At 40.6% G+C, this 57,671-nt stretch carries 51 protein-coding genes, 1 tRNA gene and 1 pseudogene (1 of these 53 running past the window's edge); 6 read left to right on the top strand and 47 right to left on the bottom strand.

What is annotated here, in order from left to right:
• Positions 1-340 precede the first annotated feature (340 nt).
• The 13 genes and pseudogenes from lysS to spoIIE all read right to left on the bottom strand — a co-directional run bounded on the left by lysS (position 341) and on the right by spoIIE (position 14,637).
• On the bottom strand, positions 341-1,825 hold the full coding sequence (gene lysS / locus BM390_RS09720; RefSeq protein ID WP_062321602.1) for a lysine--tRNA ligase: 1,485 nt from the start codon (positions 1,823-1,825) through the stop codon (positions 341-343).
• A gap of 312 nt (positions 1,826-2,137) precedes the next feature.
• Positions 2,138-2,269 (bottom strand): annotated as a pseudogene (locus tag BM390_RS15810) (tRNA-dihydrouridine synthase); the annotation flags it as partial.
• Between the two features lie 71 nt (positions 2,270-2,340).
• Positions 2,341-2,850, bottom strand: a complete 510-nt coding sequence (gene folK / locus BM390_RS09730) for a 2-amino-4-hydroxy-6-hydroxymethyldihydropteridine diphosphokinase (RefSeq protein ID WP_062321702.1) — start codon at positions 2,848-2,850, stop codon at positions 2,341-2,343.
• The gene (gene folB, locus BM390_RS09735) at positions 2,843-3,211 is read right to left on the bottom strand and encodes a dihydroneopterin aldolase (protein WP_062321607.1); all 369 of its coding nucleotides are present in this window, start codon (positions 3,209-3,211) and stop codon (positions 2,843-2,845) included. Before folB ends, folK begins: the two co-directional genes overlap by 8 nt.
• Position 3,212: 1 nt before the next feature.
• Positions 3,213-4,040 (bottom strand): dihydropteroate synthase, encoded by an 828-nt coding sequence (gene folP / locus BM390_RS09740; protein ID WP_062321609.1) that lies wholly within the window; start codon positions 4,038-4,040, stop codon positions 3,213-3,215.
• Positions 4,041-4,184: 144 nt separating this feature from the next.
• Positions 4,185-5,111, bottom strand: a complete 927-nt coding sequence (gene cysK / locus BM390_RS09745; RefSeq protein ID WP_089854572.1) for a cysteine synthase A — start codon at positions 5,109-5,111, stop codon at positions 4,185-4,187.
• Between the two features lie 71 nt (positions 5,112-5,182).
• Entirely contained in the window at positions 5,183-6,070 is an 888-nt protein-coding gene (locus BM390_RS09750) for a peptidyl-prolyl cis-trans isomerase (RefSeq protein WP_062321611.1), read from the bottom strand.
• A gap of 23 nt (positions 6,071-6,093) precedes the next feature.
• Positions 6,094-6,978 carry an Hsp33 family molecular chaperone HslO gene (gene hslO, locus BM390_RS09755; protein ID WP_062321613.1) on the bottom strand — a complete coding sequence of 295 codons (885 nt, stop codon included), beginning with the start codon at positions 6,976-6,978 and terminating at the stop codon, positions 6,094-6,096.
• Between the two features lie 34 nt (positions 6,979-7,012).
• Entirely contained in the window at positions 7,013-7,786 is a 774-nt protein-coding gene (locus BM390_RS09760; RefSeq protein ID WP_062321615.1) for a type III pantothenate kinase, read from the bottom strand.
• Between the two features lie 156 nt (positions 7,787-7,942).
• Positions 7,943-9,925 (bottom strand): ATP-dependent zinc metalloprotease FtsH, encoded by a 1,983-nt coding sequence (ftsH, locus tag BM390_RS09765; protein ID WP_062321617.1) that lies wholly within the window; start codon positions 9,923-9,925, stop codon positions 7,943-7,945.
• A gap of 128 nt (positions 9,926-10,053) precedes the next feature.
• Entirely contained in the window at positions 10,054-10,605 is a 552-nt protein-coding gene (gene hpt, locus BM390_RS09770; protein WP_062321619.1) for a hypoxanthine phosphoribosyltransferase, read from the bottom strand.
• A 19-nt stretch (positions 10,606-10,624) separates the two neighbouring features.
• The gene (gene tilS, locus BM390_RS09775) at positions 10,625-12,010 is read right to left on the bottom strand and encodes a tRNA lysidine(34) synthetase TilS (protein ID WP_177220702.1); all 1,386 of its coding nucleotides are present in this window, start codon (positions 12,008-12,010) and stop codon (positions 10,625-10,627) included.
• A gap of 266 nt (positions 12,011-12,276) precedes the next feature.
• Entirely contained in the window at positions 12,277-14,637 is a 2,361-nt protein-coding gene (spoIIE, locus tag BM390_RS09780) for a stage II sporulation protein E (protein WP_177220703.1), read from the bottom strand.
• 197 nt (positions 14,638-14,834) lie between these two features.
• Here spoIIE and BM390_RS09785 point away from each other — a divergent pair.
• Positions 14,835-14,911: transfer RNA gene (locus BM390_RS09785), tRNA-Met, on the top strand.
• Positions 14,912-15,017: 106 nt separating this feature from the next.
• Here the strand turns inward: BM390_RS09785 and abc-f are convergent.
• From abc-f to BM390_RS09830, 9 genes are all read right to left on the bottom strand, one after another.
• Positions 15,018-16,646: a ribosomal protection-like ABC-F family protein gene (gene abc-f, locus BM390_RS09790; protein ID WP_089854580.1), complete on the bottom strand. Its 1,629-nt coding sequence runs from the start codon at positions 16,644-16,646 to the stop codon at positions 15,018-15,020.
• Between the two features lie 299 nt (positions 16,647-16,945).
• A complete protein-coding gene (locus tag BM390_RS09795) occupies positions 16,946-18,247 on the bottom strand; it encodes an alkaline phosphatase family protein (RefSeq protein ID WP_062321626.1) in 1,302 nt (433 codons plus the stop codon).
• A gap of 21 nt (positions 18,248-18,268) precedes the next feature.
• A complete protein-coding gene (locus BM390_RS09800) occupies positions 18,269-19,498 on the bottom strand; it encodes an MFS transporter (RefSeq protein WP_062321628.1) in 1,230 nt (409 codons plus the stop codon).
• Positions 19,499-19,736: 238 nt separating this feature from the next.
• Entirely contained in the window at positions 19,737-20,702 is a 966-nt protein-coding gene (locus BM390_RS09805; RefSeq protein WP_062321629.1) for a tRNA dihydrouridine synthase, read from the bottom strand.
• Positions 20,703-20,882: 180 nt separating this feature from the next.
• Positions 20,883-21,683, bottom strand: coding sequence for an energy-coupling factor transporter transmembrane component T family protein (locus BM390_RS09810; protein ID WP_062321631.1), 801 nt, complete (start codon positions 21,681-21,683; stop codon positions 20,883-20,885).
• Complete coding sequence (locus tag BM390_RS09815) at positions 21,680-22,537, bottom strand: energy-coupling factor transporter ATPase (RefSeq protein ID WP_062321632.1); 858 nt, start codon at positions 22,535-22,537, stop codon at positions 21,680-21,682. The genes BM390_RS09810 and BM390_RS09815 overlap by 4 nt, the downstream gene beginning before the upstream one ends.
• Entirely contained in the window at positions 22,528-23,340 is an 813-nt protein-coding gene (locus tag BM390_RS09820; RefSeq protein ID WP_062321634.1) for an energy-coupling factor transporter ATPase, read from the bottom strand. The genes BM390_RS09815 and BM390_RS09820 overlap by 10 nt, the downstream gene beginning before the upstream one ends.
• A gap of 91 nt (positions 23,341-23,431) precedes the next feature.
• Positions 23,432-24,370: a 1,4-dihydroxy-2-naphthoate polyprenyltransferase gene (gene menA / locus BM390_RS09825; protein WP_062321636.1), complete on the bottom strand. Its 939-nt coding sequence runs from the start codon at positions 24,368-24,370 to the stop codon at positions 23,432-23,434.
• A 20-nt stretch (positions 24,371-24,390) separates the two neighbouring features.
• A complete protein-coding gene (locus tag BM390_RS09830; RefSeq protein WP_062321704.1) occupies positions 24,391-25,428 on the bottom strand; it encodes an FAD:protein FMN transferase in 1,038 nt (345 codons plus the stop codon).
• 556 nt (positions 25,429-25,984) lie between these two features.
• Here BM390_RS09830 and BM390_RS09835 point away from each other — a divergent pair.
• The 4 genes from BM390_RS09835 to BM390_RS09850 all read left to right on the top strand — a co-directional run bounded on the left by BM390_RS09835 (position 25,985) and on the right by BM390_RS09850 (position 29,980).
• Positions 25,985-27,859 carry an NAD(P)/FAD-dependent oxidoreductase gene (locus BM390_RS09835; RefSeq protein WP_062321638.1) on the top strand — a complete coding sequence of 625 codons (1,875 nt, stop codon included), beginning with the start codon at positions 25,985-25,987 and terminating at the stop codon, positions 27,857-27,859.
• A gap of 159 nt (positions 27,860-28,018) precedes the next feature.
• Positions 28,019-28,459, top strand: a complete 441-nt coding sequence (locus BM390_RS09840; RefSeq protein ID WP_062321641.1) for a NusG domain II-containing protein — start codon at positions 28,019-28,021, stop codon at positions 28,457-28,459.
• On the top strand, positions 28,452-29,003 hold the full coding sequence (locus BM390_RS09845; protein ID WP_062321643.1) for a Gx transporter family protein: 552 nt from the start codon (positions 28,452-28,454) through the stop codon (positions 29,001-29,003). The genes BM390_RS09840 and BM390_RS09845 overlap by 8 nt, the downstream gene beginning before the upstream one ends.
• On the top strand, positions 29,000-29,980 hold the full coding sequence (locus BM390_RS09850; RefSeq protein ID WP_062321645.1) for a polyprenyl synthetase family protein: 981 nt from the start codon (positions 29,000-29,002) through the stop codon (positions 29,978-29,980). Before BM390_RS09845 ends, BM390_RS09850 begins: the two co-directional genes overlap by 4 nt.
• A 163-nt stretch (positions 29,981-30,143) precedes the next feature.
• On the opposite strand, the gene BM390_RS09855 is transcribed toward BM390_RS09850, so the two are convergent.
• The 25 genes from BM390_RS09855 to metG all read right to left on the bottom strand — a co-directional run bounded on the left by BM390_RS09855 (position 30,144) and on the right by metG (position 56,981).
• The gene (locus tag BM390_RS09855; RefSeq protein WP_062321647.1) at positions 30,144-30,677 is read right to left on the bottom strand and encodes a polymer-forming cytoskeletal protein; all 534 of its coding nucleotides are present in this window, start codon (positions 30,675-30,677) and stop codon (positions 30,144-30,146) included.
• Between the two features lie 221 nt (positions 30,678-30,898).
• On the bottom strand, positions 30,899-31,309 hold the full coding sequence (locus tag BM390_RS09860; protein ID WP_062321649.1) for a S1 domain-containing RNA-binding protein: 411 nt from the start codon (positions 31,307-31,309) through the stop codon (positions 30,899-30,901).
• A 77-nt stretch (positions 31,310-31,386) separates the two neighbouring features.
• Positions 31,387-31,764 (bottom strand): FtsB family cell division protein, encoded by a 378-nt coding sequence (locus BM390_RS09865; protein ID WP_062321651.1) that lies wholly within the window; start codon positions 31,762-31,764, stop codon positions 31,387-31,389.
• Between the two features lie 136 nt (positions 31,765-31,900).
• Entirely contained in the window at positions 31,901-32,368 is a 468-nt protein-coding gene (gene yabQ / locus BM390_RS09870) for a spore cortex biosynthesis protein YabQ (protein ID WP_143103170.1), read from the bottom strand.
• The gene (locus BM390_RS09875; RefSeq protein ID WP_062321654.1) at positions 32,368-32,655 is read right to left on the bottom strand and encodes a YabP/YqfC family sporulation protein; all 288 of its coding nucleotides are present in this window, start codon (positions 32,653-32,655) and stop codon (positions 32,368-32,370) included. The genes yabQ and BM390_RS09875 overlap by 1 nt, the downstream gene beginning before the upstream one ends.
• A 56-nt stretch (positions 32,656-32,711) precedes the next feature.
• On the bottom strand, positions 32,712-32,984 hold the full coding sequence (locus BM390_RS09880; protein ID WP_062321656.1) for an RNA-binding S4 domain-containing protein: 273 nt from the start codon (positions 32,982-32,984) through the stop codon (positions 32,712-32,714).
• Between the two features lie 60 nt (positions 32,985-33,044).
• Positions 33,045-34,361 (bottom strand): MazG family protein, encoded by a 1,317-nt coding sequence (locus BM390_RS09885; RefSeq protein ID WP_082394494.1) that lies wholly within the window; start codon positions 34,359-34,361, stop codon positions 33,045-33,047.
• 40 nt (positions 34,362-34,401) lie between these two features.
• Positions 34,402-35,937, bottom strand: coding sequence for a putative polysaccharide biosynthesis protein (locus BM390_RS09890; protein WP_089854584.1), 1,536 nt, complete (start codon positions 35,935-35,937; stop codon positions 34,402-34,404).
• Between the two features lie 140 nt (positions 35,938-36,077).
• Positions 36,078-38,087: a glucose-specific PTS transporter subunit IIBC gene (gene ptsG / locus BM390_RS09895; protein ID WP_089854587.1), complete on the bottom strand. Its 2,010-nt coding sequence runs from the start codon at positions 38,085-38,087 to the stop codon at positions 36,078-36,080.
• Between the two features lie 182 nt (positions 38,088-38,269).
• On the bottom strand, positions 38,270-39,112 hold the full coding sequence (glcT, locus tag BM390_RS09900; RefSeq protein WP_062321660.1) for a glucose PTS transporter transcription antiterminator GlcT: 843 nt from the start codon (positions 39,110-39,112) through the stop codon (positions 38,270-38,272).
• Between the two features lie 284 nt (positions 39,113-39,396).
• Positions 39,397-39,930: a stage V sporulation T C-terminal domain-containing protein gene (locus BM390_RS09905; protein ID WP_062321662.1), complete on the bottom strand. Its 534-nt coding sequence runs from the start codon at positions 39,928-39,930 to the stop codon at positions 39,397-39,399.
• A 67-nt stretch (positions 39,931-39,997) separates the two neighbouring features.
• Positions 39,998-43,522: a transcription-repair coupling factor gene (gene mfd, locus BM390_RS09910; protein ID WP_089854590.1), complete on the bottom strand. Its 3,525-nt coding sequence runs from the start codon at positions 43,520-43,522 to the stop codon at positions 39,998-40,000.
• Between the two features lie 210 nt (positions 43,523-43,732).
• Entirely contained in the window at positions 43,733-44,290 is a 558-nt protein-coding gene (pth, locus tag BM390_RS09915) for an aminoacyl-tRNA hydrolase (protein WP_089854593.1), read from the bottom strand.
• A gap of 565 nt (positions 44,291-44,855) precedes the next feature.
• Positions 44,856-45,494 carry a 50S ribosomal protein L25/general stress protein Ctc gene (locus BM390_RS09920; protein WP_062321665.1) on the bottom strand — a complete coding sequence of 213 codons (639 nt, stop codon included), beginning with the start codon at positions 45,492-45,494 and terminating at the stop codon, positions 44,856-44,858.
• Between the two features lie 146 nt (positions 45,495-45,640).
• Positions 45,641-46,594, bottom strand: a complete 954-nt coding sequence (locus BM390_RS09925) for a ribose-phosphate diphosphokinase (protein ID WP_062321667.1) — start codon at positions 46,592-46,594, stop codon at positions 45,641-45,643.
• Between the two features lie 49 nt (positions 46,595-46,643).
• The gene (gene glmU, locus BM390_RS09930) at positions 46,644-48,020 is read right to left on the bottom strand and encodes a bifunctional UDP-N-acetylglucosamine diphosphorylase/glucosamine-1-phosphate N-acetyltransferase GlmU (protein ID WP_089854596.1); all 1,377 of its coding nucleotides are present in this window, start codon (positions 48,018-48,020) and stop codon (positions 46,644-46,646) included.
• 275 nt (positions 48,021-48,295) lie between these two features.
• Positions 48,296-48,583: a septation regulator SpoVG gene (gene spoVG, locus BM390_RS09935; protein WP_089854599.1), complete on the bottom strand. Its 288-nt coding sequence runs from the start codon at positions 48,581-48,583 to the stop codon at positions 48,296-48,298.
• A 134-nt stretch (positions 48,584-48,717) separates the two neighbouring features.
• The gene (purR, locus tag BM390_RS09940; RefSeq protein ID WP_089854602.1) at positions 48,718-49,539 is read right to left on the bottom strand and encodes a pur operon repressor; all 822 of its coding nucleotides are present in this window, start codon (positions 49,537-49,539) and stop codon (positions 48,718-48,720) included.
• A 124-nt stretch (positions 49,540-49,663) separates the two neighbouring features.
• A complete protein-coding gene (veg, locus tag BM390_RS09945; protein ID WP_089854605.1) occupies positions 49,664-49,927 on the bottom strand; it encodes a biofilm formation stimulator Veg in 264 nt (87 codons plus the stop codon).
• Positions 49,928-50,138: 211 nt separating this feature from the next.
• A complete protein-coding gene (gene yabG / locus BM390_RS09950; RefSeq protein ID WP_062321671.1) occupies positions 50,139-50,993 on the bottom strand; it encodes a sporulation peptidase YabG in 855 nt (284 codons plus the stop codon).
• A gap of 101 nt (positions 50,994-51,094) precedes the next feature.
• Positions 51,095-51,982 carry a 16S rRNA (adenine(1518)-N(6)/adenine(1519)-N(6))-dimethyltransferase RsmA gene (gene rsmA, locus BM390_RS09955; protein ID WP_089854607.1) on the bottom strand — a complete coding sequence of 296 codons (888 nt, stop codon included), beginning with the start codon at positions 51,980-51,982 and terminating at the stop codon, positions 51,095-51,097.
• Complete coding sequence (gene rnmV, locus BM390_RS09960; protein WP_062321673.1) at positions 51,975-52,535, bottom strand: ribonuclease M5; 561 nt, start codon at positions 52,533-52,535, stop codon at positions 51,975-51,977. The genes rsmA and rnmV overlap by 8 nt, the downstream gene beginning before the upstream one ends.
• Positions 52,536-52,709: 174 nt before the next feature.
• Positions 52,710-53,906, bottom strand: coding sequence for a ubiquitin-like domain-containing protein (locus BM390_RS09965; protein ID WP_062321675.1), 1,197 nt, complete (start codon positions 53,904-53,906; stop codon positions 52,710-52,712).
• A gap of 215 nt (positions 53,907-54,121) precedes the next feature.
• On the bottom strand, positions 54,122-54,886 hold the full coding sequence (locus BM390_RS09970; RefSeq protein WP_062321677.1) for a TatD family hydrolase: 765 nt from the start codon (positions 54,884-54,886) through the stop codon (positions 54,122-54,124).
• A 115-nt stretch (positions 54,887-55,001) separates the two neighbouring features.
• Positions 55,002-56,981, bottom strand: coding sequence for a methionine--tRNA ligase (metG, locus tag BM390_RS09975; RefSeq protein ID WP_369676417.1), 1,980 nt, complete (start codon positions 56,979-56,981; stop codon positions 55,002-55,004).
• Between the two features lie 419 nt (positions 56,982-57,400).
• On the opposite strand from metG, the gene abrB reads away from it, so the two are divergent.
• Positions 57,401-57,671, top strand: the 5' portion of a protein-coding gene (gene abrB / locus BM390_RS09980) for a transition state genes transcriptional regulator AbrB (protein WP_062321679.1). The gene runs 8 nt beyond the window's last position; 271 of the gene's 279 nt are visible here — the first part of the coding sequence; the start codon lies at positions 57,401-57,403; its stop codon lies off the right edge, out of view.

Below are 57,671 nucleotides of genomic sequence, written 5' to 3' on the forward strand. Positions count from 1 at the left end.
GATGAGTAATACTTTACTCTGGTTTCAAGCACTAGCTTGTCTTACTTTATTTCTTAACATTACTGTGTGTGTTATTCAGTTTTCAATGGTCAAATGTTAGTCGCTGTTCTTTCGGCGACAAGCTATATTATATAACGTTTAGCTTATCAATGTCAACAACTTTTTTAAAATTATTTTGTCGCGTTTGCGTTACTAATTTGGCGACTTGATTAATATAACATCTCAAGGCAAGATGGTCAAGGCTTTTCAATAAAAAAATCTCGTTTAAGTGAAATAACCTCACTTCACTTAAACGAGCGATCTATTTATTATTAGCTTTCCTTAACTTTATACCTTACATTTAGTCACGATGACGCATTTGCGGGAAGAGTAAGACGTCACGAATAGACGGGGCATTTGTTAGTAGCATGACCAAACGGTCAATTCCAATACCGAGTCCGCCTGTTGGCGGCATACCGTATTCTAATGCTTCTAAGAAGTCTTCGTCCATTTCATGCGCTTCATCATTACCTGCTTCTTTTTCTTTCACTTGTGCTTCAAAGCGTTCACGCTGATCAATCGGATCATTCAACTCAGAGAAAGCATTCGCATGTTCACGACGCACGATAAAGAGTTCAAAGCGATCGGTAAAACGCCCGTCTTCTTTATTCTTTTTCGCTAGTGGCGAAATTTCTACTGGATGACCGTATACGAAAGTCGGTTGTACTAAATACTCTTCAACCTTTTGTTCAAAGAATTCATTTAAAACATGCCCAAATGTCATACTATCTTTAATCTCTACACCATGTTCTTTCGCAAGCTCACGCGCTTTGTCATCTGTCATTTGTTCAAAGAAGTCCACACCAGTATACTCTTTAACGATTTGAGCCATGTGGACGCGTTTCCAGCCAGGCGCTAAATCAATCGCGTCTTCACCATATTGAACGGTCGTTGAACCGGTCACTTCTTTGGCAATATGCGCGACCATATTTTCAACGAGATTCATGATGTCATGATAATCCGCATATGCTTCATATAATTCAAGCATCGTAAATTCAGGATTGTGTCGGGTAGATACCCCTTCATTTCTAAAGACGCGACCGATTTCATATACTTTTTCTAATCCACCAACAATCAGGCGTTTTAAATGTAATTCAATCGCAATTCGCATATAGAGCGTCATATCAAGTGCATTGTGATGCGTAATAAATGGACGTGCAGCTGCCCCACCGGCAATGCTGTGCATCATTGGTGTTTCTACTTCTAAAAAACCCGTTTGGTTTAAGTAACCACGCATTGATTGAATAATTTTACTCCGCATAATAAACGTTTCTTTACTATCTGGATTAGTAATTAAGTCTAAGTAACGTTGACGGTAGCGTTGTTCAACGTCTTTTAACCCGTGGAATTTTTCTGGTAGCGGACGTAGTGACTTAGTTAATAGAAGAAACTCATCTACTTTAACTGAAAGTTCACCTACATTTGTTTTGAATACCGTCCCACTAACACCGACTATATCTCCAAGGTCACTCGTATTAAATAAGTGATAGTTCTCTTCGCCAATCGCATCTTTACGCACATAGAGTTGAATTTGGTCTGTTTGGTCCTGAATATGAGAAAAACCAGCCTTACCCTTTCCGCGCTTGGTCATAATACGACCCGCAATCGTCACGCGAATACCTTTTTCCTCTAAGGCTTCTTTTGTTTCTTCGCTATAAGCAGCTTTAATGTCACTTGCTGTATGCGTTCGTTCAAATTTATCACCAAAAGGATCAATGCCTTGGTCCATGAGTTGGTTAAGTTTATCTAAACGCACCCGCATATGTTCATTTAATTCTTCTGACATGTTGATCACTCCCATTATATATATTTTCTGATGTTTCACCTTGCCTACTATAGCACATTTTCTCACAATTATCTTAAAAAATCTTGGTTAAATATATTTTTGCCTATATTGAGCCTGCTGCTTTAGTTCTTTCGCAAAACCAAACAACAATGCTGCTAACTCCGCTCTTGTTTCTATTGCATTAATGGCTATTCTTATTCTACCACTAACCGGTAAATCTTTTAAGTATCTAGCGGTATGCTTTCACATCTCCATCATCGCCACACGTTCAGTCTTTAGTTCTGCTAATCTATCAGCATGCAACAGGCAGATTGTCACCATCTCAGCACAGACAAGGCCCTCACCAAACTCTTTCACTTTTAAACGAAAGGCCCAGTTACTGACACCTGCCATCGGCGCTAACACCACACGATTAGGAATCGTCACATCACCAATTTGAAACATATGTCCTCCACTTTCCTTATCAGACCAATCACTTACTAGCACACGCCTTCTTATTTAAATACGCAAATTTCTTAAACTTGTTTATCGTTCAACTGATACAAGCGCACGTCGTTTAGCTCAGCTCTACTTAGCTTCGCCATTGCCTGTTGTACCGTTAGATTTGTCCCAGGAATCTTTATTTCTGTTGCTATATCACTTAACGGCACAAGGACAAACGCTCGCTCAGCCATACGTGGGTGTGGTATGACTAAGTCTTCCGATACAATGTGATCATTGTGATAGAGTAGAATATCAAGATCAATCGTACGCGGCCCCCATCTGATCTCGCGCTTTCGACCAAGTTGTTGTTCAATAGCTTGAATCGCCTGTAGTAAGGCGTGTGCCGACAAAGTCGTTTCAACGGCCACCACCTGATTTAAAAAGGCATCTTGGTCGGTATAACCGACAGGTTCTGTCAGATATAGCCTTGAAGTGTCAACGACATCAATCTCGTCACTATCGTTCAACAACTGCCGTGCTTTCGTTAAGTAATCTACTGTCGGTTCTATATTAGACCCTAACGCAATATAAGCTTTAATCAGACTCACGCCCTCTCGTCATTTCTACTGCCACCGAGTCGTAATGACCTGGAATAGGTGGGTTCGGCTTAATCACTTTGACCGTTAATTGATGAATGAGAGGAAACGCCTGTAACACTTTTTTACTCACCCGTTCAGCAACTGATTCAATCAACTTTAACGGTTCACCTTCAACAACCGCCTTCACTGTTTCATAAACATGACCATAGTGCACCGTTGCCTCTAAGTCATCATTTGTCCCAGCTTCTTTTAAGTCTACCTCTAAGATGAGGTCCACTATAAACGTCTGACCTAATATGTTTTCTTCTTTCATTGCACCGTGATAACCGTAAAAATTTAAACCATTCAAATATACTTTATCCATCTCATCCCTCACCTTTTCCAACAAGTACATCCATCATCTCAATCACACGTTTATTCATCTCAACATTGTGGACCCGAACAATATTAGCCCCATGCATCACACCAAAACATGTGGTCGCGGCTGTTGCTTCATCACGTTCGTCAACCGGACGATGCGTCGCATAATAGATCACTGACTTTCGTGATGTCCCGAGTAATACCGGATAATTTAATGTTTGTAAAAATGCCATCTCTTTTAATACGGCTAAGTTTTCTGGCTTTGTTTTTTGAAAGCCAATGCCTGGATCTAAAATAATCAGCTCATCATCCAAACCACGGCTCTTTGCGATCTCAATACTTTCGATTAAATCACGTTTCACATCCGCAATCAACTCTTTATACTCCGCTTGTTTACGATTATGCATAATAACGACAGGGACGTCGTGTTTTTTACAGACGTCAGCGATACGCGGGTCATGCTTCAACCCCCAAATATCATTCACCATATCAGCTCCAGCTAAAATCGCTGCTTCTGCCGTTTCACTTTTAAACGTATCAATAGAAATATACGTATCTACTACTTGTCTAATCGCTTTAATGACGGGTACCACGCGAGCTATCTCTTCTTCAACCGAGACAGGCGTGCAGCCTGGTCTGGTTGATTCACCGCCAACGTCTATGATGTCGACGCCCTGATCTACCATTTTCTTTGCTTGTTCTACTGCCCGTTCCAGCGAATTGTACTTTCCACCATCAGAGAAAGAATCTGGTGTGACATTAAGAATACCCATGACCCACGTTTTCTTTGATAGATTGATACGCTCTTTACGCAAACGAATATACCGACTCATTATGCTCCCCCTTATATGAAGACACTTAATATCTCTTGATAAATATGTCTTTCATTTTATCATGAATCCAGCTATTTTACAGAGTCTATGCGTGAAAAGCACAAAAAAACACTTACCCCCAAAGAGGGTAAGTGTTAGTTTATTCTATTCTTCGTCGAATTGATAGAGCGGTGTTGAAAGATAACGTTCACCATTACTTGGAATAATCGCCAACACTTTCTTTCCTTTCCCTAACTTCTTCGCAATTTCTTTTGCGGCATAAAGAGCGGCACCAGATGATACACCACCGAGTAACCCTTCTAAGCGAGCGGCTTCACGCGCTGTTTCATACGCTTGATCATTCGTTACCGTAAAGATTTTATTGTACACTTCGGTATTGAGGGTGCCTGGGATAAAACCAGCACCAATTCCTTGAATTTTATGTGGGCCTGGTTCGCGTCCGGATAGGACCGCAGAACCTTCGGGTTCTACCGCATAAATATCAATATCAGGGTAGTGTTCTTTCAATACACTACCGGCACCCGAAATTGTACCACCCGTACCGATTCCACTCACAAATGCATCTAATTGGTCACCCATGGCTTCCACAATTTCCGGACCTGTTGTTAACTTGTGAACTGTTGGGTTGGCCATATTTTCAAATTGTTGTGGCATAAAATAACCATGCGCTGCTTTTAATTCCTCAGCTTTTTGAATAGCTCCCTTCATCCCTTTTGAGCCAGGGGTTAATACAAGCTGAGCGCCATACGCACGCAAAAGGTTGCGTCGCTCAAGACTCATCGTATCCGGCATCACTAAGACCGCCTTATAACCTTTAGCTGCAGCGACCATCGCAATACCAATACCTGTGTTACCACTAGTCGGTTCAACGATCGTATCACCTGGTTTAAGGGCACCATCTTTTTCAGCTTGTTCGATCATCGCATTGGCAATGCGATCTTTCACAGAGCTACCAGGGTTCATGTATTCTAACTTTGCATAAACCTCCGCATCTTCCGGTCCCGTTAAACGATTAAGCTTAACAATAGGGGTACGGCCAATTAAATCAGTCATCGATTGAGCAATTGTCATATGAAACGCCTCCTAATTCCGAGTATTCTTATTTGAATTAAATACATTATACACAATAACGTGATACGTTGTCAATAAATCCACTCAACATTTCGCTCTTCCCAAAGCGTTTGCTCATCAGGTAAGTAAGCGAGTTGTTCAATCGCAAGTTCTGTTCTAATATAGTCACGAACATCCGCTAGCGGTAAGGTGATTGCCGGTAGGTCACGTCCTAAATAAACGATTGAATATCCTGAACCATTTTGAAACGGCTCACTGTAGCTATATGCATCTAATGCATCGACACGCGATTTATAATCTTCGGTTAAAAAGGTTGAGTCATATGAGTAAAAACCTAAGTAACCGCCTGTTTCAAGCATCTCCTCTGTCGTCGCATACTCACGCGCTAACGCATGAAAGTCTGCTCCGTCTTCGAGCGCTTGATAAATCGCGTCCGCCGTCGCTTGACTGTCTACTTCTATTTCCGATAACTCAATCCAGCGACTAAACTCAAAATCCCCTTGATGTTGTTGATAATACGCGTCAATATCAGCATCTGACACTGACACATCACGCGTTAGCAAGCGCTCCATCAATAACCGAGAATGGATATTGTCTCGCCACAAAGCTTCTCTTTGTTCGACTTGACTTTCTGGTAGCTGTCCATAAAGGGTATGCATCCGCATCACTTCTAAGTCAATAATTTTCTCATTAATAGAGATATTTTCTTCCGCACTTATTTTTCCAGTCACTTCATCGGTAATAAGTGCTTCTAACGCTTCTTTGCCGAAATGTGTTTCTAAATACGTCATCCATTCTTCAAACTCAATCGGCTCACCATCAATTTCAGCTACCGGTTCATTACGATCAACCGTTTCACTTTCAGGGTACGCCGATTCAATTGCTGGTTCACGTGTTAACAAATATGTAGCGCCATTTGTCACAAGAACAATGGCTAAGAAGATGAGTAGTTTTTTCATCAGTTTGTTGTTTCGCTCCTTTATTATTCGAGTGAATCCGCTTGTTTGAGTTCAGCTAGTTCCGCTTTTGTCAGATGGTAGTGTTCATTACAGAAGTGACAAGTCGCTTCTGCGCCACCATCTTCTTCAATCATTTGATCGATTTCTTCATCGCCAAGACCACGGATCGCATCTTTAATACGTTCAAGTGAGCATGAACAATGGAAGCGTACCGATGAGGTTTCTAGCACCTGAACATGACCTTCACCAAAAATCTTTACAAGCATATCTTCAGGTGATAGACCTTGTTCAATCATCGCACTAATAGCCGGCATTTGACTTAAATTCTGTTCAATTTGATCAATCATCTCATCAGTGGCACCCGGCATAACTTGAATAATAAACCCGCCCGCCGCTAGGATGGTATGATCAGGGTTGACTAATACACCCGCACCAACAGCTGAAGGCACTTGTTCTGATGTCGCAAAGTAATAAGTGAAGTCCTCACTCACTTCACCTGAAACGATGGGAACTTGTCCTGTAAAGTGTTCTTTTAACCCTAAATCTTTCACAATACTTAACGAACCTTCTGTCCCAACAGCGCGTCTCACATCTAACTTTCCTTGATCATTAAGATCAAAATCGACGTGCGGGTTAGTAATGTAGCCTCTAACCTCACCCTTCGCATTTGCATCTGCAACTATCGGACCGACAGGGCCGTTGGCTTCCATTTTCGCGGTTAATTTATCTTCCCCTTTTAACATCGCACCCATCATCGCACTGATCGTCATCGTGCGGCCAAGGGCGGCTGAAGCTGTCGCCCATGTATCATGACGGCGACGCGCCTCCTCTACTAATTCTGTTGATTTAATCGCATAGGCACGCACGGCACCTTCATACGCTAACGCTTTGACTATATAATCTGACATCTTTTTTCTCCTTTACTGTTTAGAAAGACTATTTTTATTGTTGTTTCACCTTATCATAAATCGACTGAAGTCCTTTTAAGGTGAGCATAGGATCGACGACGTCAATCGTCCGTGATTCATCGGCAATAAGGTGGGATAAACCACCTGTCGCAATGACCTTCGCCTCGCTATGACCTTCTTCTTTAAATCGCGTGACCATCGCATCGACTTGACCGACGTAACCGAAGTAAAGACCTGATTGCATCGCTTCAACTGTCGACTGACCAATTGTATTTTTCGGATGATTGATTTCAACCTTTGGTAATTTGGCTGCTTTTTCATAAAGGGCTTCAAGCGATAACCTAATGCCAGGCAAAATGGCACCACCAACATAAGACGCCTCTTCATCAATATAACAAAAAGTTGTTGCTGTACCAAAATCAATGATAATGAGTGGCGCGCCGTAAGCCTCAATAGCACCTACCGCATTCACGATGCGGTCCGCTCCAATTTCTTTTGGGTTAGGATACCGCATATTCAAATACGATTCAATTGGATAGTCACCAACAACAATCGCTTCTTTTTTAAAGTATGTTGCCACCATTTTTTCTAATGCATACATAATCGGCGGCACAACAGATGAAATAATCACATCTTCGACAAGATGAAAGGTTAGACCATGATAACGGAATAAATGATCGATCATCATCCCAAATTCATCTTCCGTTTTATGGCGATCCGTTTTTATCCGCCACTGGTTTGTGATTTTTTCACCATCTAATAGACCAATTACCGTATTGGTATTGCCAACATCAATCACTAATAACATATGTGTCACCATCTCTTCTTTACAAGAATATCATCCGTCACTATTTTAATGGTTTTTAACGATGGAAACAATTAAAAACCTTTGTCGTGAACCGAATGAAGACAAAAGACCAGTCGGAAAGCACGAATCCGCTAACCACACTGGTCTATCAAACAATTATTTATCTGTTTCGTCTTCTCTTAATTCATCAATCGATGTTGGCTTATCCTCATCTGTTGTGTCAGATTCAGGTGCCGCATCTGTTTGTGTTACCTGAGCATCATCTGTTGTTTCTGCCACAACGTCTGCTTCTACATCAATTGGCTCATCATCAGATTCAGGTAATTCACCCGTCTCATAAAGCGCCTTAATTTGACGCGCATCTAGCGTTTCAACTTCTAATAAGGTTTGAGCGACAAGCTCTAACTTATCACGGTTCTCAGTCAGAATTTCTTTCGCTTTAGCGTAACAAGTGTTAATCACACTTTGCATTTCTTGGTCAATTAAATAAGCAATTTGGTCACTGTAGTTCGCTTCATTTTGCATGTCGCGACCTAAGAAGACTTGGCCACTGCCACCACTGAATTGAATAGGGCCAATTTTATCACTCATACCATATTCAGCCACCATCTTACGGGCAATACTTGTCGCACGTTGGAAGTCATTATGAGCGCCTGTTGACGCTTCACCAAAGATTACTTCTTCTGCGACACGTCCACCAAGAAGGCCTGTGATTTTATCCATTAATTCTGGTTTTGTCATAAAGTAGCGGTCTTCACGCGGTAACATCACCGCATAACCACCCGCTTGTCCACGTGGGACAATGGTCACTTTGTGTACCATGTCTGCCTCATCAAGAACCATACCAATAATCGTATGACCACTTTCGTGATACGCGACTATGTTACGTTCTTTCTCAGAAATAACCCGGCTCTTCTTCGCCGGCCCTGCGATGACACGGTCAATCGCTTCATCAACGTCGACCATTTCAATCTTCTTCTTATCTGTACGCGCGGCGACAAGCGCAGCTTCATTCAGTAAGTTTTCTAAATCAGCACCAGAGAAACCTGGGGTACGCATCGCAATCGTTTTTAAATCAACATTTTCATCTAAAGGCTTATTACGTGCGTGGACTTTAAGTACGGCTTCACGACCTTTTAAGTCTGGACGATCGACCGTGATTTGACGGTCAAAACGACCTGGACGAAGTAAGGCAGGGTCTAAAATATCCGGACGGTTTGTTGCCGCCATAATAATGATCCCTTCGTTGTCACCAAAACCATCCATCTCTACGAGTAACTGGTTTAATGTTTGTTCACGTTCATCATGACCGCCACCAACACCAGCACCACGTTGACGACCAACTGCATCGATCTCATCGATAAAGATGATACATGGGGCGTTTTTCTTAGCATTTTCAAATAAGTCACGAACACGCGATGCCCCGACACCAACGAACATTTCGACGAAGTCTGAACCACTGATAGAGAAGAACGGTACGCCCGCTTCCCCTGCAACCGCACGTGCAAGTAATGTCTTACCTGTACCTGGAGGTCCTACTAACAGGACACCTTTAGGAATTTTCGCCCCGATTGCCGTAAATTTACGCGGGTCTTTTAAGAAGTCAACGACTTCGATTAATTCTTGCTTTTCTTCATCCGCTCCAGCAACGTCTGTGAAGCGTACTTTTTTCTTTTCTTCTGAATACATCTTCGCTTTTGATTTACCGAAGTTCATCACACGGTTACCACCGCCTTGTGATTGGTTCATCAAGAAGAAGAAAATGACAATCACAATGATAAACGGTGCAAGGGCTGTTAAGAAGCTAAGAAGCGCACTTGGCTGTTCTTCTTCTTTCACCTCGAGAATCCCTTGGTTTGCTCCTTGAGCATAAACCGATGTCACAATCTCTGATTGTTCTGGAACATTTGTAATGAAGGCTTGTTCTTCTTCACCTTTTAATACCCCAGTAATACGCATGATTCCGTTAGACGGTCGCATATCCATTTCTTTTACTTCTTCATTATTGAGCACCTCGATAAACTCATCGGCGCGCATCTCTTTGGTTTCATTTGTATTTCCTGTAATCAATGACATCAGTGACATTAACACTAAGAAAATAACAGCATAAAACACTAAATTACGTGTTAATCGATTCATTTCTTTCCTCCTCCCAAACGAGAAAAACTATAGTACATCGTATCACACCAAATTCCACTCCTGCAACTGAAGTGAATCGCTTACTGTGATTTCCTCTACTGCGTTTTTCGTTTGTTTAATGTCTCGTATTATTCTGCTTGGTCTCCACCATAAATATGTGGTTTTAATACACCGATATATGGGAGGTTACGATATTTCTCTTGGTAATCAAGACCATACCCAACAACAAACTCATTAGGCACTTTAAAACCAACAACGTCAGCTGTAATGTTCGCGGTACGTCCTTCTGGTTTATCTAACAACGTCACAATTTTAATTGATTTTGCTTTACGATATTTGAAAAGGTCAACAAGGTAGCTCAGTGTAAGACCACTATCAATGATATCTTCAATAATTAAAATATCACGCCCTTCAACTTTCGTGTTTAAGTCTTTCTCAATCTTCACTTCACCTGATGACTTCATGCTCCCGCCATAACTTGAAACATCCATAAAGTCCATTTCTAAATAAGTATCCATGTGACGTAAAATATCTGACATAAACGGTAAGGCACCTTTTAATACGCCAACCGCTAATGGGAAACGATCGCGGTACTCCTCACTCAACGCCTTCCCTAATTCTTCGCACTTTTGGTCAATCTCTTCTTTCGTCACTAATATTTTCTCGATGTCGTTATGCATCATAATCCTCCTACATATTTTAAAATGATTTTTTTTGATACGTTAATTTCACATACTGTTTTGCTTCCACATGTGTTTGTATGAACGGTTTGGTCAATCCCAACACCCAGACCACGTGATCATGTTGATCAACTAACAAGGGCCAGTCCTCACGATGATCTTGAGGGATTTTGTGATCAATAAAGATACGACTCACCTTTTTGTGGCCGTCAAGCTCCGGCAAATAAATCTTGTCTCCAGCTTTACGGGTACGTATTTTATACATACCTTTATCGTATAATTCATACGGTAAGTAGAGACAATCTTTTGTCGCGTCTTTCTTCTCGCTAACGATTGCCTTCGTAAATGGCCCGTGTTGCTGATGAGAGATAGACGCTTTGTCATTGACCATTGTTTCACAAGCCTGCTGGTCTTTAAAGCGAAACATCAACCGGTGATAAACTTGTCTCATCACAAGTCCATCTGGTAAGTCAACCGAACGATGTCCGTCCGTATGTTGAAGTAAGCTAAAAAAAGCCGTTTCATGTTTATAGCTTAAACGAGATGGAAGTGTATCATACAGATAGTTTAATATTAGATGAAACAGGCGTCTTTGTAAAGCACGAGCCTCTTTTTTTACAACGGAAATATCAATTGAAATCTCCCGATTCACGCTCTGTTTTTCCGCATATTGGTCAAATCGCTTCTGTGCTTCTTTCGTTAAATAATCGTCATCCTCTTTTAGATGCGACATCAATACGCTCGTCGTCTTTAGTAGCTCAGGATTAAATTGTTTCAGTAGAGGAATAATGTGGTGCCTAATGGCATTACGCCGGTAGTGATCATCCGCATTAGACGGGTCTTCTCGATAAGGTACTTGTTGTTTGTCTAAGTATTGATAAATATCTTCTTTAGCTACGTGGAGGAATGGTCGGATTAATCGCTTATCACCGAAGGCTCTGACTTCTGGCATCCCTGTTAATTTACGCGGATCGGTTGATTTAATGAGTTGCATAACGAGGGATTCCACTTGATCATCTGCATGGTGAGCAAGTACGAGTGTTTCGCAGTCGTGTACCTTCATTACGTCTTGAAACACTTTGTAGCGCATTTCTCTGGCTGCCACTTGCGTCCCAACCTGATGTTGCTTTTTGTAACCTATCACATCGACTGTCTGACCAATCACGGGAATAGCTCTTGCCTCACAATACTGTTCAACAAACAACCGGTCAGCTTCAGATTCTTTTCCTCTAAGCCCGTGATCAACCGTCACGACCATAAACGAGAATGTAAACGTTGCTTTTAAACGACTAAACACGTCTAGCATCGCCATTGAATCAGCCCCACCGCTGACAGCAAGTAGTAGTTTCTCGCGTTCTTTAATGAGCTGGTTAGTTACAATATGTTCTTTTACCTTTGTATACATACACATGACCTTCTTTATATACATAATCGTTTCATTCACTCATGAAACGTGCTCGATTAAATCGAGATCTTTATTGTTCTTTCCATTATACAAAAAACACCACCGCTGTGCGCTTTTTGACGTCACTTAAAAGTTAACCACACAGAAGAGGCGTATCTTCTATATGATAACGAATAATAGGCAACTTAAGCAACTACCAACCGAAAAGAGTGTCATCACTTTAAAAGAGAATACCCCGTACATAACAAAGCGTTATGTACGGGGTGTTAACCGTAAGAGTATTGTTCGATGGCTTGATAAGGAATCGTTTGCCACTTGCTTTCAAAACGATCGAGACGTGCGACGATGACCGTCATATCATCTGCAATCGTCTGATCATGGTCAATAATCGCTCCATCCAGCAAGAGGTCCGCTATTGCTTGCGGGTCAGTCGTTCTTAGATTTTGAATAAGCGCATGTACATGGTCTTCGCGTTTTTCAATAATGCCGTCGCTCATCATTATCAAGAGATCACCCTCATTTAAACTGACATCAATCTTATCCACTTCAACATCTTGGATAATCCCAATTGGTAAGTTTGATGAGGTCAACGTATCAACTGACTGTTTTCGCTTCACAAAGCTTGTCGCTGCCCCAACTTTTACGCACTGTAATTTACCTGATTGTAAATCAATCATCGCTAAATCGAGCGTCGCATACATATCAAAATCTTGTCTTAACGACAACAATTGATTGATCGATTGGATCGCAATGACTTCATCCATACCAGATTGAAGTATTTTGTTCAGTAACTCTAATGTTCGCATACTTTCTTTTTGTGCTTTACGACCATTTCCCATCCCATCACTAATGGCGAGAACATACTTACCTTGAGACACGTCCATCATTTGATAACTGTCTCCCGAAATAAAACCTCCTCCTTTTGCAGCATGGCTCACTCCGAGAGTGAGCGTATAGTTTCTAGCCGATTTAAAGTTAAAAAATTGTTGATGGTGCGGCAAGGTATTAATCGTTTCATCGTGTACAATGACGACTTCAGCTAAAATATCAGATAGTAGTGGGGCAATTAATTTAGCCGCTTCATCAAAATAACGCTTTTGAATAATCGTGAGTTCGATATCAATATTACCGGTCTCAAGTGAGTAAATAGATAAGTTTTCTACTTTAATCCCGAGTTGCTTAATGGCTTTTAGTATATCCTGTTCTTGCTTTTCATAGTGACACCCTTCTTTCATCACTTCCTCGGCGAAGTTACCCATCACTTGAGAGACCCCCTTTAATTGATCTTTCACTAACAGATGTGCTTGACGTTGGTGCATGGTGACATCATGTTTTAATCGTTGATAGAGCTGTGCTTCTTTCATTTCCGAGATTACTTTTCGTTTTTTAATACATAACGGTAATGATGCCTCAATATGAGTAAGACTCATCCCATCATCTAGCGCTTCGGTCACAGTCATCAGTTCATCAATCGTTTGTGCTTTACGGTCACCGAAGCACCAGTCATACTTTAAACAGCTCTGACACGTGCTGTGCATCACTTTAAGACACACATCATCAAGTGGCGGAGATGTGGTTGCTTCAATTGATTCTGATAGACTGTTAAAAATATCAGCAAACTGTGACATTTGTGCGGACGTGACTTTTCTTAAATCTTTTAAATAGCGCTGTTGAAAATGAATTGCTTCGTCTGTTGTCGGTAATAATAACGCAAGGCTTTTCAGCTGTTTCTTCGGTATTAAGAGTAACAACACCCCACTCATCACTGTATGTACGACAGAAGAAAGAAGCGCCACTTCCATAAAATACAAACTATAAAGTAACGTCGTAAGAGTGCCCAACCCTACAGAATAGATTCTCGGTTTTCCTTTTAGTACCCCACTGATGATTCCAAGGGTCGCAAGTAAAATAATTTCCGATGAGTAAACCGGTGATAAAAAACTAAATAGCACCCCGGTCACCACACCGAAAGTCGCCCCAACTAACATACCTCCGCTGTAACCTAATACAAAGACGATGAATCGCCCGGATAACACGGCCGGATGAAACATCGACCAACTATACGCATCGAGACCTGAAAAGAGACCAAACATTAACACGAGTAAACTAAATATTTGTTCATGGGTAAGCTTCGTCTTCACCGTGAGGGTCATATGTTGCCACTCTCGAAATAGACGCCAAAAAGCACCTGTTAAAATCGCATCCATACTTGCAAGGGCTATGGTTAAAATCGATAGTGGCTGGATAAAGACTTCAATCATCAGATGACTGATGAGTTGAATACCACCTAAAACAAACGGGATCACGGCTCGTCGTTCAAACAATCCAAATCTTTCACAAAGGATGAATAAAACGAGACGCACCATCATAAGATAAAACATGGAGTCGCCTGCTGTATAGCTACTTAACAGACTCACAATCAGCAACACCCGACCATGCCTCTGATCGCGCGCGTAAACATATAAATAATACGGCAAGAAAAAGGGGCTTAAAACGTCAAAGATGAGGGCTCTGGACAGGATGATGACCAACAATAAATCAATGAGAGCCGTTTTTGTCAGTCGACTCGTCGACCGATGACGATGAATCTTTGTCTGTTTATGATTATAAGCTTCTAATAATGGCACATGATTCGCTCCTCTTATACTTAATCTCTTTCGATTAAACCATATAAAAGAAGCAGAACTTGTCAAAATGAGTAGGTGCGACGACTAAACTTTCCGAGTGATTCTTCGATACTTAAACAAAACAAGACAAACATTTTCACAAATAACCTTGACACTTATCTCAGTCTGTTGTATTATATCACTTGTGACTTTCTTATGGCGGTGTAGCTCAGCTGGCTAGAGCGTACGGTTCATACCCGTGAGGTCGTGGGTTCGACTCCCTCCGCCGCTACCATATGACCATTAACTTTTTTACATAATACACCCGCATGTCCTAGGACATGCGGGTGTTGTTTTATGTTGAATCATTTTTACCTTAGTCTGATCCGTTCATTTCGTCATCATGAATCTTTTAAGCGCTTGATGACTTCTGTTAAGTTGTTAAACGTCTCATCTAATACGTCATATTCGACTCCTTTTTCTTCTAACATACTGAGTTTAGCCAAAACTTCTTGTCGTCTCGTCTCAAGTGTCAGTAAGTCCGTATCGCGTTGTTCTGATTGTACATAACTTCGCTTTTTATCGATTTGTTGATCATGAAAGACCAGCTGTGTATCGGTCACTTTCCGAATGAAATACCGATCATGTGAGACGATGATGAGTGTACCCTGATAGTTCATTAACGTTTTTTCTAACTGTTCCCTTGAAGCAAGATCCAAGTGATTGGTCGGTTCATCAAGTATTAAGACATCTTTACCTTCTATTATAAACGCCATTAACTTTAACTTCACCCGTTCACCCATACTCATATCTTCTATTGGCTCTCGCCACTGTTCACGTGAAAAACCTAATTGAGCAAGTGCCTGTTGGACCCTTGCCCGCGCATCAAAGGTTTGCGGTGCAAACATTTCTTCCGGTGTCGCGTCAAGCGGAAGATCAAAGACCGTCTGCGTTAAGTAACCAACCTTTGCGGACCGAGATACCCACACATCGCCCGTTGCCACTTTCTTACCCATTAATACCTCTATTAACGTTGTTTTACCGCATCCATTCGGTCCAATTAAAGCGATTCTTTCCCCATGTTGGATAGTAACATGTACATCTTGGAATAATAGGCGCCCTTTAATCCTCACACTTAAATCTTTCACTTCTATATACCGACGCCCAACGGACTGATGCGTCGAAAGCTGGAAAAATACAGCTGGTTCTTTCTCAACCGGGACAATGGGTGAGGCTTCTAATGACCGCTGTAACCGCTTTTGTTTTGACTTTACCATCTGATCCATCCGCTTTGCCTTTTTACGATAATGTTCTTTATAACCCTCTTGTTTTGTCGACTGTCGATGGGCCTTGTCAGACCATGAAGTCAAGGCTTTCATTTGTCTTCTTACATCCTCGACTTGTTTTTGTTGCTTCTTCATCTGACGCTCTTCTGTGACTTGCTTTTGTTTTCGTTGTTCCACAAAGTCTGAGTAATTGCCTGGATACGCGTGAATCGTTCCGCTTTCTAATGACCATATTTTCGTTGCCACTTGGTCGAGTACATAGCGGTCATGCGAGACAATCACGACAGCGCCGGTTGTTTGATGAATGCTGTCAATCAATTGATGCATACCTGTTTCGTCCAAGTGATTAGTTGGTTCATCCAACAGTAGTACGTCCACTAACTGACTAAAAGCATCCACTAGACGATACTTCAATTGTTCTCCACCACTCAAATGTTCGTATAGCGCCTTAGGAACTTTCCACTCACTCAAGAGGCGGTGTCTTTCTCCGCTCTCATTGTCTGGTTGATAGGCTTTCATCTCTTGTATGAAGTGATGTGTCGCGAGTGATTGTCTTTGTTTTACTTGACCTTCTTCCGGCTCGATTTTTCCGTGCAATAGCTGAAGTAAGGTTGACTTTCCCGCACCATTTGGTCCGACAATACCAATCACATCGCCGTCATAAATGGTCACATTCACCTCTGACAATAGCGTTCTACCCGCTAAGTGATAGGTGACATTTGTTAATTGTATCAATGCTTCCATAATACTCATCCCTTTCATAGCTCGGGGGATGTTTCACTTATAAAAACGCAAAAAACCCTCCCAGTCGTCTGGAAGGATTAACCGTACCAAAAAGAAGCGTGGGACTCATTTATCGATTGATAAACGTCTCCTACACGTAAAAATGGGCAGACTAATCCTTCGTGTATCTTGCTTGAAATTTATGATTTCAGCTCAATAAACGTTAGATTAGTTCTTCATCGTCCACCCATCACTCCTTTTCCTTAATTGTCTCTAGTGTAGCATATGTCACCTCATAATATAAGGCTTATTATTTACGATCAATCACCCTTAAACACTTCATCTAGACTTCGACCATCAACGTCATTAAGTTCAACCCCTAAAATACGCGCAATCGTCGGCGCAACATCAACCATTTCAATCTCACCCAGTTGTGCATTTAGTTTTATGTTTTTACCAGCGATAATGAAGTTACAGCGATAGTTATCTTGTTCTGTTGAGTAACCATGTGTCGCATATGTTTCACCGCGAGCGGTTAAATCAACAACGTCTTCATCCGTTATGTCATCTTCAAAGCTATATCCTTTTTTTGCTTCAAGCATATAGCGAATCGACGGATCGACATGCAGTTCATCTAATTCCTCCCGTTTGTACAATTGTTTTACCCCATATTTAGGATTTGTCACAATGTCATTGACGATAGCTAACGCATGCGCTTCCGTTTCTTTGTCACCGTCTTTGATATGCAAGTAGGCGGACCCACCGGTACTTTGAAAGTAAGCATGCCACTCATAGCCGGATGCGGTTTCTTCGATTAAACCGTGCTCTTTTAATACATTATTAAGGTACACCTTAAATTTCACATCAAATTGACCGTGATCACCTAACACAATAAAAACTGTCTCATCCATTATACCGGCCTCTTCTACTGCCGTGATAATATCTCCGAGTCGCTTGTCCATCCGCTCAATGACCTCGTCCACTGCTTGACCTTTTGTGCCATAGGCATGCTTCGTGTCATCTAAATCGATTAAATGTAACAGCATCAAGTTCGGCTGTTTACGCTTAATCGTATCAACAGCACAAGCCGTTGAGAAATCATCCAAATACGGTTGATTGGTGCCTTCCCGTATCCGTCCGTACTTTAATTCTAGTCCTAAACAAAAGAGTGGACGACCATTTTTTAAGACTTTTATCGCTTGGTTCTCACCGTTAATGGCGACGACTTCAGGTAGGTTATACTTAATGCTTGAACGGGCGGTCACTGGCCAAAGAATGCCAGCGGTCGTTAAACCAGCGGCGTTTACGGCGTCATAAATCGTTGGAACTTTGACATTCTGACGATACCAATGCCACGCCTGATTATCCGTTTCAACAAAAGGTTGCAGCGGATTATTGTGAAACACCCCGTGTTTATCAGGGTAGACGCCGGTCACCATCGTTGAGTGGACGACATAAGTCATCGTTGGGTTCACACTTTTAAGTTTGGTTGTATGTACACCGCTTGTCACGAGTCTTTTAAGATTCGGTAACTGTTTTGCTTGTTCAAAATGATCTTCTGAAAAAGCATCATATGACACAACAACCACATGTTTAGCAAGTCTTCCGTTTAATGGTTCCACATATATTCCTCCTCTGGCATGTTAGGCTAAATTTTTCGGCAAGGTTATAAAGACGGTTAAACCAATGATAAATAAGGGAATAATCGCTAAAATACTATACTGAGCATTACCCGTTAATGATGTTGTTAGAGCCATCAAGGCAGGTCCCATAATCGCCGCGAACTTCCCAAAAATATTATAAAAGCCAAAGAATTCATTCGCATTAGCTTTCGGTATGATTTTCGCATAATAAGACCGGCTAAGCGCTTGAATCCCGCCTTGGGCTGAGCCAATTAAAGCGCCTAAAATAAAAATGTGCCAGACCGATGTAATGAAAAACGCCGCAAGACAAGAGACGATATACGTCAATATTCCGGTAATAATCATTGTTCTTGAAGAATATTTTTTAGCTAATGTACCGTATAAATACGCACACGGGAAAGCGATCAACTGAATCACCAACAAAATACCCAACAACGTGAACGTATCTAATGCTCCCGCATCTAACACTGACGTCGCATACGGGACTACCATCTTAATAATGGTATCGACACCATCAATGTAAAAGAAATAAGCAATTAAAAAAATAAAGACAACCTTGTATTGGCGAATGTTCTTAAACGTCTGGAACAGGCGTTTAAAACTATTTCTAACCGGCCTTGGCTCAGGTGCGACATAATGCTTCTGATGAACATCACGATACATCGGTATCGTAAGAAGTCCCCACCACAGCGCGGTCACGATAAATCCCGCTTGATAACCGATGACTTGGTCCATACCCATCCATAAAACGAGTAAGAGGCTGATCCCAAAAGGAATGACACTAGCAATATAGCCAAAAGCAAATCCCATCGTCGATACTTTGTCCATTCGCTCATCAGTCGTCACATCCACTAGAAAAGCATCATAGAAAATATTCGCGCCTGCGAAACCGATCGACGATAACACATAAAAGAGAATCAATAATTGCCACTGTCCACTTTCTGGTGGCACGGCAGCGAGAAATACGGTCGCGGCAATACCTAGTACCGCAAAGAAGATAAAAAAGCGTTTCTTCTTATCTTTATAGTCAGCAATCGTGCCGAGGATCGGACTTAACACCGCAATGATAATACTGGCGATCGAATTAAAGTATCCTAACGTCATACTGCTGTCGACATTATCAAACATACCGAAGACAATCGGCAACAGCGCCGTCGTAATAGCCATTGAATAAGCTGAATTACCACAGTCGTATAAAATCCATGAGCGCTCTTCTTTTGTTAACTTCATGACACGCCTCCTTTAAATCCTTCTTAAGAAGAGTGTAGCATATTTATGTAAATATAAGATGATTTCTTTGTAAACTATTATCAGTAAATAGACAGTGGTGACGAGAGATGATGGTTCTTGGTATGAAAGGTTCTTTAAGCCATATGATGTTATAACATGGTCAATCGAATAAGGCTATCGATAAAAATAAAAAGAACCCTCCGATCCATATAGGAGCGAAGGGTATTGTCATAGGCATTTAATTTTCTACTTGGTCATACTGTTTTAAGATGTCTCGTACTTCCTCTGTCGTATGCGTCGTCATCAACTGATTGCGTAAGTCACTTGCCCCTCTAAAACCACGGACATAAATCTTAAAAAAACGACGCAGTGGTTTGAAAGAGCGGTCTTCTATGCTTGAATAGTAATCAAATAAATCTAAATGACGATGTAATAAATGGAGGAACTCTTTGTAGTCGTGTTCTTTCTTTTCTACTTCAAACGCAAATGGATTTTTAAAAATACCTCGACCTATCATCACCCCATCAACGCCGTATTTCTCAACGAGTTCTAAGCCCATCTGTCGGTCAAGAATATCGCCATTAATGGTGATTAAGGTGTCCGGTGCTACTTCATCGCGCAGTTGCATAATGTCAGGAATCAGCTCCCAGTGCGCATCCACATCACTCATTTCCTTGCGCGTACGTAAGTGGATCGACAAATTAACAATGTCTTGTTTTAAAATATGGGTTAACCACCCGCGCAATTCTTCTACATCGGTATAACCGATGCGCGTCTTCACACTGACAGGTAAACCACCCGCTTTTGTTGCGTCAATAATGGCCGCTGCTTTCTCAGGATGATTGATGAGACCAGAGCCCTTTCCTTTTGTCGCAACATTTGCGACAGGGCAACCCATGTTAATATCAATCCCTTTAAAACCAGCTTCTGCTAGACCTAAGCTCATTTGTTTAAAATACTTCGGTTCATCGCCCCAAATGTGAGCCACCATCGGTTGTTCATCTTCCGTGAAGGTTAACCGACCTCTGACACTTTCTTTTCCTTCAGGATGACAATAACTCACAGTATTAGTGAATTCAGTGAAAAAGACATCTGGACGTGCCGCTTCACTGACGACATGTCGAAACACGACATCGGTGACGTCTTCCATTGGTGCTAATATAAAAAACGGTCGCGGTAAATCCCGCCAAAAGTTTTCTTTCATGTTAAAACCCTTTCTATTCAAGACACACGACATGTTATTTATCTGTCGAGCGTTCGTTTTTCTATCTAGTTATATCATGACTCCTGTGACATTATCAATTCAATCGCTTTAAAAATACCAAAAAAGAAAAAGCCAATGAATCTCTCATTCAGCTTTTCACTTCTTTCATCTTTTCATTGATCATCCGAAGACATTAATCGTCATTACGACGAATGTTAAAACTACTAACAAACCGACACCTAACGTATCTTTTACTTGCCACGTTAAGGCTCGGTAATGGGTACGTTTGGCCCCGCTTTTATAACCTTTCACCTCAAGCACATCTGCCATATCTTCTGCTCGTTTTAGTGAGTGGGCAAAGAGTGGCAAGACGAGCGGGGTGAGAGCTTTCATCTGTTCTAGTAGATTACCTTCACCAAACACCATGCCGCGTGCTTTTTGCGCATTCATGACCTTTTCTGTCTCGTCTAATAAATTCGGGATAAACCGAAGCGCAATCGACAGCATGAGGCTTAATTCTTCCACAGGGACATAAAGATACCGGAGCGGTTTTAACAAGAAGTAAATCGCATCCGTTAAATCGATCGGTTTGGTCGTTAATGTAAGAACGGTCGAAATAAAAATCATCTCAACAAAGCGTAAGAACGTATACGCTCCGCTCACAAGACCAAATTCCGATAGCGTGAGAAACCCCGCTTCATAATAGATGGCTCCTCCACGTGTTGTCACAATTCTTAGTATCGTCGCAAACAGAATCAGCCAGATGAGCGGTCTGACCCCGCGTACATACGTCTTAAGCGAAACGCCCGTTGACACCATAATCACGAGAGTGAGAATAAAAAAGATGGCTTGTAGAATCATACCGTCTAAAAAGAATAATAAGCCGATAAAATAGAGCACAAAGATGAGCTTAAACCGCGGATCAAGTTGATGAATCAGTGAATTTCCCGGGAAATAACGCCCAATAATAAGTCGATTCATACCCATCCCTCCTCAATTAAGTTATCAGCCAGCTCTGTTAATGTCAGTGACCGATTATTTAACCGCTCACCTTTCGCCTGTTCCAATTGTTGTTGAAGCGAGAGAGCCGTAGGGACGTCTAACTGATAGCGGTCCAGTAAATCTTGATCAGCAAACAATGACCGCACGTCTAAGTGGGCCTTAATTTGACCTTCCGCCATCACGATAACATCATCGGCATAATGAACAACGTCATCCATGTCATGAGTCACCATGAGTGTCGTTAACTTCTCTGTTCTGTGTAAGTTAGATAACATCTCTAGAATCTGTTTTTTTGCTGCTGGGTCTAGCCCAGCGGCTGGTTCATCTAACACAAGGATATCTGGCTTCGTCGCAAGAATCCCCGCAATCGCCACACGGCGTTGTTGTCCACCCGAAAGACTAAAAGGTGACCGCTCAAGGAGCGATTGATCAATCCCTGTTAACTGACACACATGCTTGACGGTTGCGTCAATCTCGCTGTCTGTCATATGAAAGTTACGTGGACCAAAAGCTAAGTCTTCATAAACCGTCTCGGCAAACAATTGATGTTCTGGGAATTGAAAAGCCATTCCAACGCGTTTTCGCACTTGTTTTAACGCTTGTTTTGACGCTTTAGAGGTAAACACAACCTCACCGACACTGACTTCGCCCACACTCGGTAACAACAAGCCATTAATGAGTTTGAGTAGACTGGACTTTCCGGCACCGGTTGGACCAATAACAGCCGTAAATGAACCCGGCTTAACTTCTGCCGATAAGTCTGTCAAAATATTTGCCCGTTTAATCGGACCTAGTTGATAATTGGCACTGACGCGATTAAAAGTTATGTGCATAAGTGCTTCACCATGTCCGCTTGTGACATAAATCCTTCTTTTAATGCATGATTTTTCTCAATCAACAACCGGTGTAGCGCCTCACTTGGCGGTGGCGCTAGACTGTGGTTACGTTGATAAATATCCGCCACTGTCCCGTCATCTTTCAGCTTGGCTTCTTCCATCACAATCACACGATCACTATGCTCAACTTCTTCTGGGTCATGGGTAATCGAGATAATCGTGAGTGGATACGTTTCTTTCAAATCACGTAGTAAGTGTAATAAGTCACGCCGACTATATGGGTCCAGCATGACAAACGCCTCATCAAAGATCATCACATCTGGTTGCATCGCTAATAGTCCTGCAATTTGTACCCGCTGTTTTTGACCACCGGAAAGACTGGTCGGGTCCTCGGTTTTTAAGTCCCACATGTCAACATCTCTTAGCGCCTTTTCTACCCGGCACTTCATTTCAGTCCTGGCAATCTGTTGGTTTTCTAAGCTAAACGCAACATCATCTTCGACCGACGTACCGATAAACTGATGATCTGGATTTTGAAACACGACACCCACTGTTTTTCTGAATAACGGTAACGTCTCTTCCGCGAGTAAGACACCGTTGAGAAATACCGTTCCTCGGTCTAAGTGATAAAGCCCTGATAACACTTTCGCAAGGGTGGATTTTCCCGAACCATTATCACCAATCAAACTGATCCATTCACCCTCAAAGAGTGATAAGTTGATATTTTCTAACTGATAGTCCTCATAACGTTTATCATAACGGTAATAACCGTTGGTCACTTTTAAAACTGTTTTTCTCAAGATGTCTCACCCCTTTCTTAGATTTATTTATAGCCGCTTGATAGACGTCAAGCCTGGAAAGTAATCTTTTCTTAAACAATATCGTAAAATATTATATGAATAACGCCAATAAAAAGCTCGCCACAAGTGCACCATTGACAATCACTAAGTTTTTCACCGATACGACAAACGTTTCTTGTTTAATCTGTTTTTTATTAAATAACTGGACATGTTTTAAGACAGGATAAAAACTAATCAGACTAATAAGCACAACAACCGGCACAATTTGTAACGCTACTGCTGCAATAATCGCCACAAAACTTAACAGATAAAGGACATTGAATAATTTCACCGCAGCGTCCTTACCGATATAGTAAGGGAGCGTGAAACGATAATTACTAATGTCTTCTTCTAAATCGCAAATGTTGTTAGCAAGCATCAGATTCGCGATTGTTAGTACGCTCGGTAAGCTAATCAACAGAATTTCTAATAAATAAATCAAGTTCGCTTCAAACTGTAACGTTGCGCCGTCAAAGCCTAAGTGAACAATACCTTGGTCATAAGCATTAATATAAACAGCTAAAAAGATAATCCCAAAGCCCATCGTAAAGCCTGAGAAAACTTCTCCGAGTGGCATACGTGACAAGGGGATGGGACCGAACGTATAAAAAATGCCAATCGCAAAACAAATAGCCCCAATGACTAAGACGAATAAATCCGTTCTCACCGTCAACCAAATACCTAATCCACTCGCTATCACGAGCATGGTAATAATCGTTTGAAAAACAAGCGTTGTCGGAATATTTTCTTGACCGATAACGTTGCGTTCTTTTCGGTATTCATCTGAGGTTGCTTTTAGATAATCCATAAAATTATTAATCGCCGTCGTTGTTAAATCAAACAGTAACATCGCGATAAAGAAAATCAAGGTATTCACCACATCAAAGCTATCAAAGCGTAGCCAGACGAATAAGATTCCAATTAAAAACGGAAACACACTCGCAATTTTCGTTTGGATTTCAACAAGTTTTAAAAATGTAGGTATCGTCATATTTCGCTCTCCTTTTTCTCTCACGACTCATTTGTTTCAAAATTTTCATTTAACACTTCAAATTGATTGGTTAATCCACTGGATAGCACAATTCGTTTATCTTTTGTGACAAACACCGCTTCAACATCTTCCAATGTTTCAATAAGTGCAAGTCCGTCATCTAAACCTAAACTAAAAACAGAAGTTGATAACGCATCACCTGCCACTGACGTTTCGCTCACGATTGTAACTCCCGCAATCTCATTATCATATGGGTAACCCGTCTTTGGATCAAGGATATGATGATACTGTTCGCCATCAACTTCTAGATAACGCTCATAGATACCTGACGTTACGACGGATAGATCACTTGCCCGAATACGACCAAGCAATTGTCCACGTCCTAAATAAGGATTTTGAACACCAACTGTCCACTCTTCACCTGATGGTCGGTTGCCTTTTACGTACACATTACCACCAAGGTCAATAATCGCTGTGGTCACATCTTCCGCGTCAAAATACTTCACAACTTCATCGGCAATAAAGCCTTTTGCGATACCTCCGAGGTCAAGTTCCATATTTTCTGATGGTAAATAGACCGTTTGATTGGTTTCATCCAGTTCAATCTTCGTATAGTCCACGATCGGTAACGTATCATCAATCTCTGCTTGAGACGGCTTTCTAGCATCGTCATAACCGATCCGCCACAAATTCGTTAATGGACCGGTTGTCACATCAAATCCACCGTTAGATAACTCACCATAGTGAATCGCCTCTTTCACTAAGTTAAAGACAGGCTCAGAGACTTTCACCGGCTCCTTACCAGCATTTTTGTTAATCGCACTGACTTCAGATGTCGCGACTTCATCGCTTAATACTGCTTCCCAGTCCGAAATCAAATCAAAGGCACCTGATACAGCCGCTTCTTTTCCTTCATCATACACCGATAGATTGACGACCGTCCCTAACACAAAACCTGTTTCTTTTATTGGGCTATCTAATAATCCATCATCATTACCGCAAGCCGATAACAATAAGACGGTTAACAGTAACAAACTCATTAACTTGTTGCGTCTCAATCGCATCATCTTCATCCCTCTTTCATGTAGCTGTTTTTCTGTGAATATTATCACAAGTCTATATCTTAACGAATGGACTGTATAAGTGCCAGTCATTTGCTTTACGTGAAACGTGCTAATAACCAAAATAATAGACAGTCCTACTCTATGTGATGGTTTTCCTTTACTATTCTAGCGGTTTTTCTTGTCAATGTGAATACTTTGACAACTATTTTGTATAATTAATTGCTTTAATCACCATCTCGCTATCTTCATAACCTTATCAGGGCGTATGAGTCGTTTAATTATGTTCTCTATATAAATTCAGTGAAAGAGCGCATCGTTGATATTATTTAAATAATGACATATTAATGAAGATTCTCACTTTTTAAGTCGACACAATTCAACATATGTATATAAGTATGTGAAAATCTATACTTTTTATATATTTTCTTATAAAATCTTTCAAAAGCCCTAGACATCCGACAAAAATGGCGTTAGAATAGGTAACGGTTGTTCAAGTATTCACAACAAATTTTTAATTTGAAACAAATATATATATTAGGAGAGTGAGCGTATGGCTAAAAAAGATATCGTCTTGATTGGCGCCGGGTATGCGGGTGTTCATGCGGCGAAGAAGTTAGCTAAGAAGTTTAAAAAAGACGACGATGTGACGATTACACTAATCGACCGTCACTCGTACCACACAATGATGACAGAATTACACGAGGTTGCTGCACACCGCGTGGAGCCTGATGCGATTCAATTCGACTTGCGTCGTTTATTTAACCGAACAAAAGTGAATCTTGTCACAGACAACGTCACACATGTTGATCATGACAAGAAAAAGGTGATCACTGAAACAGGCGAATTTAACTTTGACTACCTCATCTTAGGTATGGGCGGGGAACCAAATGACTTTGGTACACCTGGCGTGAAAGAACACGGCTTTACCCTTTGGTCATGGGAAGATGCTGTTAAAATGCGTGAACAGATTGAAACAATGGTGCACCGTGCAGCAAATGAACATGATGAAAAAACACGCCGCGCCATGTTAACATTCACTGTTTGTGGTTCTGGTTTTACTGGTATCGAACTTGCGGGTGAATTGCTTGAATGGAAAGGTCGTCTCGCAAAAGACCATAAACTTGATCCTGAAGAAATCACGATTTATGTCATTGAAGCAGCACCGACGATTCTTAACATGTTAGAGCGTCGTGATGCAGATAAAGCAGAACACTATTTGCAAAAACATGGCGTAAGAATCTTAAAAGACTCACCGATCGTTGAAGTACGCGAAACAGAAATCGTGCTTCAAAGCGGCGAAGTCATCCCAACATATACACTTGCGTGGACTGCTGGGGTTAAAGCTAATACAGATACAGAATCATTTGATTTAGAACAAGCGCGCGCAGGCCGCTTAAAAGTAAATAAATATATGCAATCAGAAGCTCATAAAAACGTCTATGTTGTTGGTGACTTAGCGTACTTCGAAGAAGAACCAGGTAAGCCAACACCACAAATCGTTGAAGCTGCAGAACAAACAGGGACAACCGCAGCGAAAAATATTATCGCTGAAATGACAGGTGGCGAAAAAGTAGGCTATGAAGGTAAATACCACGGTGTGATGGTATCAATTGGTGCACGTTACGGTGTGGCTGACTTAATGGGCTTACACTTAAGTGGTTGGTTTGCTAACTTTGTTAAACACTTAGTCAACCTTTACTACTTCTTCGGTATTGGTAGTGGTTACTATATGTTCAAGTATGTTGAACACGAATTCTTCCATACAAAAGATAAGCGTAATATTTTCCGTGACTTCTTAACACGCTATGGTAATGTTTTATGGAGCATACCACTCCGTATATTCGTCGGTGGTTTCTGGATTGTTGAAGCTGGTTCTAAACTTTGGGGTAAAACAAAGTGGGACGAAGCCACATCTAGCTTTTCTAAAGTCGGTGAATTATTCACTGGCCTTGGTGAAGATTCATGGTTAGTGTCTGATACACTTAACATCAACTTCGGTTGGTTACAAGATGCAACATCAGCGGCATCAGATGCTGGTGCGAGCGGTGAGTGGGCAGAGCCTATTCTTTCTGAAATGCCGTTCTGGTTTGAATGGATTATGAAGATTTTTGTACCGACACAAGAGTTAGCTCTTTTTGCTCAAAAAGCCATGGTCTTCGTTGAACTTGCAATTGGTTTAGCTTTAATTGCCGGTTTATTCGCCTGGTTAGCATCAGCTGCAAGTGCTGCTTTCCTTGTGATGTTTACTTTAACAGCTATGCTCGGTTGGGATAAAGTTTGGGCACTTCCAGCATCGATTGCCTTACTTAACGGCTCAGGTCGTACGTTTGGTTTAGACTACTGGGTGATTCCATTTATCCAAACAAAACTCAGCAAGTTCTGGTACGGGGAACCGAAAGCGATCTACTCCGATCATAAGAAGTAACACTCACTTAAATAGATAATGTAATTGCGATGGCTTTCTTCATAGAGGGCCATCGCACTCTACTTTTATCGCCTTTATGGTATGAAGTAGAAATGATTGAAACATCTGTGGTTCGGCTATACAATTAATATAGAGAAAACAATGAAAGGAAGGATAGAAATGACACGTTTTTTTAAACTCGCAACAGTTAGCGATGTTCTTATTATTCTTGTGCTTATCGTTATTTCTTTTCTTCCTTTTGCTGTTTTTTATGCTCAACAATCATCCGGTGGTGAACGCTTTGTTGTCATCACCAAAGACCAAACGGTGTTACACGAAATCGCCCTGTCAGATATAGATGACACCGAACAGATCACGATTGATTCTGATGACGGGCACTATAATACTATCAACATATCAAATGGTGAGGTGCATATGCACGACGCTAATTGTAACGATCAAGTCTGCGTCCGTTCAGGCGCGATTGACTCACCAGGTGAGACGATTGTCTGTCTCCCACATAAAGTCATCGTTGAAATAACCGCAAAAGATTCTACAGATGACCAAGAGATTGATATTATTAGCTCATTTATTTTCACGAAGGGGTTACACTATGAGTAACAATCAACGACTTGTCTATATAGCCCTTCTCGCTAGCCAAGCTGTTATTATCGGCTTAGTTGAGCGAATGATTCCTTCACCCTTTTTCTTTGCGCCAGGCGCAAAGCTTGGTCTAGCAAATATTATTACCTGTATGGCGTTATATACCTTACCGGTAAAAGACACGATGAAAGTGGTCGTGATACGCTTATTGCTTCAAACCCTTTTAGCAGGAACAGTCTCAACCTTCCTCTATAGCGGGATGGGAGCACTCGCAAGCTTTCTAGGGATGCTGTTTGTTAAACACTTACCAAAAGTCAGCATTATTGGTGTGAGCGCGACTGGCGCTGTTTTTCATAACATCGGTCAGTTAGTCGTCGCTAGTCTTGTCGCCAATACCTTTAGTGTGATGCTTTATTTACCCGTGTTATCGCTAATCGGTATTTTAACAGGCATTGCGACCGGTATTGCCGCTCACTATTTATTACATCGCGTCGAACGTCTGCACTATTATATGGACTTAAAAACACTTGAAATAGATGATATGAAAGAGGTTAGATTATGACTACCTATCAGATTTGGCAAAATAACGAGGCGCTCATCGATGATCTTCGGGCAGTAGAAGAGACAATCAGTCAACATATACGAATAAAAAACAAACAAATTGAAGCACAAATTAAAAAGGTGACGAATAATCACGGCAAAATGCTACGTCCGGTCTTTGCCTTACTCACAAGTCAAATGGGGAATCAATACGACCGTGATAAATCAATTGCTTTTGCGGCAGCATTAGAAACCCTCCATATGGCCACACTTATCCATGATGATGTGATTGACCAAGCCGATACAAGACGACAAATCCCTACCTTACACACAGTAAAAGATAATCGCTATGCGATTTATGCCGGGGACTATCTCTTTTCTATTTGCTTTAACATGTTGTCACAGTATACCGAAGAATTAAACTTACTCAATTACAATGCCCGTAGTATGGAAAAAGTCTTAATCGGTGAACTTGATCAGTTAGAGTCTCGCTTCACTCCACCGAAGAGTGTAAAGAGCTATCTATCACGTATTTCGGGTAAAACAGCGCAACTCTTTGCGGTAAGCTGTTATACCGGCGCTACTGAAAGTGGGGCCTCATTACGCGATAGACAGCGTGCGTATAATATGGGGAAATATATCGGGATGGCGTTTCAAATCATTGATGATATTTTAGATGTTAAAGGTGATGCAAAAGACGTCGGTAAACCCGTCATGGCTGATATTCGACAAGGTATTTATACGTTACCACTGATTTATAGTTACCAACAACAACCAGAAAAGGTGGGAGCCTTACTAAACAAAGAGACACCCTTTAGCGATGAGACCATTCATGAGCTAAAAGCTCTTATTGATCAAACAGGCGGTGTGATCGCTGCACAAAAACTGGCAGCACGCTACACTAAAAAAGCTTTAAACACTTTAAGCAAGTTACCAGAAGGTGACTATAAAGCAACCCTTAAACACATTATCACCGATATGTTAGAGCGCACTTTATAAGTTATATTCGATAAATAATTAACTCACTCTAACCAAAACAAGCGTCCACAATCTCTTTTGATTGTGGATGCTTGTTTTAATAATGAAGTTTTACAAAGACGATAAAATAATAATTAAAAAGAGCTTAGGAAGCCCCAAGCTCTTCATTTAATACTTTTATTGATTATTCTTCTACTGATACTTCGCCTTCAACCGTACCATCTAAAGCAGCTGATGCTTCGTAGTCGGCATTCGCAAAGACAACGTTACCTGTTACAGTTGCTGTTTCGTGTAATTGGAAACCGTTAGCTTCAACATACACATCACCTTCAAGGATACCACCTTGGAAGTTTAAGTTTTCACTTTGAACAACTAAACGATCGGTTGTAATTGTCCATTGGTCAATAATGTTACGCTCATCATCTTGCGTGTAAGCTGCGATTTTACGGTAGATGTCGCCATCTTCTTCGCCGCCATCACGGAATTCACCCGCAACCACAAGTTCACCCTCCACTGTCATGTCTTGTGTTGGGATAATGATCCATGTACCGTTTTCTGATGCTGTTTCTTTCAGTGCTTCACCGTCATCGGCAAATGACGCTGCTGTTGTTGTGTCTGCACCTTCGTCTGTCGTGTCATCAGAGCTTGTATCGTCTGAACCACAGGCAGCTAGAAGTGCGACAGATAAAATCATCGCTAAAAATAATTTGAATTTCATGTGAAATTCCCCCTAAGTTTGATAGTTTATGTACGTTCACACGTACATGTTTATTATATCACATATCTATACTTTTTAAACACAAAAGTATAGACGAGCGATTTTTTACACATTTTTCGGGACTTTCTTCTTAGTTCACATAAAAACAGCCACGCCGCTGTTTCTACTAGAGAAACAATGACTTGGCTGATATATTTTAAGCTCAAAGCTTACCGTAAGAGTTAGCCTCTTTTCGCTCCGCGACCACCGCGTTTAGATTCCGTATGTTTCTTTAATGATGCAAGACGATCTTCTGAATCCTTTAAGAAGCGATTCATTTTCGACTCGAAATTCTCTGGACGTTCCCGCGTTGGTTTTTGTTGGCTATGATTTGGCTTACGGCGAGTTGGTGCCGGGTTATCCTTTGCCTTTTTAATCGATAAACCAATTTTACCATCAGATTCAACGTTAAGGACTTTAACGGTCACTTCGTCTCCTACTGATAAATGTTCGTTAATATCCTTCACATAATTATCGGCAACTTCACTAATGTGGACCAGACCTGTTTTACCTTCTGGCAATTCCACGAACGCACCAAAATTTGTGATTCCCGTTACCTTACCCTGCAGCTTTTTGCCTACTTCGATTGACATAAAAAAAATGCTCCTCCTTAAGAATTAAAAAAAGATATAATACCTAGCTATATTATAGCCAGGCAATGAAAACAATGTCAATAAGATGGCGTCTCTTCTGTTAATTTAAATATGATTTCGCCCTCTTTTGTGAGAAAATAGTTGGTTTTTGCGATACGTAAGACATAATCTTCATCTTGTAAGAGATTAATCTCCTCCTGCAAGGACGTTTCTTCTTCCTGAAGAGTGGCTAATTCTTCTTGCAAGTGTTCATATTCTTGTTGTTTTTTCGCATAAAGTGATTGCTTTTCTAGGTAAGCATGCGCAAAAGCGGCAATTGTTATAAAGAAGATGATTCCAAAGACCATGAGACGTCGACGCAAGAGGCGTTGTCTTCTTCTGAAACGTTCTTGTTTGGCATCGTACTTATTCATATAATTTGATCGAATGCGTTTGACATTATCTCTTTCGCCCATCGCTGTCTCCTCCTTTAATCATTACCTACCTATTTCAACTTACATATATTGTACTATAGTTTGATTAAAAATGTATCCACCTTTTTACGGATTAATTCAGACAAATCCCTTGTCATTTCATGGTTCTACAGTGTCTTTAACCGCCATTTGTCGCATCTTTTGTTAGTTCTTCCCTCTTCACCTTCGATTGTTTGAGCTTGTTTACCGCATACCGTATGAGAATAAAGAACGGAAAAGTAAGGCATCTGAGCGTTACCATCAGCGTTATTTTAATAACAGCATACGGTAAGTGGCAGAGAAAAAAGATGATGCGTACACACCCAACAACGACCACTAATACATAATGCCCCCACGTCGATAACCACCGTTCATATATCATCACACCTATGATAATAAATCCAATAAAATAAGCGTGATGCTCACCATCGTTAATAAGATAGAGCAACCACATATAAAAAAGAGCATGGGATAGATACAGGCTAACAGAAAAACAAAAGGTGAGGAATATTTTCCCGCTTTCTTTCATTCTTAAACGTTGATCCATATGAAAACTCATCGCTAAGTAACAACCAAACAAGGTGACAACAACGATTGCCACAATCATTATTTAAAATATTGACTAAACCAAGATTTCTTTTCTTGGTGATCCATATATGACACGTCAACAATGGTACCTTCCACTTCAATCAGGCGTGCTTTTAAATCCAACGTCTTTAACTGCAAATTCTCCCCCTTAATTAAACAATGGCCTTTCACTGTGTTCAATAAGAATGTACTCGGATCAAAACTTTCGACATCGGTTACTCCAATCATTTTTAATAATGATCGATTTAAAATGGTCACACTGTGCTCTTTTTGTTCGTGCATGTCTACTGGATAGTTTTCCAACATATAAAAACACCCTCCTTATGCTTATACGATATGCACAAGGGGGTGTAAATAGACAATTAAAATGGATCTTTTTTTGCTACCGGTTCATCTTTTATCACCGTATATAGTGACTGAGCTTCATCTTTTTTAACATTTTCTCTTAAATCATCAATCTTGATGGTTAGAATCTTTTGGCCAAACGTAATCACAAGTTCATCTTCCACTTTTACTGCGGTTGATGCCTTTGCTTGATTACCATTGACGGTAATTCGGCCTTGGTCGGCTACTTCTTTTGCGAGTGTTCGGCGTTTGATTAAGCGTGAGATTTTCAAAAATTTATCTAAGCGCATCGTACATCCTCCTTTAATTTGTGCTTCGTTTATCACTCCATGAGTGAAAACGTTACTCTTTTAATTCCCATATTTTTTTAAAATGGCTTGATTGTAACTTTCTAGTGCCACATCACTCTTCACTTTATCATAGCGCGCTTCATCTATTAGCGCAAATAAAAGCGCGCCGAGCTTGTGTTCTTTTGTCGCAGCGTCGCTATCACGATAAGCGACCAGCGCCTGATCAACGGTAATAGGAGAAACATCTATTTCAGCTAAGATTTTACTAATGGCCTCTGCTTTTACGATGGAACTAGCTGACTTTGGCACGCGGTCAAATACTAACTGACGGTCTGTTTTTTCTTTTGCTTTAATGGCTTGCCAGTTCTCTATCACATCCGCTTCACTGGATACCATGACATCGCCAAACACATGGGGATGGCGACGGATCATTTTTTCTGAGAGCGTACGGATGACATCATCCACCGAGAAATAACCGTTGTCTTCACCAATTTGACTATGAAGTAATACTTGTAGTAACACATCCCCAAGCTCTTCAATGATGCCGTCATCATCAGCCTCATTAATCGCATCAATCAGCTCATAGGCTTCTTCAATCAAGTGATGGCGCAGGGATTCATGAGTTTGCTTCTGATCCCACGGACATCCACCCGGTGCTCTCAGTCGGTAAATCACGTCTCTTATATAATCAAACCGATGTGATAAGAGTGTGTCTTCTGGTCTCTTAACGTAAACACTCGTTAAGTTAGATAACGTAACCGCGCGGTCTAAATCATAGAGTGGCACTGTCTCAATGCGTTCTGACGCTGCACCAGCGGCTTCTACAATGGTAACAGGATAATCATCCGGTAAATCTTCCATTAAGGTAAGCTTTAACTCTGAAGCAATCATTTGGTCATATACTTGGCAAAAGACTAAGTGTTGGTGATAGTTGATATCTCTCCGCGTTAAATCTGTCGCATCAAGAAAGGTAAAACCTTCAATTGGATCGAGTTTCACAGCTCTAAACAAGTCATCTAAATAACTTTGTCCCCCGATAATCTCAACGTCGACGGTATCGTCCGCTAATAGTAATTGAACGGTTTTTTCTGCGAGCATTGGGTGCCCCGGCACCGCATATAAAATATCCCTCTTAGTAGCTAAGGTAACTAAGGTATCTTTAATCGATCTATACACATCTTGAAAATTGTCATGTGCGGTATACACATGATCAAATGATTCAAACTGAACGCCATCATTTTTTAGCGTCTCAATAACCGGGTGATCATCTGTTCGAGTATAAACCGTGGCTTGATAATTTGTTAGTGTGCGATAAAGACCAACAGACAATTGATCTAAATCACCGCCACCTAAGCCACATATCTGTATCTTTCCCATTAATATTCTCCTCTTTGTAAATTGCGACAACGTCACAATGTTATTTTTTTTTCGAAAACAACTCAGCACGTTCTTCTGTTGTCATCGCTCCTGTTTTTATTAATGATAAGCCATAGGCAAAGACACCCACCGCAATCAACCCTAGTAAATAAATAAACTGGGCAAAACGTGATGACATAAATAAGTATGGACTCAACACATAGTCTAAACCTAAAACACTCACCATAAGCACCATAAGCGAACCCATAAAAGCCATTAACGGCAAACGAAGTGGCGCTTTTAAATGTTGTTTAAGTAAGTAATAGTTAACGATAAAAATCGTTAAGGATGAAAGAACGGTACTCACAGCTGCACCCGGCAAGAAAAAAATGGGCACAAGCCACTGATTGGCGAGATATTTTACAACCATGCCACCTACAAGTGCCGTAATAACCTGGCGTCCTTTGCCTATTGCTTGTAGGATACTTGAGATAATAATGGCAAGGGACGTAAACACAATCGCCACAACAAAGAGCTGTAAGCTCAGCGTTCCAGCTGTATCTTTAAATAAGACGAGGTTAACTTTAGGCATGAGGATAATCAATCCCACCGTCGCGGCACCTGATAAGTATAACCCATAGCGATAAGCCAGCTCAGCTAAATGGATAAATCGTTTCGTATTCTTCGCTTTCGTTGCTCGTGACAAGCCTGGAACAAGGGCTAATGTAATGGAGCTAGAAGCGACAATCCCTAATTGACTCAGTGGCTGCGCACGATCTAGAATACCTTTTAACTGCTTCGCCTCTAATAAATCAACCCCTTGTTGTTGAAGAAGTTCGACTAACGTAAAGGCATCGACCCACTGTAACAGTAGTAAAATCATATGATTCATGGCGATAATGACACTGTAGATGAAGAGCGGCTTCATAAGCTCACGATAGACGTGATCTCCCTCACTCTCCGTAACAGGTAAGACCACCTCGTGTTTTTTTTGGACATAAAAATAAATGAGCGCGACCAAACCTCCCGTGATTGCTCCTAAACTCGCCACAACACCGATATCATACAGTGACAGATTAAGGCGAACGACAAGGATGGCGCCGGTAATAATGATACTGACTCGAAACAATTGTTCTAGCACTTGCGAGATAGCTGTCCGTTTACTAAAACCATTCGCTTGGTCTAATCCACGCTGTAAGGAAAGCTCTGGTAAAACAAACAACAATAAGAAGGCAACTCGTAAGCTGCTTACAAGAGAGGCATCCCCCATCCACTCACTCATCATTGGCGCCATCATAAATAGCACGATAAACAAGCTAAAACAGACACTGTATAAAAAGATTCGCATCTGTCGTTTATATTGTCTCATCTTAGGTTTCTCAATAACTAACGCCGCAATACTTTGCGGTAAACCATACAACATCATCATCGTCATCATCCCGATAAACGGGTAGATTTGTTGATAAATATAAAACCCGACATCTCCCGTAATATTTTGTAGCGGGATCCGGTAAAAAGCACTTAACACTTTGCTTAATAAACCTGCATACGTTAAGATGATGGCTCCTCGGACCATCTCTTTATCTGTTTGACTCATTCTGACATTCCTCTCAACTTCACTTCACGGTCCATTATATCATAAACATGTAAAAAAAAGCCCTGTCCATGGCAAGGACAGAGCGTTCAATAAGGTATACTGAAAAAATATATCTTAAAGCACAACGTGCTCTAAAGATCTTAACTTAATTGAGCGAAGCCTGATTGACCTTTGTCAATCTTACTTTCTGAAACGTGGACAGCTTGTCCTTCTTTAAGGTTAGTGAAAATGATTGGTGTCACCGTTGATGTCGCGTGTTCACGGATATAGTCAAGATCCATCTTCATGATCACATCACCTTTTTTCACTGTTTGACCTTCTTCAAGTATTTGCGTAAAGCCTTTACCTTCTAACTTCACTGTATCAATACCGATATGGATCAGGATTTCTAAACCATTATCCGCTTCAATACCAATCGCGTGTTTTGTCGGGAAGATATTTAAGATTTTACCATCGACAGGACTCGCTACTTCACCAACGGTTGGGTTGATCGCAAAACCGTCACCCATCATTTTTTGTGAAAAGACTTGGTCAGGTACTTCAGTAATTGGCAATAAGTCACCTGTCATTGGACTTTGGATGTCAAGTGTGTCCATGTCAACATCCGCACTTGTTACTTCTTCTGTTGCTTTAACTGGACGCGGTGTTTTACCATCGATAATATCTTGCATTTGACCACGAATGGTATCAGATACTGGTCCGTAAATAGCTTGGATATTATTACCGACTTCCATCACACCACTGGCACCTAATTCTTTTAGACGGTTTTTATCAACATTTTTGATATCTTTGACACTCACACGCAAACGTGTAATACATGCATCTAAGTTTGAAATGTTTTCCTCGCCACCCATGGCTTCTAAAATCGCAAAGGGACGCTCATCTTTACTGCTTGCTTGTGTTTCTTTTTGATCTTCATCTTCACGACCTGGCGTTTGTAAGTTAAACTTCGTAATCGCAAAACGGAAACCGAAGTAGTAGATGACACTGAAGACTAAACCAACAACAATCACCCAGAACCATTCGGTACGGTTAGGCATCACACCAAAGAGAATAAAGTCAATTAAACCACCCGAGAATGTCATACCGATTTTCACATCAAGTAAGTACATCGTCATAAATGATAGACCAGCAAATACTGCGTGAATACCGAATAAAGCTGGTGCCACGAATAAGAATGAGAATTCTAATGGTTCAGTAATACCTGTTAAGAATGACGTTAACGCCGCTGATAACATTAAACCACCGACAACTTTTTTCTTTTCAGGACGTGCGGTATGATAAATCGCGAGTGCTGCAGCTGGTAAACCAAACATCATGAATGGGAATTTACCTGTCATGAAGTTACCTGCAGTAAAGTTAACACCGTCAGCTAACTGGGCGAAGAAGATTGTTTGATCCCCGCGGACAACTTCACCAGCTTGTGATATATATTCACCAAATTCATACCAGAATGGTGAGTAGAAAATGTGGTGTAAACCAAAAGGAATCAGTGACCGCTCAATCACACCAAAGACAAATGTTGATACCGCACGGTTTGTATCAAGCATTAAGTGAGAAAGTGCGTTTAAACCATCTTGAGCGATTGGCCAAACAAACACCATCACTAAACCGAGAATCAGTGACGTAAACGCTGTGATAATCGGTACGAAACGTTTACCGGCAAAGAAACCTAAGAAAGGTGGTAATTCAATATTAAAGAACTTATTATACATATACGAAGCAAGGACACCGACGATAATACCACCAAACACACCTGTTTGAAGCGTATTAATACCAAGCATTTGTGTATAGGCTGGTAGTTCCGTCATATCCGGTGTCACACCTGCGAAAACACCCATGGTGACGTTCATAATTAAGTAACCAATAATAGCCGCAAGACCAGCAACACCGTCACCTTTAGAGAGTCCGATTGCCACACCGACCGCAAAGAGCAGTGGCAAGTTATCAAAAACGACCCCTCCGGCTTTGTTCATAACTTCTAAAATAAGTAAGACAGAGTCATTTCCAAACCAAGGGAAACGTTCAATCCAAGTGTCTTGTGAAAAGCTTGCACCAAAGGCAAGTAAAATACCAGCAGCAGGTAGTAACGCAACTGGCAACATAAGGGCTTTACCAATCTTTTGTAAAGTACCAAATAAATTTGACATAAAAATTTCCTCCTTTTTATTTCGCATTTGCAATTAACATGTAGGCGCTTTATTTTGACTCAATCGTTTTTCGGCCTAGGATGAAAAACAAAAAGGCATGAGTAAAAAGGCACTAAAGGGTAGACGTCTTGCTACTCTTTAAAATGCTTTTTCACTCATGCCTGATCGAATCAGTAACACGTTTACATTTTATTTGTAAGCCGTTGCAGATGAATCGTTAAATAAAGCACTTCTGACTCATCAACGGGTTTATTTAATTGCTTCTGCATAACCTTAACTAACTTCCAGGCTAGATTATAGCATGTGGGATACGTCATTTTCAAGACATTTTTTAAATTTTGTTCTTTTCCAAGGATATTCGCTTGATGCACGCGGTCAATCGCTCGGTGTAAATGTTGCAGTAACCGGTTATAGTTCACATCACCTTTATTGATGGTGACACTTAAGTTATCTTCAATCAGTTCCACCATTAAGGCAATCAATTCATGGTGCTTATTTAAGTCCCGTATCTGGCGATCGGTAATAGCACTATGAATGTGCAGGGCAATAAAACCGATTTCACCTTCCGGAAACTTAATGCCTAACTTCTCATCAATTTTATCTACGATATCGTGAGCAACTTGAAACTCTTTCGCATAAAGCGATTCAATTTCAAATAAGAACGGGTTACTAAACTGAATGTTTCCCCCTGCACGTTTAATCGCAAAGCTTAAGTGATCCGTTAACGCCACGTGAATATGTTCATTCAGTGGCTGGTCCATCCGTGATTCTATATAAAAGATAATATCATTTAAAAATTCCATAAGTTCTGGGTCTTGATGTCTAATTAACGTTTGATACTGTTCAATCTCTTTTTTGTCAGATAGGACAAAGGTCTTTTCGGCATCATTCAGGCCGATTGGATCGCCCTTTTTACGATTGAAGCCAATGCCCTTCCCGATTAAAACGACCTCATCTAACACATGATCTTTAGCAATGACCACATTGTTATTAAGCGCTTTCTCTACTGTTAAAACTTTTTCCATACTATTTCCCCCACTTATGAGACATCATGCTATTACTATCCTAGCGGGTTTGATCTGACTTGACAAGTAAAACCTTTACATGAGGAATATACCGTAAACTTTCACTTACTTTTTCATCCTCATTCTTACACGTATGCCTTTTAAATATCTTTTATTCAAAATACTTTTACTTTTTTAGTTAATTTGAAAGAAACAGAGTAACAGCATCCCCAAAAAATATAGGACATAAATGACAAAAGAAAAACCAAAAATAAGAAACGCGTGAGTATAGTCACGCGTTCCCATTAAATCTCTAGCTGCATTTTTAAAAAATGCACAAAAATATTTAAGACATTGGCGGTTGCTTTTGGCCATTCTTCCCCTTCGGTAAATGCTAAAATGCCACCAATTTGATTACTCTCACTAATGATGGGCACGAAATAGTACCGCACGTCAGCCTCTGCACCTTCCCTTAACACCAACGTTTCTTTCGTCTCTTTTAACACTGGTTGGCGTTTATCAAGCAAGTCATCTAACTGTTTAGAAATCGGTTGGTGTAGATGTGGTTTCGTTTCTGAACCAATACCTAAAATAAACTGTTCCCGGTCCATTAACAATAACGGACAACCAAGCTCATGGTGAATGCTCCTTAAATACGGTAAGGCGATCTCTTCAAGTGCCTGAACAGGAGAATATTTTTTTAACACAATTTCATTTTGGTGTTGCACAAAAATTTCTAACGGTTCACTTTCTCTAATACGTAAATGACGTCTGATTTCTTTTGGTATCACGACACGACCTAAGTCATCAATACGTCTAATAATCCCTGTCGCTTTCATCTTCTTTCCCCTCTTCCTCGTCTTCTCTTAGACTAGTGTGGGTTGAAAAAATGAAATTTATACATCTTTATCCTTTAAAATCATGCAGCGCCTGTAATAAACCTTTTACATAACTGTAGCGATCATTTTGTGACCGCTTGTCAAACATAAAGGTGAAAATCACTTGATCATTTTCAAATTTAAATTTCAACATTCGTCCAAAATCATTGACGTAGTTGGTCAGCTTATCAAACAATAGCTGCTTTGTTGCGGTTTGCGATAACGTAAGTGAAATCGTGTTCTTTTGTTCTTTAATAAGTTCTACTTTTTCACGTCTAGCATACATGCGTAATTCTGTTACTTGAATGAGCGCTTCAACTTCTGCAGGATAATCGCCGTACCTATCGACGAGTTCATCCTTTAAGTCAACTAAATCTTCCGCATGTTCAACCACACGGAAACGTTTATACATGTTGATTTTTTGTTTGCCATCAGAGATATACATATCAGGAATGTAGGCATCTATTTTCAGTTGTAATTCAGGATTAACCTCTTCTACTGTCTCACCGGTCAAGCCGTGTTTACGACGTTCAACCGCTTCTTTTAACATCTCTGAATAGAGATCAAACCCAACTGAATCAATAAAGCCGTGTTGCTGGGCGCCGAGGATATTTCCTGCACCACGAATTGATAAGTCTCGCATCGCAATTTTAAAACCAGAACCGAGTTCAGTAAACTCTTTAATCGCTTGAAGACGTTTCGTTGCGACTTCTGTTAACACTTGATCGGGTAAATACGTAAAGTAGGCATACGCAATCCGGTTACTTCGTCCGACACGTCCGCGTAATTGATACAACTGACTTAAGCCCATACGGTCAGCCCTATCAACAATTAATGTATTGACATTAGGGATATCCACACCCGTTTCAATAATCGTCGTACTCACTAACACGTCGTATTCACGGTTTAAGAACGCATGCATCACATTTTCAAGTTCGGTCTCGTTCATTTGGCCGTGAGCCACACCGACGCGCACACCTTCAACTAAACTTTCAATCTCACGGGCTTTTTGTTCTATCGTCTCGACACGGTTATAAAGGAAGAAGACCTGTCCTCCCCGGCCTGTTTCACGCTCAATTGCTTCGCGTAATAATAGCGGATTATACTCCACTACATACGTTTGAATTGGGAACCGGTCGGCTGGTGGTGTTTCAATGACGGATAAATCACGTACCCCAAGCATCGACATATGAAGAGTCCGCGGAATTGGGGTAGCTGTTAATGTTAAGACATCAACATTGGCTTTTAATGTTTTAATTTTTTCTTTATGTTTCACACCAAAGCGCTGTTCTTCATCGACAATTAAGAGACCTAAGTCTTTATATTGAACATCTTTTGACAATAAGCGGTGCGTACCGATAATTAAATCAACCGAGCCGTCTTTCAGACCTTTTAGTGCTTCTGTTTGTTGTTTGCGCGTTCTAAAACGGCTGAGTATCTGAATATCAACCGGGAAATCTTGAAAACGTTCGAGTGCCGTCTCAAAGTGTTGTTGGGCTAAGATTGTTGTTGGAACTAAGAACGCCACTTGTTTACCTTCGACAATCGCTTTAAATGCCGCCCGAAGGGCTACTTCAGTTTTCCCATAACCAACATCCCCGCACAACAACCGATCCATCGGTCGTGCTTTTTGCATGTCTTGTTTAATCTCTTCAATACTACGTAATTGATCATCTGTTTCCTGATACGGAAAAGCATCTTCAAACTCGCGCTGCATTAAGTGATCGTCACTGAATTGATACCCGACAGAGGCTTCTCTTTCTGCATACAATTTGATTAAATCATCGGCAATATCTTCTACTTTCGTTTGGACTTTACTTTTAACCTTCTTCCACTCAGAACCGCCAAGTTTATAAAGTTTTGGCTCTTTTCCTTCTGATCCGACATATTTTTGTACCATATCGATTTGATCAATTGGGACAAACAACTTATCGTCACCGGTATACTGAATTAGCATAAAGTCTTTATGCATCCCTTGGATTTCTAACGTTTCTACCCCGATAAAACGACCGATACCATGGTTCACATGAACGACATAGTCACCCACTTTTAATTCTTGGTAACTCTTAATCCGCTCAGCGTTATTCATTTTCTTCGGTCGTTTCTTTCGTGTTGTTGCCCGGGACTTAAATAGTTCACGGTCAGTAATGACCGCGAGTTTATGCAGCGGTAACTCAAAGCCATGATCGAGTTGACCAATCATGACAACCGGTTGTTTTGTCGGCAATGAGGTGGTCTCATCCGCCAGTCCTGCTTCTATTTGATAATCCTTTAAAATACTTTGGACTTTTTCTGCGCGTTCAGGTGTTCTCACCATAAATACAACGGAGTAATCACTCTTTTTATAACGCGTGACTTCCTTTTTTAATAGCGGCATCTGGCCATGAAACTCCTGCATATCACGCGCTTGGACGTTTACGATATTCCCAGGCTTTGTATGCGGGAATTGACGCATGAAAATGGACAGATAGATTTTTTGCTGGGTCGCTTGTGCGTCTATATCTTCCTTGCTGAATGATAGATTGACATGTGAGAAAAAGCGCCGGTGGGTGAGTAGTGACTCAATCCACTCCTGTTCTTCATGATCAAGTTGTTCGAGCGTTTCATTGATCCGTCCGATCTCATCCAGGAAGATTAAGCCATCAGACGGTAAATAGTTAAGTAAGCTACCAGGCTCTTGGTAAAACCATTGGTTATATTTATATAAATCATCAAAGCTTTGTTGATCATTAAGCGCATCAATTTCGCGTTCTATCATTGCTTCAAATTGTGTTTGACCTTCTGAGTCACTGATCCGGGTTAATTGATCCGCTGTTTTTGTTTGTAACGTGTCAACAAGTCTTGACCGGTCATCATCCGTTAGTAAGCGCTCGGTGTTTGGATAGATAAAAATATCCGTGACTTTATGCAGCGAACGCTGGGAATCGGCTTGGAAGTAACGAATCGAATCGACCTCTTCATCAAAGAATTCAATTCTAACCGGATTATCTTCTGTCAGCGGATACAAATCTAAAATGCCCCCACGCATACTAAATTCACCCGGTGTTTCTACCATATCTGTTCGTTCATACCCCATTAAGACAAGCTGCTGTATCGTAGATGCTAACGGCACATCTTCTCCAACCTTAAACGCGAGTGTAAACTGTTCCCAATAAGACTTTGGCGGCAGGACCCGCTTTAAAGCAGCCACAGGCGCAACGAGGACACCGTTATCCCGCTTCGTCCAATCAACAAGCGCTTTAATCCGCTGAGCTTTTAATTCAGGTGAAGCGACACTCATCTCGGTCCCAATTAATTCATTTACCGGATATAAAAAGACCTGATCCGTACCAATAAGATCGGATAAATCATCTACTAGTGCTTGCGCTTGTGATAAGTGATGTGTGACGACGACGGTTTGTTTTTCCACGGCTTGTTGAATACTTGCCATCCATAAACTTCTCGCCGATCCTGGAAGACCGGATACTTGCTGTTCACCTATACCTTTTTTGACTCCGTCAACCATTGAATTGACGTCATCGTAAGTTAATAAATATCGGTTCATTTCTCGCAAAGGAAATCCCCACCTTTCTGTATCTATACATAGTAAAAGGCTTTGGTTATTCGACCAAAGCTACACCTATTCTTCTTTTGCTGTCATTAAACGACCCGCTTTCACGAATCTTTACCGATTATGTCGAATAGACATCACCAATACAACTAGCCCTCATTAGTCAATGACTAAGAGGGTTCTTTCTAATATGGTATATAATTAGCGCGTCGCTTAATTAAACTTATTCATCACAGACTGAAAGTCTTCTGTTATAAACGCATCACAAGCCGTTGCGGCATGTTCCACACTTTCATCAATAAGCGCGCGTTCTGATTTACTAAAACGACCTAACACGTGATCGGTGACGGTTAAACCTTCTTTTGGACGATCAATCCCGATTCGTACCCGGTTAAAGTTTTTCGTCCCTAACTGGTCAATCATTGATCGAATCCCGTTATGACCACCATGGCCCCCATTTTGTCGTAAGCGTACTTTACCCGTTGGTAAATCTAAATCATCATACACGACAACGATATCTTCAGATTTAATCCCATAAAAGTCCGCGAGCGGCTTAACACTTTCGCCCGACAAATTCATATACGTTTGTGGTTCTAATAAAATCACTTTATCTGTGCCGACAACTTCATAAGCATAATGACCTTGGAACTTCTTTTTATTAAGGCCCCAACCTTTTCGCTTGGCGAGTTCATCGATGACCATAAAGCCAACATTATGCCGTGTATCTTTATACTTGCGACCAGGGTTTCCTAGTCCAACAATCAATTTCATTTGTCTAACATCCTCCAGTTGGTTATATCTGACTACCATTCTACTTGTTTTCAAATGAAAATGAAAGAGAAATCACTCTTTACCCATCGTTTTTTAAGTCACTGCTTTAAAAACGATGGGTAGGCTATTAGATCACGGTTATAAATGGCGATGAGAACTATAGGGACACAAACTGATACCGTTTTCTTTATAATAAGGATCGGTATATTTGAGTAATGGTTGTTTCTTCGGCACGTAATAAGGCTTGTTTTTCTTTAAACTCGTGTAATAATCAAGTTAATTAAACTCTTTAATTAAATTCGAGACAAAGAAACCCTGCATCGTCGTAACAAAACTAGATGTCATGTCATCTGTAGGCTGAGACCTCCTGAACTTTTTCTGGAGAGACGATACCGTATAGGTTCGTAAGAGCAATAATATAATCCTCTAGTAATGACATACAACATTCCCAGCTTTCATTTTTTAAGTGCTTCTTATTTTGAAAAAATCTGATGATTATACAATCAAAAAGCTTGGAAGACCGCAGTCATCCAAGCTTTTAATAAGCATGCTATCTGTAAGACGTTTATTCTTCGTCTCCTTCACCGCTACCTTTTTGGCCAACGAGTTCAGGCTCTAAGTCTTCCTCTTCTTCCGTCTCTTCTAAGTCTTCTACTTTATCTGGTGCTGTGACCGCAACAATGGTTGTGTTCTCATCATCTAAGATTTCATAGTTCTTGCCATCTTTTAAGTCAGAGACCATAATCGAATCCCCTACTTCTAAGTCAGAGATATCAAGTAAGATTTCTTCTGGAATATCCGCAGGTTTTGCACGTACTTCCAGTTCGTATTCAGGCTGTTGTAACACGCCGCCTTCTTTTTGACCTTTTGATTCGCCTTCTAAGTGAACCGGAACCATAACGTCCATTTCTTGCTTCATATCAACGATATAAAAGTCAGCGTGAACAAGCTGATCTTTAAGTGGTTCTACTTGGTATTCATGTAGCATGACATCAACTGATGTGCCGTCTACATCTAAACTAATAATCGCATTACGTCCTTCGTCACGCACGGTTTTTAATAACTCAATGCTGTCGACTTGAACGGTCATTGTTTCTTTTCCTTTACCATACACAACCGCAGGAATAAATCCTTTATCGCGAATAGCTTTCGTATTCGATTTCTTTAAATCATCTCTTCGTTCTGCTTTTAACTTGACTGCCATAAGTGTCAACCTCCAATAAATTTCGTTCTTTTTCTATCTAACAACTGTTAGAATCGATAAGCTTAAAGTTTATCTAAGCACGTTAAAGAAGCGATTCTACTAGAGTATATTCCCACAAGCAGCACACATTAAACATAAAATTTTAATTAATCAAATAAAACACTGACAGATAGCTCTTCGTGTACACGAATAATCGCTTCTGAAATAAGTGGTGCGACAGATAATGTCACAACTTTATCAATTTGCTTTTCTTTCGGTAAGACGATGGAGTTCGTCACGACAAGCTCTTTAATCGCTGAGTCATTAATCCGCTCAATCGCTGGCCCAGACAGAACAGGGTGTGTACAACAAGCATAGACTTCTTTTGCGCCATTTTCAATTAACGCATTAGCTGCTAGGCTAATGGTACCGGCCGTATCAATCATATCATCAATCAAGATCGCTGTTTTTCCGTCGACTTTACCAACAATGTTCATCACTTCTGACACGTTCGGGCGTGGGCGACGTTTATCAATAATCGCAATCGGTGCTTTTAAGCGCTCAGCAAGTTGTCTGGCGCGACTCACTCCACCGTGGTCAGGTGATACAATCACAACATCTTCTAGATTTTTCTCGCTCCAGTAATCACCTAAGATGGGAACCCCTACAAGTTGATCAACAGGAATGTTGAAGAAACCTTGAATTTGTGGTGCGTGTAAGTCAAGCGTAATCACGCGGTCAGCACCCGCTTCTTGAATAATATCCGCCACAAGTTTGGCAGTAATCGGCTCACGAGCACGTGCTTTACGGTCTTGACGTGCATAACCGTAATAAGGAATAACGACGTTAATCGTCGCAGCTGAAGCACGTTTTAGTGCATCGACCATAATTAAAAGCTCCATTAAGTGCTGGTTAACTGGGGCTGATGTCGATTGGATAATGTACACGTCACAACCACGAATACTTTCTTCAATATTAATTTGAATTTCACCATCACTAAATGATGTCACTGAACTTTTACCGAGCGGTACACCAATATGTTCCGCTACCTCTTTAGCTAATTCAGGGTTTGAACTCAGTGAAAACACCTTTAATTTACGATCTTGATAATCAACAGACATTCTGTCAGACCTCCATTTAATTTGATTGTTTTAGTTTTATGAACGGCTATTATTTTAATAGCTTGTTTAACTTTTTAGCGTAACCATCTTTATTGACTTGCTTTGCTCTGGCAATTGAAAGTGCGACTTCTGGTACATCTTTTGTGATCGTTGAACCAGCCGCAACAAGAGCCCCGCGTCCGACAGTCACCGGTGCGATTAAGTTCGTGTTACATCCAACAAACACATCATCTTCAATAATCGTTTTAAATTTATTTAATCCATCATAGTTCACTGTAATCGAACCACAACCGACATTCACATTCTTACCGATTTCAGCATCACCAATGTAACTTAAGTGAGATACTTTACTACCATCATCAATAACAGATTTCTTCACTTCCACAAAGTTGCCGACTTTCACATCATCACGAATATCTGAGGCTGGACGTACGTGCGCAAATGGACCGATATTAACGCGATTTCCTACCTTGCTGTCATGTACGACACTATGAAGGACTTTAGACTGTTCTCCGATATGACTGTCAATAACTTCACTATTAGGGCCAATCACACAATCTGTCCCAATCATAGAATGACCTAAAATCTTTGTCCCTGGCTCAATGACGACGTCTGAAGCAATTTGAACCGTTGGGGCGATGTATGTCGTTAATGGATCCATGATCGTCACACCATTTTTCATATGCTCTCTGTTGATGCGCTGTTTCATCAAACGTTCTGCTTCACTAAGCGCTAGACGATCATTCACACCAAGCGTTTCATCAGCATCTTTTGTTTGATAAGCTGCGACGGTTTCTTGTTGTTTTTTCGCAATTTCAATCACATCTGGTAAATAATATTCCCCTTGCGCATTGTCATTAGACACATTTTTCAATGCGTCAAATAAAAAGGCATTGTCAAAACAATACGTACCAGCATTTACTTCTTGGATCGCTAGCTCTTCTTTTGAGGCATCTTTTTGTTCGACAATTTTCGAAACATCACCATCACTATTTCTCACAATTCTTCCGTAACCTGTTGGGTCAGGAATCGTTGTTGTTAACACGGTCACTTTTGCTTGTTTTTCTTGATGGTAATGAAACATTTGTTCCAAAGTGGCTTTAGTTAACAGTGGGGTGTCCCCACAAACAACGAGCGTCACACCTTCTTTGTCTCTAAGCAAGTCTTCCGATTGCATGACAGCATGTCCGGTCCCTAATTGTTCTCTTTGTAAGACAAACTGACTTACTTCACCTAGCTCTTCTTTTACTTTTTCAGCACCATGACCGACAATGGTAATAATCTCACTTAAATCAAGCGATTGTAGCTGGTCTAAGACATGTTGAACCATTGGTCGTCCCATCACGGGGTGTAAGACTTTATATAACTTGGATTTCATGCGTGTACCTTGCCCTGCTGCTAAAATAACAGCAAATCGTTTACTCATAGTGAAACCTCCGATTAATCTATTGATATGTTTTGAATTATGTACTTGATAAAATTATACCATGTTAAAATATATCTTAAAAGGTGCGTGAAATCAATCCAATTCCTTAGAATTTCATTGAAATAACAAAGGTTGAACCATTGAAAGCGTCATCACTGCGTTGCTTTTTTAAATGACGAGTAAAAAAAACAAAAAAACTTCAAGACGCACTATCATGATTGATCAAACAAACACGATAGCCGCATGAAGCTTTTATGCGGTAATAAGAATAACAATTAAGAGACCCCGACTTCTTCTTGCGCCACTTCTTTCAATGTTTCTTCATACTTTGCTAGAATGGCAATTTCAATTAGATTGCGCATTTTCGCATTGATTGGATGGGCAATATCTCTAAATTCCCCGTCCGGTGTCCGCTTTGACGGCATGGCTACAAATAAGCCGTTATTTCCATCAATAACACGAATGTCATGAACGACAAATGCCTCATCTAGCGTAATAGAAGCGTTGGCTTTCATTCGACTATCACTTTCCACACAACGCAACCTTACATCAGTAACTTCCATTATGCTCACCACCTTATAAGTTTTAACACACAATAGATAGATTCAACATGTTAAGTATAAATTCCTGCTAAAATTCAACTTTTTTGCATTTTTTCTCATCTGTTTTGTTCTGATCAAGGAAAGCGCGCGTATCGTTACTGAATATGATCGAAATAATTACCGATAGTCGTCTCGATTTTTTGGTTTTTCACATCAACGTGAGAGATTTGAATAAGCGAGACATAATCTGTCACAACCCGTTCATCTTCTTCATCTTCAGCCTCTGCTAATACACCAATAGCTTTCACTTCTGCTTCAAACTCTTTCAACAAACTTCTCATGCCATCGATCGTGCCGCCTGCTTTCATAAAATCATCAATGATACAGACTTTCGCTCCTTGTTTTAAGCTACGCTTCGTTAGCACCATCGTTTGGATTTTCTTTGAAGAGCCTGAGACATAATTAATGCTGACGGTTGATCCTTCCGTAATTTTCGGATCGCGTCTCACGATGACAACTGGTACATTTAAAAAGCTCGCCACCGCATAGGCAAGCGGAATACCTTTTGTTGCGACTGTCACAACCGCATCGAGTTCAAGATCGGTAAAAGCACTCGCAAATAACCGACCAATCTCACGGACCGTTTGCGGCTCACCGAGTATATCACTCATAAATAAATAGCCCCCAGGTAAAATGCGGGCCGGGTCTTCTAGACGCTCAGCTAATACAGACAAAAACTGATGGCTCTTATCTGCTGCGACATTTGGAATATAGCGTACGCCACCTGCCGCGCCTGAAATTGATTCTAGATGGCCGATGCCTTCATGTTGTAACATTTGATTCATAATCGTTAAATCTTCACTGATCGATGATTTAGCTGCTTGATATCGCTCAGAGAAGAAAGGTAACGAGATTAATTCCATCGGATGTTCAAGGACGTATTCTGTCATTCCGATTAACCGATCACTTCGTTTCATTCCTTCACCTCAAAACCGAATATTTTGAAGTAAATATAACATTTTATACGGTTTTAAGCAAGAGAAAACCAAAAAATCTTCATAATTCTTCGGGTTTTTATCCAACAAAAAAAGCAGTAACGAATTACTGCTCTAATGCTACCATATGGCCTTCATTGATGAAGTTTAACTCAACTGTTTCTGTTAAAATATCCGCATAACTGTATGAAACGCGTTCGAACGCATTTTCATCTTGGTCTAATGCTACTACAAAGACTGACGGATACGTTTCCTCAAGCGTTCCAAACCGTTCGACTGTCTTCTTTCTTCCGCCATTCGCAATCAGCTTCAAGCGTTTTCCAATCTGACTATCTAAACTACGTTTAATCTCAACCAGCGTTTTCGCCACTACACTTCACCTCACTTTGTTCATTATAGCACGAACTAAAAACGAAGTCAATAAAATTATTTATTATAACAGTTATTAATTTTACTTGTCAATATATTTTTTTCTTTTCATGCGACCAAAGTCATTATTTAAACTTTCAGACAATTAAAAACCCCCTCGATAGTCGTGCTTCCCATCGCCTATTATACAATTATGGCTAAGTTGTGAACGTTCAGTCGTCATCCTCTTCAATCAGCGGCATCCCCGTCCGAAAGAACCCCCTTGTTTCAATCCCACCGATACCGTCTTGCTTTGTTAACGTATGACGAATAAGATCTTCTGGGGTTACTCGGTCCATAAACGATGTGTAACAGACTTTAGCCGCAATATAGACGGGATCTAGCGCATGAATGTTCACCCGTTCAGGCGATGATGCAAAATTTGCACCCGCTCGAATGAGTGATTGAAAGTGCGATTGACAGGCACCAGCAAAAATGACGAGCTGATCTAAGTGACGTTCGATTTTCCTAATCGCTCGCACCGTTTCCACAAAATCTTTCGTATGACGATAGGCCTTTAATTCATTTGGTTTTCCTTTTTTTTCCGAATAACTATCGTGTCCGGTAATGACGACAATATCCGGACTGATTTTTTCAATTAAGTCTCCAACCACACTGGCCATCTCTTCTTCTTTGACATACAAACCATGGACATGAATCCCTAACTTTTGATAAGCCTTTATACATTTTTTTAAATAAGTCTGATCGCCATCTAAGTGCAGTACTTTTGCCGGCAATAAAAAGGCGCGCTCTTCATTGATTCGCATCGATGTATGTTTTAACTTCATCAATTGATAGTCTTGTTTGAACAATCGAAAGGCGTAGGCTTTTTGTTCATCGGCTTGTTCTATTATCGTTTCTCTCAACGTCTCATCGATTTTCACAACATCGTGTAAAGGCGCATCAGCAATTAATCGCACGTCTTCTCCCGCCAACAAGACACCGCGCTCAGTGACATCAATCACCCGAAAGACCGTATCGTGCTCATAACTTTTACGCGTAATCAAATCCCCTACTGAAATATCCATTCGGTCACCTCCATCATCATGCTAGTGTATGCACCTAGCATAAAGAAGGTGAAAAACCCCTAACGATAAAAAACGTATCGTTAGGGGCCCATCATTATCTTTTATGCGTTATTTTGAGCTTCATATAATACATTCGCAAGACTAGCGAACTCTTCCATTGTAAGTGATTCGGCTCGGCGGGTTAAATCAAGTCCAATCGATTGTGCTAACGTTTCAATTGTGCCTTTATCGAGCAATTCTTTAAAATGTCTTGATAAGTTGTTTCTAAGCGTCTTTCTACGCTGTTGGAACGACGCTTGAATCAACTCGAAGAAGTAGTCTTCATCTTTAACATCTACCGGTGGCGTCTCTCTAAACGCCAAATGCAGAATAGCGGAATCGACATTAGGTTGTGGCATGAAAACCGTTTTTGGCACAATAAATAACACAGACGCTTCCGTGTAATACTGGACAGCAAGCGACAAGGAACCGTAACTTTTAGTATTGGGTTTTGCGCTCATCCGGTCCGCAACCTCTTTTTGAATCATCACAGTCATACTCTCAAAAGGTAGACGATTCATTAAGACTTTCATAATAATTGGGGTCGTCACGTAGTAAGGTAAATTGGCGACTAATTTAAGCGGTTGGGTATCGTTAAAGTAGTCTGTTAACGTTGGGGCAATATCAGCCGACAGAATATCTTCAAAAACTACTTTCACATTGTCATAGTCAGCGAGTGTTTCTTGTAAGATCGGCTTCAGACGTTGATCAATTTCAAAGGCCAATACCTTATCTGCATCAATAGCCAGTTGTTCAGTTAAGGCGCCCATCCCCGGTCCAATCTCAACAACACCTGTGTCCTTTGTGACACCTGCTTTTTTTGAAATGTTTTCTAACACATTAACATCAATGAGAAAGTTTTGTCCGAGACTTTTCTTAAAGTGAAAACCAAACTGATTTAAATAGTGTTTCGTCATAGATGGTGTTGCTATCCGCTTTTCTTTAGACATCGCCATTCTCCTTTTCAATTTCTTTCATCGCTGTTTTTAAATCACTTTTTGTGATATGAAACATTGTTAACCGCTTCATTAATTGTTTCCCGTTCGCATAACCAATATTCAAATGCGTTGTGAGCGCCTCACGCTTCTCTCTTGCATAAGTTCCTCCGATTAAACCGTATCGCATGAGATCTTCCTTTTCTATATCAGATCTATACGTGTCACCGACTTCATATACAGCTTCCAAGGCTTTTTGTATCGCTTCTTTTGAAGCATGTTCAATCCCAATCCCACGATCATGTTTATCGCGCGCATCATCTTTTGTTAAGAAGGCGTGCTTACAGCCTGGTACTTGTTCATTAATTATACTACGGATCCGTTGTCCTGGGTAATCAGGATCGGTAAAGACAATCACACCACGGACGTCTTTTGCGTGTTTGATTTGTGTTAATATTTTATGATTAATGGCAGAGCCATTTGTTTCAATGGTATCCGCATCAACGGCTTGTTTTATTTTTGCTGTATCATCTTTTCCCTCTACAACAATGACTTCTTTTATCCGCATCTTTATAGCTCCTTCAATTAATTCTTTCCCTAGTATAGCTTAATCCATCCACACTTGCATCCAAAAAGAAAAAACAAAAACCCTAGAGAAGTTTCTAGGGGAAATAAAAATACGAGAAGACATCAATCGCCTTCTCGTTAAAATTAGACAAATGCTTGTTCTAGCATTCATACTTTACTCAATAATAGTAACTTTAACAGTTCTGCGACCAAATTGTTGGGCCGCACTAACCGAACGCATATGCACATCAATACGGTTACCTTTAATGGCACCACCTGTATCGCGGGCCACGGCATAACCATAACCTTCCACATATACTTTTGTTCCAAGTGGAATCACGCTCGGATCAACAGCAATGACACCGTCAGGATTCGCTTTAACATTATATCCTGTCGCCGTTAATCCACGACCATCACATGTCGCACAATTCCAGTTATAAGCAGTGGCATGCATCGTGATTGTTTTACCAGCGACCGCAGAGCTTGTCCCACGTGAAGGTGCTTGTTGAATCGCTTTTGTACCAACGGCAACGACGCGTTGTGACGCTTCTTTTTTCACATCTTCACTGACTAATTCACGTGATACTTCTTCTCCATTTTCTAATACAACGGTGTAACGTTTCTCAACAAGGCCATTAGAACCTGACTCCACAACTTGTTCTTTGCCCTTTGTTAATGAACTATCATTTTTTCGGACGGTTGAAAAAGCGACTTCTTCTTCAATAACATCTGTCACTTCTTCCACACGAATCACATCCACAGCCATATCCGCTGTGACTGCTTCCTCGATGCCTGGTTCGACTCGATCCAGGTCAGATAGTTCAAGTTGTTGTTCTTTCAACAGATCTTCAACAGTATCCGCTGTTGTATAAACATCAGCTGTTTCATTTGTTCCATCCGTTACCGCCACTTTGACCGCACGGTCAATGTCTAACGTTAATGCGTCAGTAATAGCTTCATCTGAAGCTACACTCAAGTCATCGTGTGAAGCAACCTGAATATTTTCTGCTTCTAAAAATTCACCAACGGTACTTGCTGTTGTCATATATGTGGTTGTATTCGCCTGATCATTGACCACGACTTCAACCGCTTCTTTATATTCTACTTCCATATCTGACGAAATATTGGTTGTTAACTCATGTGAGAGATAATCATCTTCTGATGGATTGATCTCTAACTCTTCTAGTAAGGCTTCAACTGTTTCGGCGCGTGTCACAACTGTTTCTGTCTCTCCATTATGGGTAAACACAACATCTTTTTTCGTGACTTCTAGCCCAACAAAACCAACGACAACAAGTAATAATAGTACTGTGACGACTGGCATAAACACTTTATGTTTAAAAACAGCTGGTAGCTTAGACTTTAGATTCATTAAAAAATGCCTCCTTTTAATGTGCGTCTAGATTATAGCTGGATTAAAAGGAAGTGTCAAACGACCAAATCGCCATTTGTGACAAAAAAAACGTTGATATATCAACGTTTTCATTCATAAAAGCGGTATCATGACAAGTAAATTAAGAAAAGGTTACAAAATAGGCCTTTCGTTACACAATCGTAACATTCCCTCATTTTTGTCTTTTCACCCACTTAAATACCAAACAGTCTAAGCGCGTTCGCTGTCGTTTGTTGTTCAATTGCTTCAATCGATGTGTCGCGAAGATTGGCAATTTGTTCTGCGACTAAACGAACATAAGCTGGTTCATTTCGCTTTCCTCGATGAGGATGTGGGGCTAAAAACGGACAATCCGTTTCAACGAGTAACCGGTCAGCCGGAACAACTTTTGCGACTTCTTTAGGGGCTTTAGCATTTTTAAATGTGACCGGACCTCCGAGTGAAATATAGAAATTCATATCAAGACATGGCTTGACATGTTCGACTTCACCCGCAAAACAGTGCATAATCCCACCAACTTCTTCGGCATGTTCTTCTTGTAGTAATTGAATCACATCGTCCGTTGCCTCGCGGTTATGAATAATAATCGGTAACTTTACTTTCTTTGCGAGGGCGATTTGTTTTCTAAAGACATCTTTTTGTACGTCTTTCGGTGACTTATCCCAGTAATAGTCAAGACCCATCTCACCTAAAGCGACGACCTTTTCGTGATGCGCGAGTTCTTCTAACCATAAAAGGTCTTCATCGGTAAAATCAATCGCATCAACAGGATGCCAACCAACCGCCGCATAAATAAAGTCATGTTGTTCTGCTAAAGCCATCGCCTTATGAATCGTCTCATAATCAAATCCCACGACGACCATTTTTTCTACACCCGCTGCTTTCGCACGTTGAATGACCTCATCACGGTCTTCATCAAATTGTTCAATATTTAAATGGACATGTGTATCAAATAACATCGTTTACTCGCTCCTTTAATTCTTTGTATCGTTTACGTGTTGTCGTGATTGTCTCTTATTCATGATGAAAAAGAGCCAATCACCGGATAGTGATCTGACTCTTTTCTTCGTTAAATTATTTTACTACTGAACCGTTTGGTAAGTTTGGATCTTGTACACTCGCAAGCGATAAGTTTCCGTCAGAATCTTCACCTGTTAGAATCATACCTTGAGATAGTTCTCCGCGTAATTTTACCGGTTTTAAGTTAGCAACAACGAGGACCTTCTTGCCAACTAAATCTTCTGGCTGATAGAATTTCGCAATCCCTGAAATGATTTGACGCTTTTCGTTGCCTAAATCAACGTAAATTTTGAGTAATCTATCGGCTTTTTTCATTTTTTCTGCTTGAATCACTTCCGCCACCCGCACGTCGAGTTTTAAGAAGTCATCAAAGGCAATGTCTTCTTTGATTGGCTCGATTTCTGTTTGTTTCTCTTCCGCTGGTTTTGTCATCATCGCTTTAATAGCGGCCACTTCTTCTTCTGTATCCAGACGCGGGAAAATTGGGCCTTGTTTATCCACACGCGTGCCCGCTTTAACGACACCGAAATCTCTGATAGAGTCAAATGATTGAAGTGCCTCATCTGTTACACCAAGTTGGCTGAAGATTTTCCCTGGTGTTTCGGTTAAGAATGGACGCAATAACACGGCTGTCCGGCGTAAACTATCAACTAAGTGAGCCATCACATTGCCAAGACGTTCTTTTTTCGCTTCATCTTTCGCAAGCACCCATGGTTCATTTTCATCGATATATTTATTTGTCCGGCTAACGTATTGCCAGATGGTACTTAAGGCAACACTAAACTGCATATGATCCATCGCTTCCTCATAACCCGTAACTGTCTCCATCGCCATTGTCTCAAGTGATGTGTCAATATCCGTTTCACCTTTAGTGAAAGCTGGAATTTCTCCGCCGAAGTATTTATCAATCATCGCGACGGTACGGTTAAGTAAGTTACCTAAATCATTGGCTAAATCAAAATTCACACGATCAACAAAACCTTCTGGTGTAAATACCCCGTCCGCGCCAAAGGGCACTTCACGTAATAAGTAATAACGCAAGGCATCTAGTCCGTAGCGGTCTGTCAGTGAGATCGGATCAACGACATTCCCTTTAGATTTTGACATCTTACCGTCTTTCATTAGAATCCAGCCATGCGCAAAGACTTGTTTTGGTAAAGGTAAATCTAATGCCATCAACATAATTGGCCAATAAATCGTATGGAAACGGACGATTTCTTTACTCATTAAGTGTACATCCGCTGGCCAATATTTATTAAATAAGCTGTCATCATCCGTATTGTAGCCAAGTGCTGTAATATAGTTTGATAACGCATCAATCCATACGTAAATCACGTGTTTCGCATCGCCAGGTACTTTAATACCCCAATCAAATGTCGTACGTGACACAGCTAAATCTTCCAGTCCCGGTTTAATGAAGTTATTGATCATTTCATTTTTACGACTTTCTGGTTGGATAAAGTCAGGGTTTTGTTCATAATATTCAAGCAAGCGATCGACATACTTACTCATTTTAAAGAAATATGATTCTTCTTTGACGACTTCTACTGGTCCACCGCAATCAGGACAATTGCCTGATTCAAGTTGACGTTCTGTAAAGAATGATTCACATGATGTACAGTACCATCCTTCATATTCGTCTAAATAAATATCGCCTTGGTCAAGTAGTTGCTTAAAGATTTTCTCAACCACTTCTTTATGACGTGGTTGTGTTGTCCGAATAAAGTCAGTATGGGAAATATCAAGCTTATCCCATAGCACTTGAATGCCACTGACAATCTCATCAACGTAGGCTTGCGGGGTTATCCTTTTTTCATCGGCTTTCTTTTGAATTTTTTGGCCATGTTCATCCGTTCCGGTTAAATACATGACATCAAAACCTTTTAAACGTTTGTAGCGGGCAATCGCATCACCAGCGACCGTTGTATATGCATGTCCAATGTGTAAGTTACCACTTGGATAATAAATCGGTGTCGTAATATAAAATGTTTTTTTCTCTGACATCGGTTGTTCCTCCCTTAAAGTTGTATAAATGTTCGTGAAAATAATGGACGTATATCTTTATATTGTAGCCTTTTTACGGTGAATTTTCCATCGTTATTACCTGTTTTTTTGCTGAGACAGTAAATTCATTCACTGATTCTAAAACGTCAGGCCTTATAGCCACACCTTTTAAACCTATTTATCGCTCCCTCATTCTTCAACTACTTCCAGTAAGAAGAGAGGTCCAACATTTGAAGTAATCTCTTCACATGAGACAATTTTTTCGGTTTATTAGACAGATAAGGGAAAATTGACGGTTTTTTATTCGATTATTTCAAAAAACGTCAGTTACTTTCCTTTTTTTCGAAAAAAACGAGTTTTTTCAATTGACACATATAGAAATTAATGGTATCTTAAACTATAGGTATTGTCGAAATATACCAAACTATTAATAAAGGGGAGTTTTTCTTATGAAATCAACAGGTATTGTTCGTAAAGTAGACGAACTAGGACGTGTCGTAATTCCAATCGAATTACGTCGTACATTAGGTATTGCAGAAAAGGACGCATTAGAAATTTATGTAGATGATGAGCGCATCATTCTTCAAAAATACAAGCCAAGCATGACTTGCCAAGTAACAGGTGAGATTTCTGATGATAACTTGACACTTGCAGATGGTAAATTGATTCTTTCTCCAGAAGGTGCAAAAGCACTTGTAGAAGAAATCAACAAATCATTAA

It is taken from the genome of Halolactibacillus miurensis (genome assembly GCF_900116255.1).
Lineage (GTDB): Bacteria > Bacillota > Bacilli > Bacillales > Amphibacillaceae > Halolactibacillus > Halolactibacillus miurensis.

What these genes read in the sequence shown, in the direction of transcription:
- lysS (WP_062321602.1), bottom strand. Translation starts at nt 1,825, where the DNA reads ATGTCAGAAGAATTAAATGAACATATGCGGGTGCGTTTAGATAAACTT.
- folB (WP_062321607.1), bottom strand. Translation starts at nt 3,211, where the DNA reads ATGGATAAAGTATATTTGAATGGTTTAAATTTTTACGGTTATCACGGT.
- folP (WP_062321609.1), bottom strand. Translation starts at nt 4,040, where the DNA reads ATGAGTCGGTATATTCGTTTGCGTAAAGAGCGTATCAATCTATCAAAG.
- cysK (WP_089854572.1), bottom strand. Translation starts at nt 5,111, where the DNA reads ATGACAATTGCTCAATCGATGACTGATTTAATTGGCCGTACCCCTATT.
- BM390_RS09750 (WP_062321611.1), bottom strand. Translation starts at nt 6,070, where the DNA reads ATGAAAAAACTACTCATCTTCTTAGCCATTGTTCTTGTGACAAATGGC.
- hslO (WP_062321613.1), bottom strand. Translation starts at nt 6,978, where the DNA reads ATGTCAGATTATATAGTCAAAGCGTTAGCGTATGAAGGTGCCGTGCGT.
- BM390_RS09760 (WP_062321615.1), bottom strand. Translation starts at nt 7,786, where the DNA reads ATGTTATTAGTGATTGATGTTGGCAATACCAATACGGTAATTGGTCTA.
- ftsH (WP_062321617.1), bottom strand. Translation starts at nt 9,925, where the DNA reads ATGAATCGATTAACACGTAATTTAGTGTTTTATGCTGTTATTTTCTTA.
- hpt (WP_062321619.1), bottom strand. Translation starts at nt 10,605, where the DNA reads ATGCATAACGACATCGAGAAAATATTAGTGACGAAAGAAGAGATTGAC.
- tilS (WP_177220702.1), bottom strand. Translation starts at nt 12,010, where the DNA reads ATGTATACAAAGGTAAAAGAACATATTGTAACTAACCAGCTCATTAAA.
- abc-f (WP_089854580.1), bottom strand. Translation starts at nt 16,646, where the DNA reads ATGGAAGCATTGATACAATTAACAAATGTCACCTATCACTTAGCGGGT.
- BM390_RS09800 (WP_062321628.1), bottom strand. Translation starts at nt 19,498, where the DNA reads ATGAAGTTAACAAAAGAAGAGCGCTCATGGATTTTATACGACTGTGGT.
- BM390_RS09805 (WP_062321629.1), bottom strand. Translation starts at nt 20,702, where the DNA reads ATGAAAGAAAACTTTTGGCGGGATTTACCGCGACCGTTTTTTATATTA.
- BM390_RS09810 (WP_062321631.1), bottom strand. Translation starts at nt 21,683, where the DNA reads ATGAATCGACTTATTATTGGGCGTTATTTCCCGGGAAATTCACTGATT.
- BM390_RS09815 (WP_062321632.1), bottom strand. Translation starts at nt 22,537, where the DNA reads ATGCACATAACTTTTAATCGCGTCAGTGCCAATTATCAACTAGGTCCG.
- menA (WP_062321636.1), bottom strand. Translation starts at nt 24,370, where the DNA reads ATGACGATACCTACATTTTTAAAACTTGTTGAAATCCAAACGAAAATT.
- BM390_RS09835 (WP_062321638.1), top strand. Translation starts at nt 25,985, where the DNA reads ATGGCTAAAAAAGATATCGTCTTGATTGGCGCCGGGTATGCGGGTGTT.
- BM390_RS09840 (WP_062321641.1), top strand. Translation starts at nt 28,019, where the DNA reads ATGACACGTTTTTTTAAACTCGCAACAGTTAGCGATGTTCTTATTATT.
- BM390_RS09845 (WP_062321643.1), top strand. Translation starts at nt 28,452, where the DNA reads ATGAGTAACAATCAACGACTTGTCTATATAGCCCTTCTCGCTAGCCAA.
- BM390_RS09850 (WP_062321645.1), top strand. Translation starts at nt 29,000, where the DNA reads ATGACTACCTATCAGATTTGGCAAAATAACGAGGCGCTCATCGATGAT.
- BM390_RS09855 (WP_062321647.1), bottom strand. Translation starts at nt 30,677, where the DNA reads ATGAAATTCAAATTATTTTTAGCGATGATTTTATCTGTCGCACTTCTA.
- BM390_RS09860 (WP_062321649.1), bottom strand. Translation starts at nt 31,309, where the DNA reads ATGTCAATCGAAGTAGGCAAAAAGCTGCAGGGTAAGGTAACGGGAATC.
- BM390_RS09865 (WP_062321651.1), bottom strand. Translation starts at nt 31,764, where the DNA reads ATGGGCGAAAGAGATAATGTCAAACGCATTCGATCAAATTATATGAAT.
- yabQ (WP_143103170.1), bottom strand. Translation starts at nt 32,368, where the DNA reads ATGATTGTGGCAATCGTTGTTGTCACCTTGTTTGGTTGTTACTTAGCG.
- BM390_RS09875 (WP_062321654.1), bottom strand. Translation starts at nt 32,655, where the DNA reads ATGTTGGAAAACTATCCAGTAGACATGCACGAACAAAAAGAGCACAGT.
- BM390_RS09880 (WP_062321656.1), bottom strand. Translation starts at nt 32,984, where the DNA reads ATGCGCTTAGATAAATTTTTGAAAATCTCACGCTTAATCAAACGCCGA.
- BM390_RS09885 (WP_082394494.1), bottom strand. Translation starts at nt 34,361, where the DNA reads ATGGGAAAGATACAGATATGTGGCTTAGGTGGCGGTGATTTAGATCAA.
- BM390_RS09890 (WP_089854584.1), bottom strand. Translation starts at nt 35,937, where the DNA reads ATGAGTCAAACAGATAAAGAGATGGTCCGAGGAGCCATCATCTTAACG.
- ptsG (WP_089854587.1), bottom strand. Translation starts at nt 38,087, where the DNA reads ATGTCAAATTTATTTGGTACTTTACAAAAGATTGGTAAAGCCCTTATG.
- glcT (WP_062321660.1), bottom strand. Translation starts at nt 39,112, where the DNA reads ATGGAAAAAGTTTTAACAGTAGAGAAAGCGCTTAATAACAATGTGGTC.
- BM390_RS09905 (WP_062321662.1), bottom strand. Translation starts at nt 39,930, where the DNA reads ATGAAAGCGACAGGGATTATTAGACGTATTGATGACTTAGGTCGTGTC.
- pth (WP_089854593.1), bottom strand. Translation starts at nt 44,290, where the DNA reads ATGAAATTGATTGTTGGACTAGGAAACCCTGGTCGCAAGTATAAAGAT.
- BM390_RS09920 (WP_062321665.1), bottom strand. Translation starts at nt 45,494, where the DNA reads ATGGCAGTCAAGTTAAAAGCAGAACGAAGAGATGATTTAAAGAAATCG.
- BM390_RS09925 (WP_062321667.1), bottom strand. Translation starts at nt 46,594, where the DNA reads ATGTCTGTTGATTATCAAGATCGTAAATTAAAGGTGTTTTCACTGAGT.
- glmU (WP_089854596.1), bottom strand. Translation starts at nt 48,020, where the DNA reads ATGAGTAAACGATTTGCTGTTATTTTAGCAGCAGGGCAAGGTACACGC.
- spoVG (WP_089854599.1), bottom strand. Translation starts at nt 48,583, where the DNA reads ATGGAAGTTACTGATGTAAGGTTGCGTTGTGTGGAAAGTGATAGTCGA.
- purR (WP_089854602.1), bottom strand. Translation starts at nt 49,539, where the DNA reads ATGAAACGAAGTGATCGGTTAATCGGAATGACAGAATACGTCCTTGAA.
- yabG (WP_062321671.1), bottom strand. Translation starts at nt 50,993, where the DNA reads ATGGATATTTCAGTAGGGGATTTGATTACGCGTAAAAGTTATGAGCAC.
- rsmA (WP_089854607.1), bottom strand. Translation starts at nt 51,982, where the DNA reads ATGTCTAAAGAAAAGCGGATAGCAACACCATCTATGACGAAACACTAT.
- rnmV (WP_062321673.1), bottom strand. Translation starts at nt 52,535, where the DNA reads ATGCGGATAAAAGAAGTCATTGTTGTAGAGGGAAAAGATGATACAGCA.
- BM390_RS09965 (WP_062321675.1), bottom strand. Translation starts at nt 53,906, where the DNA reads ATGAATCTAAAGTCTAAGCTACCAGCTGTTTTTAAACATAAAGTGTTT.
- BM390_RS09970 (WP_062321677.1), bottom strand. Translation starts at nt 54,886, where the DNA reads ATGTTATTTGATACACATGTCCATTTAAATATTGAACAATTTGATGAA.